Annotated in this window: 56 protein-coding genes and 2 tRNA genes (1 of these 58 running past the window's edge); 38 read left to right on the top strand and 20 right to left on the bottom strand. The window is 69.4% G+C overall.

Translation table 11 applies throughout. The features are described from left to right. From FB381_RS00815 to FB381_RS00805, 4 genes are all read left to right on the top strand, one after another. Positions 1 to 413, top strand: the 3' portion of a protein-coding gene (locus tag FB381_RS00815; protein ID WP_141778532.1) for a hypothetical protein. The gene continues 532 nt to the left of window position 1, outside the view; the window shows 413 of its 945 coding nt (coding positions 533-945); the start codon falls outside the window, past its left edge; it ends in the stop codon at positions 411 to 413. Between the two features lie 95 nt (positions 414 to 508). After that, positions 509 to 628 carry a DLW-39 family protein gene (locus tag FB381_RS24015; RefSeq protein ID WP_211352288.1) on the top strand — a complete coding sequence of 40 codons (120 nt, stop codon included), beginning with the start codon at positions 509 to 511 and terminating at the stop codon, positions 626 to 628. Between the two features lie 16 nt (positions 629 to 644). After that, a tRNA-Ala gene (locus tag FB381_RS00810) sits at positions 645 to 720 on the top strand. 266 nt (positions 721 to 986) lie between these two features. Next, entirely contained in the window at positions 987 to 2,582 is a 1,596-nt protein-coding gene (locus tag FB381_RS00805) for an amidase family protein (protein ID WP_141778531.1), read from the top strand. 19 nt (positions 2,583 to 2,601) lie between these two features. Here the strand turns inward: FB381_RS00805 and FB381_RS00800 are convergent, their stop codons facing one another. Genes FB381_RS00800 through FB381_RS00790 form a run of 3 tightly spaced genes read right to left on the bottom strand, consistent with a single transcriptional unit; the run spans position 2,602 to position 4,096 of the window. Next, a complete protein-coding gene (locus FB381_RS00800) occupies positions 2,602 to 3,204 on the bottom strand; it encodes an SRPBCC domain-containing protein (protein WP_141778530.1) in 603 nt (200 codons plus the stop codon). Between the two features lies 1 nt (position 3,205). Then, positions 3,206 to 3,544, bottom strand: a complete 339-nt coding sequence (locus FB381_RS00795; protein ID WP_141778529.1) for an ArsR/SmtB family transcription factor — start codon at positions 3,542 to 3,544, stop codon at positions 3,206 to 3,208. Between the two features lie 42 nt (positions 3,545 to 3,586). Further along, complete coding sequence (locus FB381_RS00790) at positions 3,587 to 4,096, bottom strand: hypothetical protein (protein ID WP_141778528.1); 510 nt, start codon at positions 4,094 to 4,096, stop codon at positions 3,587 to 3,589. A gap of 299 nt (positions 4,097 to 4,395) precedes the next feature. Here FB381_RS00790 and FB381_RS00785 point away from each other — a divergent pair, with 299 nt between their 5' ends. The 6 genes from FB381_RS00785 (at position 4,396) to FB381_RS00760 (ending at position 9,161) form a co-directional block, all read left to right on the top strand. Further along, complete coding sequence (locus tag FB381_RS00785) at positions 4,396 to 5,400, top strand: TauD/TfdA family dioxygenase (protein ID WP_141778527.1); 1,005 nt, start codon at positions 4,396 to 4,398, stop codon at positions 5,398 to 5,400. A 98-nt stretch (positions 5,401 to 5,498) separates the two neighbouring features. Continuing rightward, the gene (locus FB381_RS00780; RefSeq protein WP_141778526.1) at positions 5,499 to 6,398 is read left to right on the top strand and encodes a hypothetical protein; all 900 of its coding nucleotides are present in this window, start codon (positions 5,499 to 5,501) and stop codon (positions 6,396 to 6,398) included. Positions 6,399 to 6,420: 22 nt separating this feature from the next. Then, positions 6,421 to 7,302: an SURF1 family protein gene (locus tag FB381_RS00775; RefSeq protein ID WP_141778525.1), complete on the top strand. Its 882-nt coding sequence runs from the start codon at positions 6,421 to 6,423 to the stop codon at positions 7,300 to 7,302. Beyond that, a complete protein-coding gene (locus FB381_RS00770) occupies positions 7,299 to 7,634 on the top strand; it encodes a DUF3817 domain-containing protein (RefSeq protein WP_141778524.1) in 336 nt (111 codons plus the stop codon). Before FB381_RS00775 ends, FB381_RS00770 begins: the two co-directional genes overlap by 4 nt. Before the next feature lie 78 nt (positions 7,635 to 7,712). Further along, the gene (locus tag FB381_RS00765; RefSeq protein WP_141778523.1) at positions 7,713 to 8,222 is read left to right on the top strand and encodes a peptidylprolyl isomerase; all 510 of its coding nucleotides are present in this window, start codon (positions 7,713 to 7,715) and stop codon (positions 8,220 to 8,222) included. A gap of 105 nt (positions 8,223 to 8,327) precedes the next feature. Next, entirely contained in the window at positions 8,328 to 9,161 is an 834-nt protein-coding gene (locus FB381_RS00760) for a rhomboid family intramembrane serine protease (protein ID WP_246087898.1), read from the top strand. 150 nt (positions 9,162 to 9,311) lie between these two features. On the opposite strand, the gene FB381_RS00755 is transcribed toward FB381_RS00760, so the two are convergent. Then, positions 9,312 to 9,773, bottom strand: a complete 462-nt coding sequence (locus FB381_RS00755) for a cell division protein CrgA (RefSeq protein ID WP_141778521.1) — start codon at positions 9,771 to 9,773, stop codon at positions 9,312 to 9,314. A gap of 43 nt (positions 9,774 to 9,816) precedes the next feature. On the opposite strand from FB381_RS00755, the gene FB381_RS00750 reads away from it, so the two are divergent. Next, complete coding sequence (locus tag FB381_RS00750; protein ID WP_141778520.1) at positions 9,817 to 10,605, top strand: DUF881 domain-containing protein; 789 nt, start codon at positions 9,817 to 9,819, stop codon at positions 10,603 to 10,605. A 36-nt stretch (positions 10,606 to 10,641) separates the two neighbouring features. Here the strand turns inward: FB381_RS00750 and pknB are convergent, their stop codons facing one another. The 7 genes from pknB to FB381_RS00715 form a co-directional block, all read right to left on the bottom strand. Then, positions 10,642 to 12,468: a Stk1 family PASTA domain-containing Ser/Thr kinase gene (gene pknB, locus FB381_RS00745; RefSeq protein ID WP_141778519.1), complete on the bottom strand. Its 1,827-nt coding sequence runs from the start codon at positions 12,466 to 12,468 to the stop codon at positions 10,642 to 10,644. Positions 12,469 to 12,501: 33 nt separating this feature from the next. Next, positions 12,502 to 14,058 (bottom strand): serine/threonine-protein kinase, encoded by a 1,557-nt coding sequence (locus FB381_RS00740; protein ID WP_141778518.1) that lies wholly within the window; start codon positions 14,056 to 14,058, stop codon positions 12,502 to 12,504. Continuing rightward, positions 14,055 to 15,533, bottom strand: a complete 1,479-nt coding sequence (locus FB381_RS00735; RefSeq protein WP_141778517.1) for a peptidoglycan D,D-transpeptidase FtsI family protein — start codon at positions 15,531 to 15,533, stop codon at positions 14,055 to 14,057. Before FB381_RS00735 ends, FB381_RS00740 begins: the two co-directional genes overlap by 4 nt. A gap of 79 nt (positions 15,534 to 15,612) precedes the next feature. After that, positions 15,613 to 17,043, bottom strand: a complete 1,431-nt coding sequence (locus FB381_RS00730; protein ID WP_141778516.1) for an FtsW/RodA/SpoVE family cell cycle protein — start codon at positions 17,041 to 17,043, stop codon at positions 15,613 to 15,615. 40 nt (positions 17,044 to 17,083) lie between these two features. Beyond that, positions 17,084 to 18,418 (bottom strand): PP2C family protein-serine/threonine phosphatase, encoded by a 1,335-nt coding sequence (locus tag FB381_RS00725; RefSeq protein WP_141778515.1) that lies wholly within the window; start codon positions 18,416 to 18,418, stop codon positions 17,084 to 17,086. Beyond that, positions 18,415 to 18,894 carry an FHA domain-containing protein FhaB/FipA gene (locus FB381_RS00720; protein WP_141778514.1) on the bottom strand — a complete coding sequence of 160 codons (480 nt, stop codon included), beginning with the start codon at positions 18,892 to 18,894 and terminating at the stop codon, positions 18,415 to 18,417. Before FB381_RS00720 ends, FB381_RS00725 begins: the two co-directional genes overlap by 4 nt. Further along, positions 18,891 to 19,598, bottom strand: coding sequence for an FHA domain-containing protein (locus tag FB381_RS00715; RefSeq protein WP_141778513.1), 708 nt, complete (start codon positions 19,596 to 19,598; stop codon positions 18,891 to 18,893). The genes FB381_RS00720 and FB381_RS00715 overlap by 4 nt, the downstream gene beginning before the upstream one ends. Positions 19,599 to 19,880: 282 nt before the next feature. Between FB381_RS00715 and FB381_RS00710 the strand changes: the two genes are divergently transcribed. Beyond that, a tRNA-Leu gene (locus FB381_RS00710) sits at positions 19,881 to 19,964 on the top strand. A 77-nt stretch (positions 19,965 to 20,041) separates the two neighbouring features. Here FB381_RS00710 and FB381_RS00705 read toward each other — a convergent pair. Beyond that, positions 20,042 to 21,400 carry an FAD-dependent oxidoreductase gene (locus tag FB381_RS00705; protein WP_211352287.1) on the bottom strand — a complete coding sequence of 453 codons (1,359 nt, stop codon included), beginning with the start codon at positions 21,398 to 21,400 and terminating at the stop codon, positions 20,042 to 20,044. A 69-nt stretch (positions 21,401 to 21,469) separates the two neighbouring features. On the opposite strand from FB381_RS00705, the gene FB381_RS00700 reads away from it, so the two are divergent. The 8 genes from FB381_RS00700 (at position 21,470) to FB381_RS00665 (ending at position 28,397) form a co-directional block, all read left to right on the top strand. Then, positions 21,470 to 22,306, top strand: coding sequence for an SDR family oxidoreductase (locus FB381_RS00700; protein WP_211352286.1), 837 nt, complete (start codon positions 21,470 to 21,472; stop codon positions 22,304 to 22,306). After that, on the top strand, positions 22,303 to 22,857 hold the full coding sequence (locus FB381_RS00695) for a carboxymuconolactone decarboxylase family protein (RefSeq protein WP_141778511.1): 555 nt from the start codon (positions 22,303 to 22,305) through the stop codon (positions 22,855 to 22,857). Before FB381_RS00700 ends, FB381_RS00695 begins: the two co-directional genes overlap by 4 nt. A 41-nt stretch (positions 22,858 to 22,898) precedes the next feature. Beyond that, positions 22,899 to 23,933, top strand: a complete 1,035-nt coding sequence (locus FB381_RS00690; protein ID WP_141778510.1) for an AraC family transcriptional regulator — start codon at positions 22,899 to 22,901, stop codon at positions 23,931 to 23,933. 65 nt (positions 23,934 to 23,998) lie between these two features. Next, positions 23,999 to 25,147, top strand: a complete 1,149-nt coding sequence (locus tag FB381_RS00685) for an MBL fold metallo-hydrolase (protein WP_141778509.1) — start codon at positions 23,999 to 24,001, stop codon at positions 25,145 to 25,147. After that, positions 25,144 to 25,977, top strand: coding sequence for an SDR family NAD(P)-dependent oxidoreductase (locus FB381_RS00680; protein WP_246087897.1), 834 nt, complete (start codon positions 25,144 to 25,146; stop codon positions 25,975 to 25,977). Before FB381_RS00685 ends, FB381_RS00680 begins: the two co-directional genes overlap by 4 nt. A 32-nt stretch (positions 25,978 to 26,009) precedes the next feature. Continuing rightward, positions 26,010 to 27,206, top strand: coding sequence for a cytochrome P450 (locus FB381_RS00675; RefSeq protein WP_141778508.1), 1,197 nt, complete (start codon positions 26,010 to 26,012; stop codon positions 27,204 to 27,206). Beyond that, the gene (locus FB381_RS00670) at positions 27,203 to 27,748 is read left to right on the top strand and encodes a TetR/AcrR family transcriptional regulator (protein ID WP_141778507.1); all 546 of its coding nucleotides are present in this window, start codon (positions 27,203 to 27,205) and stop codon (positions 27,746 to 27,748) included. Before FB381_RS00675 ends, FB381_RS00670 begins: the two co-directional genes overlap by 4 nt. Positions 27,749 to 27,800: 52 nt before the next feature. Further along, entirely contained in the window at positions 27,801 to 28,397 is a 597-nt protein-coding gene (locus FB381_RS00665) for a TetR/AcrR family transcriptional regulator (RefSeq protein WP_141778506.1), read from the top strand. Between the two features lie 76 nt (positions 28,398 to 28,473). On the opposite strand, the gene FB381_RS24515 is transcribed toward FB381_RS00665, so the two are convergent. Then, positions 28,474 to 30,327: a sialidase family protein gene (locus FB381_RS24515; RefSeq protein WP_141778505.1), complete on the bottom strand. Its 1,854-nt coding sequence runs from the start codon at positions 30,325 to 30,327 to the stop codon at positions 28,474 to 28,476. 56 nt (positions 30,328 to 30,383) lie between these two features. On the opposite strand from FB381_RS24515, the gene FB381_RS00655 reads away from it, so the two are divergent. Beyond that, the gene (locus FB381_RS00655; RefSeq protein WP_141778504.1) at positions 30,384 to 31,484 is read left to right on the top strand and encodes an S-(hydroxymethyl)mycothiol dehydrogenase; all 1,101 of its coding nucleotides are present in this window, start codon (positions 30,384 to 30,386) and stop codon (positions 31,482 to 31,484) included. Further along, positions 31,481 to 32,092, top strand: a complete 612-nt coding sequence (locus tag FB381_RS00650; RefSeq protein ID WP_141778503.1) for an MBL fold metallo-hydrolase — start codon at positions 31,481 to 31,483, stop codon at positions 32,090 to 32,092. The genes FB381_RS00655 and FB381_RS00650 overlap by 4 nt, the downstream gene beginning before the upstream one ends. A 1-nt stretch (position 32,093) precedes the next feature. Here FB381_RS00650 and FB381_RS00645 read toward each other — a convergent pair whose 3' ends face one another. Beyond that, entirely contained in the window at positions 32,094 to 32,951 is an 858-nt protein-coding gene (locus tag FB381_RS00645) for an alpha/beta fold hydrolase (protein ID WP_141778502.1), read from the bottom strand. A gap of 75 nt (positions 32,952 to 33,026) precedes the next feature. Between FB381_RS00645 and FB381_RS00640 the strand changes: the two genes are divergently transcribed. Further along, positions 33,027 to 34,736, top strand: coding sequence for a cation:proton antiporter (locus FB381_RS00640; protein ID WP_141778501.1), 1,710 nt, complete (start codon positions 33,027 to 33,029; stop codon positions 34,734 to 34,736). A gap of 19 nt (positions 34,737 to 34,755) precedes the next feature. Here the strand turns inward: FB381_RS00640 and FB381_RS00635 are convergent, their stop codons facing one another. The 3 genes from FB381_RS00635 to FB381_RS00625 form a co-directional block, all read right to left on the bottom strand. Continuing rightward, complete coding sequence (locus FB381_RS00635) at positions 34,756 to 36,300, bottom strand: multicopper oxidase family protein (protein WP_141778500.1); 1,545 nt, start codon at positions 36,298 to 36,300, stop codon at positions 34,756 to 34,758. Further along, on the bottom strand, positions 36,297 to 36,725 hold the full coding sequence (locus FB381_RS00630) for a hypothetical protein (RefSeq protein WP_141778499.1): 429 nt from the start codon (positions 36,723 to 36,725) through the stop codon (positions 36,297 to 36,299). Before FB381_RS00630 ends, FB381_RS00635 begins: the two co-directional genes overlap by 4 nt. A gap of 74 nt (positions 36,726 to 36,799) precedes the next feature. Next, complete coding sequence (locus FB381_RS00625; RefSeq protein WP_211352285.1) at positions 36,800 to 37,960, bottom strand: ROK family transcriptional regulator; 1,161 nt, start codon at positions 37,958 to 37,960, stop codon at positions 36,800 to 36,802. A gap of 164 nt (positions 37,961 to 38,124) precedes the next feature. On the opposite strand from FB381_RS00625, the gene FB381_RS24150 reads away from it, so the two are divergent. The 4 genes from FB381_RS24150 to FB381_RS00605 all read left to right on the top strand — a co-directional run bounded on the left by FB381_RS24150 (position 38,125) and on the right by FB381_RS00605 (position 42,127). Beyond that, a complete protein-coding gene (locus FB381_RS24150) occupies positions 38,125 to 39,288 on the top strand; it encodes a glycoside hydrolase family 19 protein (protein ID WP_246087896.1) in 1,164 nt (387 codons plus the stop codon). Positions 39,289 to 39,544: 256 nt separating this feature from the next. Next, positions 39,545 to 40,405: an alpha/beta hydrolase family protein gene (locus FB381_RS00615; RefSeq protein ID WP_246087895.1), complete on the top strand. Its 861-nt coding sequence runs from the start codon at positions 39,545 to 39,547 to the stop codon at positions 40,403 to 40,405. A gap of 85 nt (positions 40,406 to 40,490) precedes the next feature. After that, complete coding sequence (locus tag FB381_RS00610; RefSeq protein WP_141778497.1) at positions 40,491 to 40,853, top strand: non-heme iron oxygenase ferredoxin subunit; 363 nt, start codon at positions 40,491 to 40,493, stop codon at positions 40,851 to 40,853. Continuing rightward, positions 40,853 to 42,127, top strand: coding sequence for an NAD(P)/FAD-dependent oxidoreductase (locus FB381_RS00605; RefSeq protein ID WP_141778496.1), 1,275 nt, complete (start codon positions 40,853 to 40,855; stop codon positions 42,125 to 42,127). Before FB381_RS00610 ends, FB381_RS00605 begins: the two co-directional genes overlap by 1 nt. A 143-nt stretch (positions 42,128 to 42,270) precedes the next feature. On the opposite strand, the gene FB381_RS00600 is transcribed toward FB381_RS00605, so the two are convergent. Further along, entirely contained in the window at positions 42,271 to 42,807 is a 537-nt protein-coding gene (locus tag FB381_RS00600) for a Dps family protein (protein ID WP_141778495.1), read from the bottom strand. 341 nt (positions 42,808 to 43,148) lie between these two features. Here FB381_RS00600 and FB381_RS00595 point away from each other — a divergent pair, with 341 nt between their 5' ends. From FB381_RS00595 to FB381_RS00555, 9 genes are all read left to right on the top strand, one after another. After that, the gene (locus FB381_RS00595) at positions 43,149 to 44,441 is read left to right on the top strand and encodes an ABC transporter substrate-binding protein (protein ID WP_141778494.1); all 1,293 of its coding nucleotides are present in this window, start codon (positions 43,149 to 43,151) and stop codon (positions 44,439 to 44,441) included. After that, entirely contained in the window at positions 44,438 to 45,175 is a 738-nt protein-coding gene (locus FB381_RS00590; RefSeq protein ID WP_141778493.1) for an ABC transporter ATP-binding protein, read from the top strand. The genes FB381_RS00595 and FB381_RS00590 overlap by 4 nt, the downstream gene beginning before the upstream one ends. After that, positions 45,172 to 45,894 carry an ABC transporter ATP-binding protein gene (locus tag FB381_RS00585; protein ID WP_170225016.1) on the top strand — a complete coding sequence of 241 codons (723 nt, stop codon included), beginning with the start codon at positions 45,172 to 45,174 and terminating at the stop codon, positions 45,892 to 45,894. Before FB381_RS00590 ends, FB381_RS00585 begins: the two co-directional genes overlap by 4 nt. Then, complete coding sequence (locus FB381_RS00580) at positions 45,895 to 46,761, top strand: branched-chain amino acid ABC transporter permease (RefSeq protein WP_141778492.1); 867 nt, start codon at positions 45,895 to 45,897, stop codon at positions 46,759 to 46,761. Then, positions 46,758 to 47,777: a branched-chain amino acid ABC transporter permease gene (locus tag FB381_RS00575; protein WP_141778491.1), complete on the top strand. Its 1,020-nt coding sequence runs from the start codon at positions 46,758 to 46,760 to the stop codon at positions 47,775 to 47,777. The genes FB381_RS00580 and FB381_RS00575 overlap by 4 nt, the downstream gene beginning before the upstream one ends. 123 nt (positions 47,778 to 47,900) lie before the next feature. Then, positions 47,901 to 48,779, top strand: coding sequence for an alpha/beta fold hydrolase (locus FB381_RS00570; RefSeq protein ID WP_170225015.1), 879 nt, complete (start codon positions 47,901 to 47,903; stop codon positions 48,777 to 48,779). A 57-nt stretch (positions 48,780 to 48,836) separates the two neighbouring features. Further along, positions 48,837 to 50,627 (top strand): FAD-dependent oxidoreductase, encoded by a 1,791-nt coding sequence (locus FB381_RS00565; RefSeq protein WP_141778489.1) that lies wholly within the window; start codon positions 48,837 to 48,839, stop codon positions 50,625 to 50,627. A 22-nt stretch (positions 50,628 to 50,649) separates the two neighbouring features. Beyond that, a complete protein-coding gene (locus tag FB381_RS00560; protein ID WP_141778488.1) occupies positions 50,650 to 51,720 on the top strand; it encodes a maleylacetate reductase in 1,071 nt (356 codons plus the stop codon). After that, positions 51,720 to 52,613: a dioxygenase family protein gene (locus FB381_RS00555; RefSeq protein ID WP_141778487.1), complete on the top strand. Its 894-nt coding sequence runs from the start codon at positions 51,720 to 51,722 to the stop codon at positions 52,611 to 52,613. The genes FB381_RS00560 and FB381_RS00555 overlap by 1 nt, the downstream gene beginning before the upstream one ends. A 14-nt stretch (positions 52,614 to 52,627) precedes the next feature. On the opposite strand, the gene FB381_RS00550 is transcribed toward FB381_RS00555, so the two are convergent. Next, complete coding sequence (locus FB381_RS00550) at positions 52,628 to 53,350, bottom strand: Clp protease N-terminal domain-containing protein (protein ID WP_141778486.1); 723 nt, start codon at positions 53,348 to 53,350, stop codon at positions 52,628 to 52,630. Positions 53,351 to 53,464: 114 nt separating this feature from the next. Between FB381_RS00550 and FB381_RS00545 the strand changes: the two genes are divergently transcribed. Together FB381_RS00545 and FB381_RS00540 are read left to right on the top strand one after the other, a co-directional pair. Further along, positions 53,465 to 53,719 carry a type II toxin-antitoxin system Phd/YefM family antitoxin gene (locus FB381_RS00545; protein ID WP_141778485.1) on the top strand — a complete coding sequence of 85 codons (255 nt, stop codon included), beginning with the start codon at positions 53,465 to 53,467 and terminating at the stop codon, positions 53,717 to 53,719. Next, positions 53,716 to 54,132, top strand: a complete 417-nt coding sequence (locus FB381_RS00540; protein WP_141778484.1) for a type II toxin-antitoxin system VapC family toxin — start codon at positions 53,716 to 53,718, stop codon at positions 54,130 to 54,132. The genes FB381_RS00545 and FB381_RS00540 overlap by 4 nt, the downstream gene beginning before the upstream one ends. 56 nt (positions 54,133 to 54,188) lie before the next feature. Here FB381_RS00540 and FB381_RS00535 read toward each other — a convergent pair whose 3' ends face one another. Further along, positions 54,189 to 55,532 carry an FAD-dependent oxidoreductase gene (locus FB381_RS00535; protein WP_141778483.1) on the bottom strand — a complete coding sequence of 448 codons (1,344 nt, stop codon included), beginning with the start codon at positions 55,530 to 55,532 and terminating at the stop codon, positions 54,189 to 54,191. Positions 55,533 to 55,607 lie beyond the last annotated feature (75 nt).

The following is a 55,607-nucleotide window of genomic DNA, read 5'->3' as shown; positions in this document are numbered from 1 at the left end:
AGCAGACCCTCTTCGCCTACGAGAAGGCCGAGAGCGGCGAGTGGGACTTCTCCGAGCCGGTCGTCTCGACCACCACGCCTCCGAAGGTCCAAGGTGTCGTCGTCCGCCGCGACGAGTACGTCTTCTCCTCCTCGTTCGGCCGCCACCGCCCCAGCACCCTCTTCATCTGCGAGCGCACGTCCGACGGCGGCGTCGGCGCGGTGCGCCGCACCTTCAAGTTCCCCAACATGGCCGAGGCCATCGTCGAGGTCGACGGCGAGCTCATCGCCACCTACGAGTCGGGCGCCTCGCCCTACAGCCGCCCCTCGGCGTACGGCTTCGGGCTCCTGACCGGCCGGATGTGGGCGAGCACCCACATGACCTGCACCCCCATCGCCGCCCTCGGTCTGGAGCCCGACCCCGAGGCCGGTTGATTTCGGCCGGTTGATTTCGTACGGCTCCCAGCAGGCCGGTACGCTTGCCGCGTCTCACCGGGCAGCGATGTCCGACACGACCAGCAGGAGAAGACATGAAGAAGCTCGTCCTCGTAGTGCTGGCCGGAGCCGGCATCATCCTCGCCAAGAAGAAGCTCGACCAGTCCAGCCCCGAGAAGGGCAACTGGTCCGACGCGACCGACACGGTGAGGTGACCGGCGCAGACCGCTCGGGGCATTGGCGCAATTGGTAGCGCACCTGCTTTGCAAGCAGGGGGTTAGGGGTTCGAGTCCCCTATGCTCCACCAACTCTGACCAGGCACAACGCGAAAGCGCGCAAGCCGGAGTCAGTGGCCGGAGGGCCACATCCTGACGAACTACCTGACGACGCTGTGTCGTCTTTGAGAACCCGTGGGCGGGGATCCAACTGCGTACGCGCTCAATCGATGCCCGGGCCGGGGCTAGGAAAAGCGCAGATGTGACGTCGGCCACACCATGGGACGCTTCCGGAGCCAACGGCGGCTGATCACGATCCGCGTGACCACAGCCGAGAGCCGCCGCGGAAGGAACCCACATGGAGACCCCTGAAGCCCCTCGTCCCGCCGGCCGGTTGTCGCGACGCTCGGCCTTGACGGCCGCACTCGGCGTGGCGGGGGCCACGTCGCTGGCGGCCACCACCCCTGGTGCTGCCGCGGCGGACCCGGGACAGGCGGTCGGACGCGGCCCGGTCGACGACCACGGTCCGCTGCCCACCGGGCCGTTGTGGACGTGGGCCGCGGCCGACGTCGCCCGCGCCGTGCGCACGCGCCGGGTGAGCAGCCGCCAGGTCACGGAGAGCTGCCTGACCCGGCTTCGCGAGGTCAACCCGACCGTGAACGCGGTCGCGGAGAGCCTGGAGGACGAGGCGCTCGCGGCGGCTGACGCCGCCGATGCGCAGGTGCGCGCGGGAGCGACGCTCGGCGTGCTCCACGGGGTGCCCGTGACGGTCAAGATCAACGTCGATCTCGCCGGGCACGCCACCACCAACGGAGTGGTCGCCTACCGCGACGCAGTCGTGGCCGAGGACAGTGCGCCGGTCGCGAACCTCCGCCGGGCCGGCGCCGTGATCCTGGGGCGCACCAACGTGCCCGCTTTCTCCTTCCGATGGTTCACCGACAACGACCTGCACGGTCGGACCGTCAACCCCTGGGACCCGAAGGTCACGCCGGGTGGGTCGAGCGGCGGCGCCGCGGTGGCCGTGGCCACCGGCATCGGCCCGCTGGCCCACGGCAGCGACATCGCGGGGTCGGTGCGCTACCCGGCCTGGGCGTGCGGCGTCAGCGGGCTGCGACCGACGATGGGCCGGGTCGCGGCGTTCAACCCGTCGACGGCCGAGGTTCCCCGGACGATGATGACCCAGCTGATGTCGACGCAGGGCCTTCTCGCCCGAACGGTGGGCGACCTCCGGATCGGCCTGGAGGCTCTGGCGCTCCGTGACGTGCGTGATCCGGGGTGGACCGCTGTCCCCGCGCCGGAGAGCGTGCCCGAGCCTCCGCGGCGCGCTGCGGTGCTGACCCTGCCCGGAGGCGACGACTCCGTCGACGCATCCGTACGAGAGGCAGTGCGCCGTGCCACCACGGCGCTGCGACGGGCCGGCTACGGGATCGACGAGGTCGAGCTCCCTCACCTCGCCGAGCTGGCCGACCTCTGGTCGCCGCTCGTCATGGCCGAGAGCCGATACGGCTTCGCCGCGGCGGTGGAGAAGGACGGTGACCAGGCCATCAAGACGGCCCTGAAGACGTGGCTGGAGGTCACCCCCGACCTCAGCCTCGCCGACTTCTCCACGAAGCTGGGTCAGCGCGAGGTCTACCAGCGTGAGTGGCGCCGGCTCCTCCAGGACTACGCGGTCGTGGTCACGCCGGTCTCCCTGCGGTCCCAGTTCCCGGTGGACCTGGACCAGCAGGGCCCGGACGCCTTCAGATCGATCCTGGCAGCGCAGCAGCCCATGCTCGCGCTGGCCATGCTCGGGCTGCCCGCCCTGAGCGTGCCGACGGGCCTGCACGACGGCTTGCCGATCGGTGTCCAGGTCGTGGCCGACCGGTTCCGCGAGGATCTCTGCTTCGAGGCCGGGGAGGCGATCCAGGACGGCATGGGCAAGGCGATGACCCCGATCGACCCACGCCGCGGCTGAGCGGCGAGGAGGGTCCCGGTCACGACGAGAGCAGAGCGGCGTACGAAGGCCGCAGCTCGTCGCTGCGGGCCGTGACCCGCTGGACGACGAGGGCAGCGGACTCCTCGGTCGGCGCGGTGGGGCCGTCGTCGAGGAGGTCGGTGAGCTGGTCGAGGCAGACGTGCCAGCCGACCGCGGTGTCGGTGTTGCCGGCGGAGCCGCCGAGCCACGTGGTGAAGGTGAGGCGGGTGCCGTCGTCGGTCGGCTCGAGCTCGAAACGGAGCAGGTCGGTGAGCTCGGCGCGACCGTCCATCCCCCAGGTGAGCTCGAAGACGTGGGGCGGGTCCCAGACGCGCAGCTCGCCTTCCGACACGTAGCTGCCCGGGTCCACCCCCATCCCGTCGAGCGCCTCGGTGGTGCTCGCCAGCTCCAGGCCCTCGGGCCAGAACGGGAGGCGCAGCCGCGCTCCGGAGGCTCGCTCCCCGACGATGTCGGTCGGGAACCAGTGGCGCAGGCCGTCCGGCTCGGTCAGTGCACGCCAGACCTTCTCCGGGGAGTGGCGGAGCAGGCGTACGTAGCGAAGGCCCGTCCGCTCGCCGTCGCGGAGCACGTCGCCCAACGGGCCTGTGGTGGTCTCGGTCATCTCAGTCCTCCAGGTGGTTGTCGAGCTCGTCGTCGAGCTGGTCCAGGTGCCTCTCGAGCGCGTCGAGGCGGCCCGCCCACATCCGGCGGTAGGGCATCAGCCACTCGTCGAGGTCGCGGAGCCGCTCGGGGTGGAGCCGGTAGTGGCGGCGCGGGCCGTCGATGCGCACGTGCACCAGATCTGCGTCACCCAGGGTGCGCAGGTGCTTGGACACGTTGGGCTGGGCGAGCCCGAGCGTCTCGACGAGCTCGCTCACCGCCATCTCGCGCTGGCAGAGCAGATCGAGGATCTGCCGACGCGTGGGGTCGGCGATCACGCTGAAGACGTCTCGGGTAGGCACGCATCTAATATGCCCAGACAGGAATATGCCTGTCAAGGCATGTCAGAACCAGAGGGCGTTGACCACCAGGCCGACCGTCGCGACGGCGAACAGGCCGGCCAGCACCCAGAGGATCATCGAGCCGTTCCCGGACAGCAGTGCGCGCCGGGGCGGCAGTGTGGAGTTGGTGACCCCCTTGCTCCTGCCGGCGCGTGACAGAGGCGGGGCGACGGGGGTCGAGGGGGCCGTAGGTGGCGAGATGCGACGCTCCTGCTCGTCACCCATCCAGTCGATGACGTCCTCGTCCTTGTCAGCGTCGTCGTCGGTGGGTGTGGGTTCGTACGCGCCGTGGCCGGTCGGTCGCCCCGTCAGTGCGAGCAGTTGCTCGGTGTCGGCGGCGAGCACCGCGTCCAGATGGGCCCGGGCCGGATGGTCGTCGGGAAGGTTGTCGAGGATCTGGGCGTATCGCTCGATCCGGTTGAGGAGCCGGGCTCGCCGGCTGCCGTTCTTGAACATCCAGGCGAGACACGCGAGCGCCACCGCGAAGAGTCCCGAGATGATCGCTGCGCCCATGGGCCGGAGCGTAGTGGCGCCGGTCGGTTCCCGCTATCAAAGCAGCAGTCAGGCAACTGTTGAACCGCAATGTCGATACATTCCCTAAACAGGTTCACGGCCTTTGCGCAAGGGGCCTAATACCTATCGTCTCGTTATTTGGACCTATCACTCGTTTGAATTCCGTACGGCGGAACAAAGTAGATGACAAGTAAGGCAATCCTTTGGTGGGAACGCCAGATTTCACTCTGACAAACCCTCGCCACAATGTCCGAAAGGTCAATGTTGTGGGCACACAGTCCGTAGTCACCAGGGTCGAGATGACCCCAGCAGAGTCCGAGGCCGCAGCGAAGCTGGCGGCGTCCCTGCTCGCCCGGTTCGAGAGCCCGGTCTCCTCCGAGTTCCTCGAGACCGCGCCGTTCCTCGGTGGTGAGCTTCCCGCCAGTGTCGCCCAGGCGATCCGCGCGTTCCGTTACGGCGACGCGACCGGCGCGCTGGTCGTGAGCGGGCTTCCGGTCGACGCCGGCCCGACCCCGCCGCACTGGAACCACCCCGACGCGCAGAAGCCGCACGCGGCCGACTTCTGGCTCGCGCTGATCATGGCCCAGCTCGGTGACGCCGTCTCGTGGTCGTCGCTGCAGGGCGGCCAGCTGGTCAACAACATCCTGCCGATCCAGAAGCAGGAGAGCCTGCAGACCGGCCACAGCAGCGACGTCCTCCTCGACCTGCACATCGAGGACGCGTTCAGCGACCTGCGCTGCGACCACCTCGGTCTGATCGCCCTGCGCAACCACGACCTGATCCCGACCACCGCGGTCGGCATCAGCTCGATCGACGTCACCGGCCCCGAATACGCTCCGCTGTTCGAGCCTCGCTTCGTGATCCACCCCGACGACGAGCACCTGCGCAACCTTCGCCTGGCCGGTGTCAACGAGGACGAGCTCCTCGCCGTGCCGACCGCGGTGCTCTCCGGCTCGCCGCAGGCACCCGACGTACGCCTCGACCCGCCCTACATGGCGGCGCTGCCCGGCGACGTCGAGGCCGACCGCGCGCTCCAGCTGCTGATCATGGAGCTCTCCGCCAACGTCGAGGATGTCGCGCTCGCGCCCGGTGAGGTGCTCATCGTCGACAACCACCGCGCCCTGCACGGCCGCAAGCCGTTCACGGCCCGCTACGACGGCACCGACCGCTGGCTGCGTCGTCTCACGACGGTGAAGGACCTGCGCCGCAGCCGGGTCGCTCGTTCCGAGGCTTCCTCGCGGATCATCGATCCCGTGCTCGAGCCTTTCCCCGAATCCCTTGAGCTCACCAGCGCCGGACGCTGAACGCTCGGGATCCAGGAGGCCGCAGGCATCATGCCTGCGGCCTCCATCTATTTTCGATACTTCCGTATGCCGTCCCGGGGATCGGCGATACTCATCACGTGAACGCGAGGCGATGGGGCATCCCGGTGCTGGCTGCGGTGTCCCTGGCGTTGGCCGGCTGCGGCGACGACAGCGCGCCGAAGAAGCCGGCGGCTGCTCCCACGCAGGAGTCCTACCCTGCGTACGAGGCCACGATGGACCCGGCCCAGGCCGCGATGACGCTCGTGCCGGTGGGTGCGAAGACGCTGTCGGTGACCGACTACGACGAGGTGAAGTCGCTCTTCGGGCTCGAAGACGTCACCAGCAGGTCGAGTCCGGCCGACCAGCAGGATCTGTGGAGACGGGCCGACAAGGAGGCAGCCCAGGTCAGTGGCGGGGTGCTCCGGGGCGTCGACCAGCGACTGCGCGACTCGTTCAGGTGGGGTGCGGCCGACGTGGTCTGGGAGGCGAGGTTCGCCGGCGGCGCGAAGACCGGCTTCGTCATCAGGGTCGCCGACCAGGTGGATCCCGCGAAAGCCATCAAGGCCGGTGTCGGTCCGTTGAAGGGTGCGACCTTCGACTCGAAGACCCATCTGATCACCAAGAACACCGCGGCCGCCGACGTCGAGAACTGGGCGGCTCACGACGACATCGTCGCCGTTGCCGGAGGGCCGGCGACCTCGACCTACGTCGTCAAGGGGTGCGCCGAGGGCGGCCCCGAGGAGAAGACCAGGCTGGCGCCCGTGACGAGCTATTCGGTCGAGTTCGGCGGAGGGCTGGCCACCGTGCGCCTCGGCGAAGACCGTGACGACCTGTTCTACCGGCTCGCGCTGGGAGACCAGGACGCGGCGTACAAGAAGGTCTTCACCGACGGGGTCGCCGACCCGTCGTCCGGGCGGATCGGGTTTCGGGTGACCGATCCGGTGCGCGCGGCCGAGCTGGTGAAGGCAGAGGCCGTCCCATTCGCCGTCTGTGACTGACCACCCGTACTCTGGTAGCGCTATGGCCGCCCAGACCCGTCCCCCACGGAGCATCTTCTCCCCCCGGATGTGGGGTGCTCACCTGCTGGTGCTGGTCTTCGTATCGGGCGCGGTCCTCCTCGGCATCTGGCAGTACCAGTCGAGCCAGGAGGACAAGCAGGACCAGATCGCCCAGCTGGTGCATGCGAAGCCGAAGACGTTCGCCGACGTGATCGGGCACAACGACGCCTTCCCCTGGGAGCAGATCGGGCGCCCGGTGACCGTCTCCGGCATCTGGATGCCCGACGAGACCATCTTCATCGACGGGATGGAGCGCGGCTCGCAGGTGGGCTTCTGGGCCGTCACGCCGGTGCTCGTCGAGGACACCGAGTCGGCCGTCTACGTCGTACGCGGCTGGACCCCCGAGGTCGGCAGCGCGCCGCCCGCGCCGCGTGGCCACGTGACCGTCACCGGATGGCTGCAGCCCAGTGACTGGACCGATGTCGCCGACGACCGCAAGTCCGACAACATCTATCCGCAGCTCGACATCTCCGACCTGATCTCCCGCACCAGCTACGACCTCTACAGCGCCTACGTCGTGCGCGCTCCGATCGAGGACGGCTGGCCGGCCAGCTCGATGCCGGTCAACGACGGTGCCACCGATGTCGCGGAGGTGCCTGCTCCCAAGCTGCCCGAGCCGGAGGCGACCGCCGGACTGCGCAACCTGCTCTACGCGATCGAGTGGTGGCTGTTCGCGGTCTTCGGGATCTACGTGTGGTGGCGCTACGTGCGCGACACCCTGCACCCGCGCCCCGACGAGGACGACGATGACGCCGATGACGACGATGACGCCGTCGACGACAGCCACAGCGAAGCAGACCCTGAGAGAACGCCTCAGGATGCGGGCGTACGCTCAGACGCGTGAACAAGCTGTTCAGCACCTACAAGGTGCTTGCGTACGTCGTCGGTGTGCTGCTGCTCGTGGGCACCATCTGCTCGCTGCTCAAGTATCTGCTGCCCGAGGGCAGCGCGCTGCAGTCCTTCGGTGACGCGATGACGCCGCTGTGGGTCGCCCACGGCTGGATCTTCATCGTCTACGTGATCGTCGCGTTCCTGCTGACGCAGAAGGCGCGCTGGACGGTGCCGGAGTTCCTGCTGATGATGATCGCCGGCCTGGTGCCCGGGTTGATCTTCTGGGTCGAGCGTCGCGTCGCCAGCCGCATCGCTCCCAAGCTGGCGGAGAGCGCGGCCTCCTGATCACAGGGCCGCCACCGGCACTGTGGGAGGATCGGGACGTTATATCCCGCATCAATCCCAATGTCGGAAGGGCAGGTCATGGCTGACCAGAAGGCCATCCTCCACACCAATCACGGTGACATCACGATCACGTTGTTCCCCAACCACGCTCCGGAGACGGTGGCCAACTTCGTTGGCCTCGCGACCGGGTCGAAGGACTACAACGACGACGCCGGCCGCAGCGGCGTGCCGTACTACGACGGCCTCGGCTTCCACCGGGTCATCCCCGGGTTCATGATCCAGGGCGGTTGCCCGCTGGGCACCGGCACCGGTGGTCCGGGCTACGAGTTCAAGGACGAGCCGCACCCCGAGCTCACCTTCGACAAGCCCTACCTGCTCGCGATGGCCAACGCCGGCCCGGGCACCAACGGCTCGCAGTTCTTCATCACCACCGGCCAGGCGCCGTGGCTCAACTTCAAGCACACCATCTTCGGTGAGGTCGAGGACGAGGCGTCGAAGAAGGCCGTCGACTCGATCTCCGGCACCAAGACCGGTCCGATGGACCGTCCGGTCGAGCCGGTCGTCATCGAGAAGGTCGAGATCGTCTAGTTGTCCGACACGGCCCCGGTCGGGGCGCCGGTCTGCTATCGGCACCCCGACCGTGAGACACATATCCGCTGTCAGCGCTGCAGCCGCTCGATCTGCCCTGACTGCATGACGGGTGCCTCGGTCGGCTTCCAGTGCCCCGAGTGCGTGCGTGAGGGGCGGAAGTCCGTACGCCAGCCCAAGCGCTTCACGGGAGCGCGAGTGAGCTTCCGGGCGCTCCCGGTGACCTTCACGCTGCTCGGCGTCAACGTGCTCGTCTGGATCGCCATCTTCCTGACCGGCAGGTCGGGCTCGAAGCTCGTCGACCTGATCGCGCTGCGATTCGGTGGCTCGTGCGTCGCCGACGACGGCAACGGCTACTTTCCCAACGTCTCCAGCGACCAGGTCTGCTCGTCGCTGCAGAGCAGCGGCGCGGCCGCTCACTGGGTGCTCGGTGTCGATGACGGCGCGGTCTGGCAGCTGCTGACCTCCGCGTTCACCCACGTCTCGATCATCCATCTGGCCGTGAACATGCTGTCGCTCTACATGCTCGGCTCTTTTCTCGAGCCGATCGTGGGCCGGTTGCGGTTCCTGGCCTTCTACCTGATCTCCGGCCTGGCCGGGTCGGCGCTGGTGGTCTGGGCCGCCGCGCCGGCCGCATCGACGGTCGGCGCCTCCGGCGCGATCTTCGGCCTGCTGGGTGTGCTGGTCGTGCTCTTCGTCAGAGCCGGCCAGTCGCTCGCTCCGCTGCTGCCGGTGCTGCTGATCAACGCCGGCATCACGTTCTTCGGCCAAGGCATCTCGTGGCAGGGCCACGTCGGCGGTTTCGTCGGCGGGCTCGTCGTCGCGGGCATCTTCACCACGCTCCGGGCCGACCGGAAGGCGCCGTTGCAATGGGCTGCCCTGGGCGGGTTCGTGTTGGTGCTGCTTGCTCTGGTCGGCGTACGAATTCTGGTGTTCTGACCGCTTCGAAACAGGTGTTTTCGAGGCGTTTTCGGAGGGTCAACAAATCCACAGGTGTGGAGTAACCTGTGGAGAACTACATGGCTGTAAGCAAAGCAAAGCGGCGCAACCTCAAGGGTTGCGCCGCTTTGTCGCTGTCTCGGGGAGGGGTCACTCCCACTTCGTGGCGAAGGTGAAGCCCACCGCCATGAATCCGATGCCGACCAGCAGGTTCTTCTGACCGAGATCGTTGAAGACCCAGATCTTGTCGAGGTGGTCGTTGGCGAAGACGTAGAAGACGCAGATCCAGATCAGCCCGATGAGGAAGCAGCCGAGCATGCCGATGACCACGCCGCGCCCGCGGCCCAGCGGCGTCTTCGGGTGGGCGGCGAAGGCCAGGCCCGCGAAGAGCAGGATGAAGCCGATGAGGTAGTTCCACCCCTCGAGCTTCTGGACGGGCTTCGGGCCGGTGAAGTCGCCACCGATCTCGTTGGGGCGCACCCCGACGTAGTAGTAGGCGATCCAGCCGATGCCCAGGGCGATCAGCAGCAGTGCGATCCCGAAGCGGGGAGTGACGATCGGTTCCTTGGGCAGGTCGAGATCACTCTTCTTCGAGAGCTTGAGCTTGGCCACGGGTGATGCTCCTCAGACAAATATGATTGCTGCGCATACCCTAATGGTCGTGAGCTCCGGAACCCAGGCGAACCCCACCCCTGAACGAAAGCGTTGGTCGCGCGCGACCGCATGGAGGGTCGGCACCCCGATCGTGGTGCTGCTCTGTGGCGGGCTGCTCGCGGTGAGCTTCGTGAACGCCGACGGCACCGATCTGCGCCCAGGCCGCTACGAGGACCTGACGACGCTGGTCGACGGTGAGCGGTTCCGATACAACCGCCTCGAGGCCCAGTTGGCCGAAACGCAGAGCGAGGTCGACCAGCTCACCAGCGGCGTCACCGACAAGGGCGTCAAGAAGCTCCAGGGCCAGTCCAAGAAGCTCGCCGACCCGGCCGGCACCTCCGACCGCAGCGGCGCGGGCATGCAGATCGTGCTGGGCGACGCGCCCTCGCAGGCACAGAAGGAGTACGAGGGCGACGACCCCAACTCGCTCGTCGTGCACCAGCAGGACATCCAGGCCGTCGTCAACGCGCTGTGGTCCGGCGGCGCCCAGGCGATCACGATCGCCGGCAAGCGGATCATCACCACCACCGGCATCAAGTGCTCCGGCAGCACGGTGCAGCTCGACGGCGTGCCCTACCCCCAGCCGTACGTCATCGAGGCCGTCGGCGATCCAGCCCGGCTGCAGGCGGCGATCGACCGCGACGAGCACGTCCAGAACTACCGTGCCGACGCCCGCGACCCCAACGTGCAGATCGGCTGGAACCTCAAGCCGCTGACCTACCTCACCGCCCCGGCCTACGACGGCCTGCTCGACGTGAAATACGCGAAGCCCCTGCCTCAGGACAAGTAAGACAGGGGCTTCGGAGCCAGCAGACCAGGAGGCCGGTCAGGGAGCCGCCGGTTCACTCGGCGGCAGGGCCGGGTCACACGTCGGCGGGTCACCGGGCTCGGCGGTCTGGGTCGTCGGAGCCGCCGGGTCGTCGGGGTTCGGCACGATCGTCTGGCAGCTCGGCAGGGTCGGCGGCGTGGACGACTCCTCCTTCGTCGAGACGAAGATGATCACGTCGCTGTCCTTGGCGAGCTCCGTGCCCTTGCGTGGCGTCTGCTCGACGACGGTGTCCTTGGGCTTGTCGGTGTTGGGCTCGTCCTTGCGTACGGGGGTGAACCCGGCGTTGCGGATCAGCTCCTCCGCCTCGGCGACCGTCTTGCCGACCACGTCGGGCACCGACTTCGGGCCCTTGGCGACCGTGAGAGTGACGACCGTCGACGAACCGGTGGTGACGCTCTGGCCGTCGACCGGGTCGGACTTGATCACGGTGCCCTTGTCCTCGTCGGAGGCGACGGTCTTGATCTTCACCGTGAACTTGTAGGGATCACCCTCGAGCAGTTCCTTGGCCGTCTTCTGCGGTGACCCGACGACGTTGGGCATCTCCCGGTTGGGTGGCCCGGTGGAGACCGTCAGCGTGACGGTGCTGCCCTCCTCGGCTTCCTGGCCGGCGGGCGGGTTCTGGGAGATCACCACACCCACGGCGACCGTGTCGCTGGGCTCCTGCTTGATCTGACCCTTCAGCTTGGCCGCGCTCAGCTCGATCATCGCCTTCTCCTGGGTGAGACCGGCGACGTCGGGGGTCGGGGTGGTCTGCGGGCCGAGAGCGGTCGGCAGGAAGTAGGCGCCCACCGCGATCAGCCCGATGATGATCAGGCCGAGCAGCACCAGCACCCACGGGCGAGGGCCGGCGGGCCGGTCGTCCTGCGGGTAGTAGCCACCGGTGGTGGGGTCGCCGCTGTAGGGCCCGGCCGCGACCGCACGGTTCTGGGCGACCTGGGTCTGGTCGAAGCTCGGCGGCACGACGGCCTGGACCGGCCGGCCCGCAAGGTAGCGCTCGATGTCGGTGCGCATCTCCTGCGCCGACTGGTAGCGGTCCTCGACGCGCTTGGCCAGCGACTTCATCACGATCGCGTCGATCTCGCGGGTGAGCGTCGGGTCGTGGGCAGAGGGAGGCTGGGCCTGCTCGCGTACGTGCTGGTAGGCCACCGAGACCGGCGAGTCACCCACGAACGGCGGCCGCCCGGTCAGCAGCTCGTAGAGGAGACAGCCGGCCGAGTAGACGTCGGAGCGGGAGTCGACCTGCTCGCCACGGGCCTGCTCGGGGCTGAGGTATTGGGCGGTGCCGACCACGGCCGCGGTCTGGGTCATCGTCGACTGGGCGTCGTTGAGCGCCCGGGCGATGCCGAAGTCCATCACCTTCACGTCACCGGCCGGGGTCAGCATGACGTTGCCCGGCTTGATGTCGCGGTGGATGATGCCGTTGCGGTGGCTGTAGTCGAGTGCGTTGAGCACGTCGGAACTGATCTCCAGCGCCCGCTCCGGCAGGATCTTGCGACCCTCGCGGAGCACGTCGCGCAGCGTGCGGCCGGCGACGTGCTCCATCACGATGTAGGGCTGGGCGACGCCGTCGTCGCTCTTCTCCTCGCCGGTGTCGTAGACCGACACGATCGCGGGGTGGTTGAGCTTGGCCGACGACTGCGCCTCGCGCCGGAACCGCGCCTGGAACGTGGCATCGCTGGCCAGATCCATCCGCAGGCGCTTGATCGCGACCACGCGCCCGAGGCGGTGGTCGGTGCCCTTGCGCACCTCCGCCATCCCGCCTCGGCCGAGCAGCTCGGCGACCTCGTAACGTCCGGCGAGGAGTGCTGGCTCCTGGGTGTTCACGTGAGCTCCCCCGTCGCGTGACAGGTGGACGGATCAGCCATTGCCGCCGCCCCCGTTGCCATTGCCGTTGCCGTTGCCGTTCGTCTCCTCGTCACCGGGAAGCTCCGGGAAGACCCAGCCGTCGGACGACTCCGACGCGGAGGGATCCTCCTCCGGCGTCTCCTCCTCGGTCGGCTCCTCGGTGGGAGTGGGGTCGACCTCGGGGCGCTCGCCGTAGTAGCGGATCGTGATCGTGTCGCCCTCGTAGAGGTTGCGGGTCGGGTCGAGGCCGGAGACGGTGTCGGGCTCGTGGCTGCCGTCGTTCTGCTGCACCGAGACCTTGGGGTCGAGGCCGAGGTCGCTCATCGAGTCGCGTACGTCGTCGACGTTGTCGCCGATGTAGTCGTCCTCGTTGATCTCGACCGACTTGGGCTCCTCCTCGGCCGCAGCGGTGGGCGTCGGCTCGGCCGATGTCGAGGGTGGCGTCGACGCATCGCTGGTGGGTGAGTCGTCAGGGCCGCCGGCGAGGGCGGAGAAGATCCAGATGACCGCGAGGATGACTGCGACCAGCAGCACCAGAACCACGATGTTGAACGGGTTCTTGTACCAGGGCTTCTTCTCGTCGTCGTAGTTCTCGTACGGGTCCTGGTAGCGCGGCGGGCCGTCGGGAGGCGTCGTCGGGCCGGCGGCACCCATGGGCACGTAGCTGGGCGACGGAGGCTGGGCGACCGGGTCCATGACGGCCGTGGCGGTCGGGTCGGGGGTAGGCGGAGCCACCATCGTGGTGGCGTCGGCGCCCGCGTCAGGACCGCCACCGTGGCCGACCATCGCCGAGGTGAACGCGGCCGCGTCGGCGTAGCGGAGGCTCGGGTCCTTCTGCAGGCTCCGCATCACGATCGCGGACAGCTCTGCCGGCACGTGGTCGGGCAGCGGCGGCACCGGGTCGTGCAGGTGCGCGATCGCGGTGGCGACCGGGGTCTCCTTCTGGAACGGCCGATAGCCGGCCAGGCACTCGAAGGCGACGACGCCGAGCGAGTAGACGTCGGAGGCCGGGGTGGCCTTCTCGCCGCGGGCCTGCTCGGGGCTGAGGTATTGCGGCGTGCCCATCACCTGGCCGGTGCCGGTGATGCCGGTCGACGCCTGGGCGCGCGCGATGCCGAAGTCGGTGACCTTGACCTTGCGGGCCGGGGTGATCAGCAGGTTGGCGGGCTTGACGTCGCGGTGCACGATGCCGGCCCGGTGGGCGGCGGCCAGCGCGTCGCCGGCCTGACCGAGCAGGTCGCGTACGACCTCGGGGTCGAGGGGGCGGCCGTCGCGCAGCAGCTCGGAGAGCGGCTTGTGGTCGACCAGCTCCATCACCAGGAACGGACGCATCAGGCCCGACGCGGTCGGCATCTCGCCGACGTCGTAGACGGCCACCACGTTGGGGTGGTGCAGGGCGGCGGCGTGCTTGGCCTCGGACTCGAAACGAGACCGGCCGATCGGGTCCTCGGCGTGCTCGGGCTTGAGGAGCTTGATCGCGACCTCGCGGTTGAGCGTCGTGTCGGTCGCCCGCCACACCTCGCCCATGCCGCCGGTGCCGATGAGCTCGTGGAATACGTAACGACTCATGAGATCGCTGCCTCCATCATGGCCTTGGCGATTGGGCCGCCCAGCCGCCCGCCGGCGATGTCGCTGCGGGCGGTGCCGCTCTTCTGGACCATCACGGCAACCGCGATGGACGGGTTCTCCGCCGGAGCGAACGAGGTGAACCAGGCGTACGGTGCGCGCTCCTCGCTGCTCTGCGCGGTGCCGGTCTTGCCGGCGACGCTCACGCCTGGGATGGCCGCCGGTGCCGCCGTGCCGTTCTCGACGGTGCTGACCATCATCTCGGTGAGACCCTCTGCGGTCTTGTTCGACACCGCCGGCTGATCCTCGATCTCGGTGGGGTTGCCCTGGTCGATGACGTCGAGCGAGGACGACGTCACCCGGTTGACGAGGTAGGGCTTCATCACGGTGCCGCCGTTGGCGATGCCGGCCGAGACCATCGCCATCTGCAGCGGGGTGGCCTTGACGTTGTACTGCCCGATCGCGCTGTAGGCGCGGAACGGCGCGGCGTCGAGCTTGTCGAGATCGTCGGTGAGCGTGCTCGTCGCCTGGTTGGGCAGGTCGGTCAGGTACTTCTGGCCGAAGCCGAACTTCTTCGCCTGCTCGTTCATCTGCTCCTTGTTCAGGTCGATGCCGAGCTGACCGAAGGCCGTGTTGCACGAGACCTCGAGCGCGCGGGTCAGGGTGATCTGGTCGCCGCCGCAGGACCCGCCGCTCTCGTTGGGAAGGTTCTTGTCGCTCTGCGGCAGATCCAGGACCGCGCCGCCGTACACCTTGCTGTCGGGGTCCTTGTCGAGCTCTTCCATGGCGGCTGCCGCGGTGACCAGCTTGAAGGTCGATCCCGGCGGGAGCGCGGTCTGGACGGAGCGGTTGAGCAGCGGCTCGTTGTCGTCGCCCGCGAGCTGGTCGTAGGACTTCTTCGCGGCACCGAAGTCGTGGGTCGCCAGCTTGTTGGGGTTGTAGGAGGGCGTCGATGCCATCGCCAGGATGCGGCCGGTCTTCGGGTCGAGCGCGACCGCCGATGCCTGGACGTCGTCACCCAGGGCGGTCAGACCGTCGTAGGCGGCGTTCTGGACCTTCGCGTCGATGGTGAGCTCGACGTTGCCGCCCGACGGCTCGGAGTTGGTGACCAGGTCGATCAGCCGGTTGGTGAAGAGCCGGTCGTCCTTGCCGGAGAGCACGTCGTTCTGCGACCGCTCGATGCCGGTCTGGCCGTAGGAGTAGGAGAGGAAGCCGGTGAGCGGGGCGTACTTCTTGCCGCCGGGGTAGGTGCGCTGCCACTTGAACGTGTCGTCGCTCGGCTCGCTGGTGACGATCGCCTTCTTGCCGACCAGGATGTCACCGCGCTGGCGCGAGTAGGCCTCTTCGGTGACCCGCCGGTTGTCGGCGCGGTCGTTGTACCAGTTGGCCTTGAAGAACTGCACGTACGTCAGGTTCAGCATCAGCGCCACGAACAGGATCAGGCAGCCCACGCTCAGCGTGCGGATAGGGCGGTTCACGCGACCACCTCCGTAGCGCAAGCGCCAATGTACGGACGCGGTCGCGTGTTGAAATCGTGGTGCGCTCGCTTACGCTCGCTCACAGCTTCATCGCCCCTTTGTCGAGCTTGACGATCTGGGTCTCCTCAGCAGCGAGATCTTCATCGGACGGCGCCGTCGGCAGTGGGCGGCGGGACTGGTCCGAGACGCGCAACAGCAGAGCCACGATCACCCAGTTGGCGACCAGCGAAGATCCACCATACGAGAGGAACGGCGTGGTCAGACCAGTCAGCGGGATGAGCCCGGTCACGCCACCGACGACGACGAAGGTCTGCAGCGCGATCGAGGTGGCCAGGCCGACCGAGAGCAGCTTGCCGAAGTCGTCGCGGGCGACGATCGCCGTGCGCAGGCCGCGCTCGACGATCAGGCCGTAGCAGAGCAGCAGGGCCAGGAGGGCGGTCAGGCCCAGCTCCTCGCCGATCGCGGGGAAGATGAAGTCGGAGTTGGCGTAGGGGATCCGCCAGGGCTGGCCGGAGCCGAAGCCCCGCCCGATCATGCCGCCCCAGGACATCCCGAACAGGCCCTGGACCAGCTGCTCGGAGGACGTGCCGTTGACCGGCTCCGGGTAGTACTTGAACGGGTCGAGCCAGGTCAGCACCCGGACGCGGACGTGGCTGAAGAGGCTGATCGCGGAGAAGACGCCGCCGGCGAAGAGCAGGCCGCCGACGACGATCCAGCCCTTGCGCTCGGTCGCGACGTACAACGTGACCACGAAGAGGCCGTAGAAGAGCAGGCTGGAGCCGAGGTCGCGCTGCAGCACCAGGATCGCCAGGCTGATCGCCCACATCATCAGCAACGGACCGAGGTCGCGACCACGCGGCAGATCGATGCGGACGATGCGGCGTCCGGCGAGCGCCAGCGCGTCGCGGTGGACCGCCAGATAGCCGGCGAAGCAGATCACCAGCATCACCTTGGCGACCTCGCCCGGCTGGAAGCTGACCGGCCCGAGGTTGATCCAGATGCGGGCGCCGTTGATCGTCTTACCGATCAGCGGGAGCATCGGCAGGATCAGCATGACCACGGCGGCGAGGCCGGCGGTGTAGGTGAACCGCTGCAGCATGCGGTGGTCGGGCACCACGAAGAGCGTGATCAGGAACAGGACGACGCCGATCGTCATCCAGACCAGCTGCTGACGGGCGAAGGAGTCGGACTCGTTCGTGCCGGCGGCCAGGTCGAGACGGTGGATGATCGCCAGGCCGAACCCGTTGAGCATCGCCACCAGCGGAAGCAGCACCGGGTCGGCGTACGGAGCCATGAGGCGTACGCCGATATGGGCTGCCAGCAGGATCACGATCAGCCACGTGCCGTAGCCGACGATGTCGACCGGGATCTTCTCCTGCACGCCCAGCCCGACGGCTGCGTAGGCCCCGACGCCGACCACGAGGGCCAGGATCATCAGGACCAGCTCCGCCCCCCGGCGGGACCGGTGGACGAAGACGGGCATCGAGGTCGCCGGGGTGAACCCGCTCATCGAATACCCCGCAACGGGCTGTGCTGACAGGTGCGCTCGCTCATGACCCGCTTCCCGCGTCGGCAGCGTTCTGGTCGGCCAGCGACTGCACCTTCTCCTTGGCGCCGGCGAGGTCCTTGCTGTGGATGCCGTCCTTGAGCTGGTCCTGGTAGGTCTCGGCGAGGTCGGCGACCTTCAGGTCGGAGGACTGGTAGGGCTCGGAGAGATCGAGCCCGATCATCGTGGTGGGCACGCCACGGAAGATGGTGACGTTGCCGTCCTGCTCGCCGATGTACCACTGGTTCTGCGACCACACGAAAGCGGTCGCGACGGCGATCCAGACGAGACCGACGAGCGCCAGCAGGCCGAAGGCCCACCGCAGCCGCAGGTACTTTCCCGGCGCCTGCAGGGCGTAGCGCATCTCCTCCGGGTCGGCCGCGATCGCGCCGTCGGGGATCTCCTCGTCGATCGGGTCGAGCTCGCCGGTGTCACCCATCCGGTGACCACGGAAGAGCGCGGTCATCTGGCCGGTCTTGGTGGTCTTCTTCTTGAGCTCGGCCGCCGCACCGACCATCTGGGCCTCGAGGCCCGCGGACGGCACGGTGTCGCTGGGCACCACGTCGGCGACGATGCAGGTCACGTTGTCGGTGCTGCCGGAGTCGAGGGAGACCCGGACGAGCTCGACCGCGGCGAACTCCGGGGTGCCGGTGGCCAGGATGTCGGCGATGCGCGGGTCGTCGACGTAGCCGCAGACACCGTCACTGCAGAACATCAGCCGGTCGCCGGCCGCGAGGTCGACGATGAACAGGTCGGGCTCGAGCTCCCGGGTGCCGTCGAGGGCCTTGAGGATCAGGTTGCGGTGAGGGTGGGTCTTGGCCTCCTCCTCCGTGATCCTCCCCTCGTCGAGGAGCGTCTGCACGAAGGTGTGGTCGTGGGTGACCTGGTGGATCGCGCCGTTCCGCAGGAGGTAGGCGCGGCTGTCACCCACGTGACCCAGGGTCAGCTTGGCGCCGTCGAAGAAGCCCACCGTCGACGTCGTCGAGGTGCCGTTGAGGCTCGGGTCGTGGTCGACCAGGTGGCCGATCTCGTCGTGGGCCATGTGGAGCGCGTGGGAGACCAGGCCGATCAGGTCGTCGTCGACGAGGCCGGGGGCCGGCTCCTCGTCGAGCTTGCGCAGCTGCTGCACGGCGGTGCTGGAGGCGATGTCACCGCGGGCGGCACCACCGACGCCGTCGCAGACGGTCAGCACCCAGGGGCCGGCGTACCCGCTGTCCTGGTTGTCCTTGCGGACCCGGCCGACGTCGGAGACGGCCGCGAACTCGAGGCGGAACGGTCGGCCGTCGGCGGAGCCGGGGGCGGGGGAAGACTCGGGGGTGGGGTCGGTCGCAGCGGTCACTTGCGCAGCTCCAGGATTGTCTTACCGATCCGCACCTGGGTTCCGAGGGAGATGGCGGTCGGCTGATTGATCCGGACGGACCCGATGTAGGTGCCATTGGTCGATCCGAGGTCCTCGACGAACCACTGGTCGCCGGAGACGGCGATGCGGGCGTGGCGGGTCGAGGCGTAGTCGTCGTCCAGCAGGATCGCCGCGTCGCTGCCCCGGCCGATGACGATCGGCGCCTGGGAGAGCGGAACGGTCACGCCGGCGTTGGACCCGGTGGTGACGGCTACATGAGTGGGTACGCCGCGCTTCGGCGCCCGCGACGCGGCGGACTTGCCGCGGCCCGGGGACGACTGCGGCTGGGAGCTCCCGGCGTTGGTGACCCGCGCGCCGAACATGTCGGAGCGGATCACCGACAGGGCGGCGAGGACGAAGATCCACAGGATCGCCAGATAGGCGACCCGGATGAGGAAGAGAGTGAGCTCGCTCAACGGCGTTCCTCCACGATGTGCGCGGTAATGACGGTGGTGCCGATGCGCACCTGGGAGCCGTCGTCCAAGGTTGCGCTCGCCATCTTCTGACCGTTGACCAGCATGCCGTTGGTCGAGCCGAGGTCATAGACCTCGACCCGCACCCGTTCCCCGGCCGGCTTCGCGCGGAACTCGATGTGGCGACGGCTGATGCCCGGGTCGTTGATGCGTAGGTCGGCGTCGGTGCCTCGGCCCACCACGACGTTGCCGTGGAGCGGGTGCCGGGTGCCGTTGATCTCCAGGAAGGCCTGGGCGCGGCTGACCTGGGTGTCGCTCATGTCTGAGCCCGAGACGGCCGCCTGGGCGCGGCTGCGCACCCGGAACCGGCCGATCGTGAGGTCTTTCGCCTCGCCGAACTCGATCGAGACGCGACCGGGGAAGACGAACCCCTGCACCTCGGCGTGGTCCATCAGTTGGCGCTTCAGCTCTTCCTTGAGATGCGGGCCGTAGGACTCCAGCTTGCCGAGGTCGCTGGTGGACAGCTCGACGTGGAAGTCGTTGGGCACCAGCCGGCGCTGCCGGCTGAGCACCTGGGCGTTGTTGTCGATCTCGCGCTGGAGAGCAGCGACGATCTCGACCGACTTCACCTCGGACCGGAACGCTTTGGCAAAAGCGCCTGAGATGAGCTGCTCCAGCCTCTGCTCGAACTTCTGCAGGCCGCTCACGTGTTGCGCTCCTCTCAGGTGCCGGGTGGTCCGGTCATGGTTGGCCGGGTCGGGTCGTTGCTACCTCGCGTCGACGTCTGCCTTCGCTCGGCGCCGTGCGGGCATAGTGGTCCCCCCGGATTCGGCCCGATCGTATCGGTGCACCCTAGGGGATCTGCTACTTCCCGCGATCTGCGTGGTTTCGATCCTCCCACGATCGGGTGACCACCAGCGTCAAGGCTGGCGGGGTGCCGTCGTTTTGGGGCGTCGGCTGCCGGTGGGCTAACGTTTCCTCTGCTGCACGCGCGAGTGGCGGAATAGGCAGACGCGCACGGTTCAGGTCCGTGTGTCCGAAAGGACGTGGGGGTTCAACTCCCCCCTCGCGCACGTGGAGCGAAGGCCCCGGATCACCGATCCGGGGCCTTCGTCGTCGTGGGGCGACTCCGGGGGCAACTCCGGTCAGGTCAGCGTGGCAGCCCGGCCAGCACCTCGTTGAGCGCCTCCGTGCTCGACGGGTGCGTCCAGATGCTGTCACGCAGGTCGCTCGCGCGCACGCCGGCCCGCATCGCCAGCGCGACCAGGTTGACGAGCTCTTGGGAGTCGACGCAGAAGAGCGTGGCGCCGAGGAGCAGGCCGGTGTCGGCGTCGACCACGAGCTTGATGAGCCCGTGGGTCTCGCCGAGGATCTTGGGCCGCGGCATGGCGGCGATCTCGGCGACCGGCTTGACGACGACGTGCACGTCGAGACCCTGGGCGCGGGCCTCGGTCTCCGAGAGCCCCACCCGTGACAACGGCGGCGTGATGAAGGTCGTGGTCGGCACCGCGACCCGGTCGGTGGTGCGGCGGGTGCCCGTGCCCGCCAGCTGGTCGAGCACGATGCGGTGGTCGTCGAAGGAGATGTAGGTGAACTGCGGGCCGCCGTTGACGTCACCCACGGCGAAGACACCGTCGGCGCTCGTACGCAGCTGATCGTCGACCACGACGTAGCCGCGCTCGTCGACGTCCACCCCGGCGGCGGCCAGGTCGAGCCCGTCGGTCGCCGGCCGGCGGCCCGTCGCGAGGAGCACCGCGTCGGCGTCGACGCTGCCGGAGGCGTACGCCACGGAGACGCTGTCGCCGTGGTCGACGATCTCCTGGGCACGAGCCCCGTGGATCACCTCGACGCCGGCATCGGCGAGCGCGGCGGCGACGGCCTCGGCGACGTCGGTGTCCTCCCCCGGCAGGAGCCGGTCGGCTCCGTCGAGCAGCGTCACCTCCGACCCGAAGCGGGCGAACATGCCGGCGAACTCCATCCCGATGAAACCGCCGCCGACCACGGCCAGGCGCTGCGGGAGCGGGTCGACGTGCTGGATCGTCCTCGAGTCGTGCACGCGAGCACCGTCGGCGCCCGGAAGGTCGGGGCGGGCCGGCACGGTGCCGGTGTTGATCACGACCGTGCTGGCGCTGATGCGCAGCACGTCGGAGCCTGCGGAGACCTCGACCTCACGGGCGCCGACGAACCTGGCACGGCCGTCGACGAGCGTGACCGCGTCGACGTTCTCGAGCATGGCGTGGTTGGCGGCGCGGAGCTTGTCGGTCAGTGCGTCGCGCTTCCCGACGGCGGAGGCGAACCACTCGGCCGGGCTTTCGCCGCGTCGCAGCTCGGCCTGGTGCACCAACGCCTTGGTGGGCACGCAGGCGATGTTGATGCAGCCACCGCCGTACATCTGGTCGGACTGCTCGACCAGCACGACGTCGCGGCCGGCCGACCCGAGAGCCTTCGCGAGGGACTTGCCGGCCTTGCCCCAGCCGATGACCAGCAGGTCGGTCTCGATGTGTTCCATGTTTCTGATGCTAGTGGCGCCGCCGAGACCCGCGGTGCCGTACTTTCGATGGCTGTGAGCAGACGCAGCATGTCCGGACGACACGCCCTGGTGACGGGGGCGGCGAGCGGGATCGGCCGGGCGGTGGCCGAGAAGCTGGCCGACTCCGGCGCCGTCCTGCACATCACCGACCTCCATGAAGACGGTCTGCGCGAGACCCGCAGAGCCATCGAAGCCCGTGGCGGGATCGTGGCGACCGCGCATCCGGCCGACGTCTCCTCGCTCGATGACGTACGCGCGCTGGCCGAGCTGGTGCACGCGCAGACGCCCGCGGTCGACGCCGTGCTCAACGTCGCGGGCATCGCGGTGTGGGGCACGGTCGAACGGCTGAGCCACGAGCAGTGGCGCTCGGCGATCGAGGTGAACCTGATGGGCCCGATCCACGTGATCGAGTGCTTCGTGCCGGCGATGATCCACGGCGGGCGAGGGGGCCACCTGGTCAACGTCGCCTCCGCGGCGGCGCTGGTCGGGTTGCCGTGGCACGCCCCCTACAGCGCCAGCAAGTTCGGCCTGCGCGGCATCTCGGAGGTGTTGCGGTTCGACCTCGCGCGCCACCGCATCGCGGTCACGCTGGTGACACCGGGTGCCGTCGCCACCCCGTTGACGGGCAGCGTGCAGATCGCCGGGGTCGACACCACCTCGGCGCAGTTCCGCAGGCTCCGGGAGCGTTTCGAGGGGCGTGCCGTCTCGCCCGAGCACGCGGCCGAGCGGATCGTCGAGGGGATGCTCCGCGGGCGCTACCTCGTGCAGACCTCTCGTGACATCGCGCTCCTGCACGGCATCCAGCGCTACGCCCCGCCGGTCTACGCACTGATCATGGGTGTCGCCAACCGACTGGTCTCCCGCATCCGCTGGGACGCGCCGTGACGCGGTCGCGCCCGGTCCGGCCGGGCAGGCTCGGAGAGGTCGGTGTCGTCGCCTGGCTGCTGGCTCGGGTCGGAGGGCGCACAGCGAGCACGGAGCCGCTCAACCTGTTCCTCGTGCTCGGGCGGCACAAGCGGCTCTTCCGCGGCTGGCTGGCGTTCGCCGGGCTGCTGATGCCGGGTGGGCGGCTGCCCCGCTCCGACAGCGAGCTGGTGATCCTGCGGGTCGCCCATCTGCGTGGATCGGCCTACGAGACCGGTCATCACACCCGCGTCGGCAGGCGGGCGGGCCTCACCACCGCCGAGCTCGAGCGGATCGCCGACGGAAGCACCGTCGAGGGCTGGCCGCCGCGCCGTCGGGCGCTCCTCCTCGCCGTCGACGAGCTCGTCGACACCCGCACCCTCTCCGACCCGACCTGGGACGAGCTGCGCGAGCACCTCACCGAGATCGAGGCGATCGAGCTGGTGCTGCTCGCCGGCCACTACGACATGCTCGCGGCCGCGATCGCGGCCCTGGGCATCCAGGTCGAAGCCCACGACCACCGCGAGGCGTAGGCGCCTCGGCATCGGGGCACTCCCTCAGGCACAGTGGTGCCGTGGGACCTGCGATCCGTGCTGCCAGCCTGCGGGGCATCGTGCCGCTGGTGGAGCAGCTGGGCGGCGAGCCGCATCGGCTGCTCGCCCGGTTCGGCATCCCGGCCGACGCCCTCGAGTCCGAGGACGCCTGGGTGCCGATCACCGAGCACGACCTGATGCTCGATGCCGCGGCCGCCGAGCTGCGGTGCCCCGACCTGGGTCTGCGGTTGGCCGAGGGTCAGGACCTGACGATCCTGGGCTCGCTCGCGGTCGCGATCCAGGCCTGTTCCACGGTCGCGGAAGCCCTGGAGACCGGGTCTCGCTATCTGTACGCACACAGCCCCGCGCTGCGGATCGCGGTCGAGCCCGACCCGTACGAGCGTCAGGGCGTGGTGGCGCTGACCTACAGCAAGGACCTGCGCGAGTCGTCCTACTCGCCGCAGGCGACCGAGCTCGGCCTGGGGCTCTTCTACCGGGTCGCGACCACGCTCATCGGCAGCATGTCGGGCCTGCGCTCGGTCGAGCTGCCGCACCAGCCCCTCTCGCCGGTGCGCCGCTACACCGACTACTTCGGCGTCGACGTGAAGTTCGGACGCGCCACGGCGGCGCTCCGCGTCGACCGGCGGATCCTCGACGAGGCGTTCGCCACCGCCAACGAGGCGATCCGGCTGCTGGCGCTCGAGCACATCGCCCAGCGCTACGACGACCCCGCACGACGCGTCTCCACCCAGGTGCGCGGGGCTCTCGCCGAGGCGCTCGGCACCAACCCGCCGGCGGTCGCGACCGTTGCGCGCCTGCTGGCCCTCCATCCACGTACGCTGCAGCGCCGGCTGGCCGCGGAGGGCACCGGCTTCGAGGCGGTGCTCGACGAGGTGCGCCGCGACGCGACCCATCGCCACCTGACCACGACCACCCTGCCGCTGGGTCAGGTGGCGGCGCTGGTGGGGTTCGCCGACCAGTCGACGCTGAGCCATGCGGTGCGGCGCTGGTTCGGCTGCACCCCGCGTGAGCTGCGTCGCGACGAGGCGCGGGCACTGACGACTTTGTCGCGCTGAGACAAGTACTGGCGTCGGTGGCGACCGATCATTGCTGCGAGGCACGGACCACGAAGGAGCAGCACATGGCTACGGAAACGACCACCACCGTCGAGAACCGCGACGCACACCTGGACGCGATCGGCGCCCGGACGATCCCCGAGTTCGACGGGGTGCACGACGTCTGGCCGCGCGGCGAACGACTGGCCGCGGTGCGTGATGCTGCTGCGGCGTACAAGGTCAGGTTCAAGGAGCAGGGCACGGTGCGCGCGGTGAAGTCCGTCGACGTCGCCGCGGCGCCCTACCCGGTCAAGTACGCCTTCCACGACGCCGTCTCGGTGCCGACGCTGCCGCTCATCTCGATGATCAACCGCATGCTCGTCGTCCAGTACGACGACTGGAACGGCACGCCGCGCACGCTCGTCTTCGAGCCGACGATGCCGGAGGGCTCGGCCGAGGCGCCGTTCTACAGCAACCTGCAGGCGCTGATGGACAAGGTGCCGGGCGCGAAGCTCGTCGAGAAGATGATGCTGGAGTACTACAACGAGCCCGACGAGGTGCTCGCGCAGCTCGGCCTGAAGCCTGCCGACATCGACTTCTGCACCTTCGACCACCTCCACGTGCAGGACCCGCGGATGATCCTCGGCTCGACCGCGACCATCCCCGGCGAGCCCACGCGCCGCGAGCCGCTCTTCGGCGACGCGAAGATGCTCGTGCACACCCGCGAGCTGGCCACCCTGCAGTCGCTGCACCCGATGCAGTGGGCCTGGTACGTCGAGGACGGGCTCGAGGGCGTCGACCTCGACAAGTTCGTCACCTTCGAGGGCGACATCGAGCTCGGGCCCGGCATCGCGCTGCTGTGGACGCCGGGGCACACCGACGGCAACCACTCGCTGGTGATCAACACGGCCGACGGCGTGTGGGTCTCCTCGGAGAACGGCATCTCCCTCGACAACTGGCAGCCCGAGCTGTCGAAGATCCCGGGCGTGCGCAGGTATCACGAGCAGTTCGGCCGCGAGGTGTGCCCGAACGCCAACACCCTCGAGGACTCCCTCGACCAGTACGACTCGATGATCAAGGAGAAGACGCTGGCCGACACCTGCAAGGACGACCCGCGCTGGCTGCAGATCCTGCCGAGCACGGAGCTGGCCCCCTGGAAGCGGTTCTGGCCGGTCGTGCCGACCTACGTGCACGGCGGCATCGACTACGGCACGATCACGGCAGGTCTGCGATGAGCGCGACTGCGATGAACGGGCCCCGGGGCGGCGCGGTCGTCACCGGTGCCGGTCGCGGCCTCGGCCGGCAGATCGCCGAGCTGCTGGCCGACCGTGGTCACCAGGTGCTGGTCACCGACGTCGACGAGGCGAGCGCGCAGGCGGCGGCCGACGAGATCGGCCGGGGCGCGGTGGCGATGGCCGTCGACGTACGCGACGCCGCCCAGGTGGAGGCCGCGCGCGACGCGATCGTGGCCGCTGCCGGTGGCATCGAGGTGTGGGTGAACAACGCCGGCGTGCTGTTCACCGGCCCGGCGTGGGAGCAGTCTGCCGAGCAGCGAAAGCTCATCCTCGACGTCAACGCGCACGGCGCGATCAACGGCACCGTGGCCGCGATCGAGGCGATGCGCGAGAGCGGTGGGCACATCGTCAACATCGTCTCGCTCGCCGGTCTGACCGCCGTGCCGGGCGAGGCGGTCTACGCCGCGTCGAAGCACGCCGCGATCGGGTTCAGCCTCAGCACGATCCAGGACCTGCGCCTGGCAGGCATCAAGAACGTCGACATCTCGTGCATCTGCCCCGACGGGATCTGGACGCCGATGCTCCACGACAAGCTCGACGACCCGGCCTCCGCGCTGTCGTTCTCGGGCAAGCTGCTCCAGCCCGAGGAGGTCGTGGCCGCGGTCGGCAAGGTGCTCGACAAGCCACGGCTGGTCACTGCGGTCCCCGGCTGGCGCGGGCTGGTCGCCCGGTTCGGCGACGTGCTGCCCGGCTTCGGCCTCGCGGCCGTGCCGCTCGTGGTCGCTCAGGGGCGTCGTACGCAGCGCAGGATGCTCCGCGAGAGCTGTTGACAACTCTGCCGCTCATGTTGAGGATATGAGACATGAGCGCAGATCTGTCTCACGACGTTGCCGCAACGTACGTCCCACGGTCGGGTGCTTCCTGGGCCGACCCGTGGCCGATGTACGCCGCGCTGCGCGAGCACGATCCGGTGCATCACGTCGCGCGCCACGACTACTGGGTGCTGACCAGGCACGCGGACGTCTTCGCGGCGGTGAGGGACCACGAGACGTTCACCTCCACGCAGGGGCTGACGACGGCCTACGACGAGCTGGCTCAGATCGGGCTCGCCGACAACCCGCCGATGGTGATGACCGACCCGCCTGCTCACACCGCCTTCCGCAGGCTCGTGAACCGCGGCTTCACCCCCAAGCAGGTCGAGGACGTCACGCCGCGCGTCACCCGTTTCGTGGTCGATCGGGTCGAGGAGATCAGGGCGGCGGGTGGTGGCGACATCGTCGAGACGCTGTTCAAGCCGTTGCCGAGCATGGTCGTGGCCCACTACCTGGGCGTGCCGGAGGCCGACTGGGACCGGTTCGACGTCTGGACCGAGTCGATCGTGGCGGCCAACGCCGCGCAGGACGGTGGCGTGGGGGCCGATGCCGCCGCCGACCTGATGGGCTACTTCGCCGAGCTGATCGAGCTGCGCAGGCGGGAGCCCGGCGACGACACCGTCTCGCACCTCGTCGCCGCCGGCGAGGCCGACGACGACGCAGGTCTGCTGCGCGTGCTGGCGTTCGCCTTCACGATGGTCGCCGGTGGCAACGACACCTCGACCGGTCTGCTGGGCGGTGGGCTCCCCCTCCTCGCGGATCGGCCCGACCAGCGCGAGCTCGCGCTCCGCGACGTGCCCGCCGCCGTCGAGGAGCTGCTGCGGCTCACCTCGCCCGTGCAGGGGCTCGCACGCACCACCACCCGTGACGTCACGATCGACGACGTGACGATCCCGGCGGGCAAGAAGGTGCTGCTCTGCTACGCGGCGGCCAACCGCGATCGGCATGCGTTCGGCGACGACGCCGACGACCTCGACGTCACCCGCGACCCGCGGCAGATCCTGACCTTCGCCCACGGCGCCCACCACTGCCTCGGCGCCGCGGCCGCCCGGATGATGGGTCGGGTCGCGCTCACCGAGGTGCTCGGACGGCTGCCCGCCTTCACCGTCGACCACGACTCGATCGAGTGGGCACCGGGCAGCTACGTACGCAGGCCGCTGAGCCTCCGCATCGAGGTCGGCCGATGAGCTGGCTGGCCGAGGCGAAGACCGAGCTGGCCGCCGAGCGGATCCTCGACGCGGCCGGCGAGCTCTTCGCGGAGCAGGGCGTCGACAGGCCCGGGATGGACGAGGTCGCGCGCGCCGCCGGCTGCTCGCGCGCGACGCTCTACCGCTACTTCGAGAACAGGCAGGCTCTGGTCCGCGCCTTCGCCCACCGCGAGGCGCGGCTGATCACCGAGCAGGTCGGCCGGGCCACGGCGGCCTACGAGGGCGACCCCGGGCGGCGCGTGGTCGAGGCCGTGCTCGGGTGCCTGGCCGCCGTGCGCGAGCGCCCCCACCTCCAGGCCTGGTACGCCGGTGACAGCACCGCCCTGCGTGCGGTGCTCTCCGAGTCGCCGCTCATCCGCGGCACCGCCCAGGCCTATCTCACCGCTGACGGCGACCCCGCCGACCCCGACCTGGCCGACTGGGTGCTGCGCGTCATCCTGTCGTTCCTCACCGAGCCCGGCAGCGACGCCGACGAAGAGCGCCGGCTGCTGGAGCGGTTCCTCGCGGCGACCGCTCGTTGACCGCTCGGCGACATGGGATAGTTGCCGACAGCCGATTGGATGGAGACCGGGCATGGCCGGCAGAAACCTCCGTGAGCGGATCCTCGACGCCGCGACGCAGGTCTTGCGCGAGGGCGGACCGCGCCCGCGCCTGATCACCAATATCGCCGAGCGGGCCCAGGTCTCGCGCCCGACCCTCTACCGGCACTTCCCGGAGCGCAGCGATCTCTACGACTCGTTGATCCGGGTGGAGCTCACCCGCGTGGTCGACGAGGTGGTCTCCCGCGCGCGGGACACCTCCTCACCGCGGGAGGAGTACATCGACGTCGTGGTGCTGCTCGTCCGCGAGGCCCGCGGCCATCCCGCGCTGCAGGCCGTGCTCGCCCGGCACCCCGAGATCATGGCGACCTATCTGCCGCGCATCCTCCCGATCGTGCTGGAGATCGCTGAGCCTCGGCTCGGTCCGATCATCGACGCCGGGGTGGCGCAGGGGCGCTGGGCGCCGCTCGACAAGCGGGTGGCGATCACCTGGACGACCCGGTTGATCACCTCGCTGATCGTGATGCCGTCCCAGGAGGACAGCACCGACGCGGGGCTGCGGGCGGAGGTCGCGGCTCTGGTCGAGGTCGCCGGTGCGATCACGGGCGACCAGACGCCTCCGGGCGAATAGCCGTCGGGCGGTCGGCCGGCGGAGCCCGAGCTCCGTCCGGTCGACGATCGGGTCAGGTCGCCGGTCGAGTTGCCGGTCAGGACAGGTCGACGGCCGGCCCGGTGCGCTCGACCGTGGTGACGTCGTCACCGGAGGTCGAGGTCCACGTGGTCACCGGCGTGAACGACCCGCGGTCGAGATCGTCCTGGGTGACGACGTGATAGGCCGACGTGCACTCGTAGGTGCCGGACGCGGCGAGGTCGCGCCAGCGGCAGTTGCGTGAGTCGACGCTCGGGTCCAGGTCGCGCAGGTTGCCGCTGGGTGCGACCGTGGTGACGGCCCCGCTCAGGTTGGTCACCCGATAGCTGAACGAGAGACGGTCGCCGGCGGCGTACGGGGTGGTCTTGGGGTTGGTGTGGGTGGCGTCGGTGACATCGATGCGCCCGTCGACCTCGTCGGGCAGCTTGGGCACCACGACGGTCACCGTGCCCGACGACGCCCGGCCGGCTGTGTCGGTCAGGCGCACCGGCACCCGGTAGGTGCCGCCGTCGGCGGACGAGGGCACCTCGAGGGTGAAGGGCACCTCGGCGCTCTGGCCGGGCCGGAGCGTACGAGGCTTCGTCGCGCTCATCGTCCAGCCGTCGGGAGCGTCGAAGGCGAGCGTGGCCGGCGTGAGCACCGGGCCGAGCTGGTTCTCGATCTGCAGGCTGCTCGTCGTCGACGTGCCGCGCTCGACGGTGAGCTCGGGTGCGGTCACGGGAGCGCACAGACCGCCCAGCCAGGCCAGGTTGAACTTCGCGAAGCGAATCGCGGCGCCGCCGGGCTCGTAGAGGAGTCCGACGTCGCCGTCGGGCAGCGTCGCCAGGGTGGAGTAGGACATCTCCCCCTCCCGGAACTCACGAGCGATCGGCCAGGTCTCGCCGTCGTCGCAGCTGGCCCGCACGGTGCCGTGGGTGCGGCTGGTCTGCGACGCTGCGTTGGAGAACAGCAGCACGCGCGCCTCGGCGGTGTTCGGCGCAGCGTTCGGGAAGGCCCGCACGATCGAGCCGTTGTTCGTCGGATCGGGAAGCTCGCGGTCGATCGTCACCTCGCCGTACGTCACCCCGCCGTCGTGCGAGTAGGCGACCTTGCGGAACTTCGACCCGGCGGAGTCGCGGGAGTTGAGCATGACCGTGCCGTCGGAGAGCTCGACCGTCTTGTTCTCGTCCATGCCGGTGCCGACGGGCTTGCCGGCCTGCCATGTCGTGCCGTGGTCGTCGGAGAAGACCGACACGGCCTGGAAGGCGCCCGCGCCGTTGATGATCGTGAACTGCTGCACCAGGCGGCCGGCGTGGGGGCCGTATCGCAGCTGGATGCCTTGCCCCGAGGCGGCGAAGCGCGAGCGCCAGCCGAGGTCGGGCGTGATGTCGGCCGTGATGATGCGGTGCTGCCACGTCGCGCCGTCGTCGGACGATGTGCTGACCTCGGCGTGCAGCACGTTCCGGTCGGCGGGATCGACGCCGGGCTCCGAGCCGATGAAGCCCTGGTCCATCGAGAAGACGTGGAAGTTGAAGACCTTCCCGGTCTCGCGGTCGACGACGTAGCTGGGGTCGGAGTAGCCGGTCTTCGCGTCGCCGTCGGTGCCGTGGTGCACGACGGTCTGCGGCCCCCAGGTGTCGCCGCCGTCGGTCGAGCGGCGCTGCAGGATCGAGTTGGGGCCGGGTGCGTCCATGGAGGTCGGCCGGCCGTCGTAGGAGGCCAGCAGGTCGCCGTTGGGTGCGACCGTCAGTGCGGGGATGCGGTAGTTGGGGAAGACCCCGTCACCACCGACGGCAAGGTCCTGCTCGGTGTAGCTCGGCTCCTGGCCACGGCTGGGAGCTGCTGGTCGAGGAGGGTCGGCTCTCGGACGTCGGTCAGCAGGTCGTCGCGTACGCCACGAGATGACCCCGCCCTTGCTGACCTGAGCTGACACCCTCGAAGATGAAATCGAGAGCGCCCGGATGCCTCCGGCGCCGCGAGAGGAGAGCCATGGACCAGGTCAAGGCCGTCATCGCCCGCGCCAAGGGCGCACCCGTCGAGCTCGTGACGATCAACGTGCCCGATCCCGGACCGGGCGAGGCCGTGGTGAAGATCCAGTCGTGCGGGGTCTGCCACACCGACCTGCACTACCGCGAGGGCGGGATCAACGACGACTTCCCGTTCCTGCTCGGTCACGAGGCGGCGGGCGTCGTCGAGGCCGTCGGCCCCGACGTCACCGACGTGGCGGTCGGTGACTTCGTGGTGCTCAACTGGCGCGCGGTCTGCGGCAGCTGTCGGGCGTGCAAGCGCGGTGAGCCGCAGTATTGCTTCGCCACCTTCAACGCGACCCAGAAGATGACCCTCGAGGACGGCACCGAGCTCTCCCCGGCGCTGGGCATCGGCGCGTTCGCGGAGAAGACGCTGGTCGCGGCCGGGCAGTGCACGAAGGTCGACCCGGGCGCCCGGCCCGCTGCCGTCGGGCTGCTCGGTTGCGGTGTGATGGCCGGCCTCGGTGCCGCCATCAACACCGGCGGCGCGACCCGCGGCAGGTCGGTCGCCGTCATCGGCTGCGGCGGCGTCGGGGTGGCCGCGATCGCCGGCGCAGCGCTGGCCGGCTCCAGCCCGATCATCGCCGTCGACATCGACCCGAAGAAGCTCGAGCAGGCCAAGGCGATGGGCGCGACCCACACGGTCGACTCGTCGGCGGCCGACCCGGTCGAGGAGATCCGACGGATCGCCGCCGAGACCTACCCGGGCGCCGAGGGAGCCGACATCGTCGTCGAGGCGGTCGGTCGGCCGGAGACCTGGAAGCAGGCCTTCTACGCTCGCGACCTGGCCGGCACCGTGGTGCTCGTCGGCGTACCCACGCCGGACATGAAGGTCCCCGAGATCCCGCTGATCGACGTCTTCGGCCGCGGTGGCGCGCTCAAGTCCAGCTGGTACGGCGACTGCCTCCCCAGCCGCGACTTCCCCATGCTCGTCGACCTCTACCAGCAGGGCCGTCTCGACCTCGACGCCTTCGTCACCGAGGAGATCGGCATCGGCGACATCGAGTCGGCCTTCGAGAAGATGCGCCACGGCGGCGTCCTGCGCTCGGTGGTGATCCTGTGAGCGACGTACGTGTCGACCACGCGGTCACCAGCGGCACCTTCAGCCTCGACGGGGAGACCCACCAGGTCGACAACAACCTGTGGGTCGTCGGCGACGACCAGGAGTGCCTGGTCATCGACGCGCCGCACTCGGTCGACGACATCCTCGCCGTGGTCGGTGATCGCCGGGTGAAGGCGATCGTGTGCACGCACGCCCACGACGACCACGTACGCGTGGCGCCGGCGCTGCGCGAGTCCGTCCGGGCGCCCATCCTGCTCCACCCCGACGACAGGCCGCTGTGGGAGCTCACCCACACCGACGAGCTGTGGGACGCCGACCTCTCCGACGGGCAGGCGATCACCATCGGTGACACCGAGCTGACGGTGCTGCACACGCCCGGTCACGCCCCCGGGGCGGTCTGCCTCTCGGCGCCCGACCTGGGGTGCGTCTTCACCGGTGACACCCTGTTCCAGGGTGGCCCGGGGGCGACCGGACGCTCGTTCAGTGATCGTCCGACGATCGAGGCGTCGATCCGGGAGAAGCTGTTCGGCCTCCCTGGTGAGACGGTCGTGCACACCGGTCACGGCGACGACACCACGATCGCGGCCGAGGCGGCCGCCCTGGGCTGACCTACCGTTCCGTGAGGAACCGCACCACACGCGGCGTGACGTCGCGGGAGAGCTCGTCGAAGAACCCGTGGCGTCCGCCGGAGAAGAGCGCCAGCTTGGCGCCGGGGACGAGGTCGGCGATGGTGCTGGCGTTGACCGCCGGCGTCATCGTGTCCTCGATCCCGTGCATGACCAGCGTCGGCGCGGTGATGCGGGAGAGGCGGCCGGCGGCGTCGTGGCCCGAGCTGACCTCGAGATGCCGGCGCCGCGCTTCGGCGCTCATCGAGGGGTCGCCCAGCAGGTCGCGCGGAACCCCGTCATAGCCGCCGTACGCCGCCACCCAGGCCGGGCTGTAGAAGAGGTCGATCATGGTGCGCAGCCGCACGTCCGGGTCGGGTGACGCCAGGTCACGGCGCACCGCCGTCCTGCGCTCGGTGGCCCGGAAACCGCCTGGTGAGGTGCAGGCGAGCACGAGCCGGCCGACGGTCTCGGGGCGGGTGATCGCCAGCTCCTGGGCGACGCGCCCACCCATCGAGGTGGCATAGACGTCGGCGCGCGGGCGACCGACCGCGGTGAGGACGGCCGCGGCGTCCTCCGCGAAGAGGGCCGTCGACCAGGGCGGGGCGCCGGCTGCGTACGCCTCGGGGGTGAGCTCGGTGGCGCCGGTGCCTCGATAGTCGAAGGTGATGGTCATCCAGCGGCGGGAGAGCTCGCCGCGCAGCCGATCCCACCAGGCGTGCGAGTTGGCCTGGCCCTGCAGCAGCAGCAGCGCCGGCGCGGTGCGCGGCCCGGTGACCTGGATCGCGAGACGGGTGCCGTCCGGGCGGCGCGCCCAACCACGCCACCTCCGAGGTGCGGTGTTGCCGGACGGTTCGCTCATCGCAGCCATTGTCGCCGACGGCGCGCGCTCGCGAGCAGCGGGCTCGAGCGATGGTCCCACCACTAGAATCGCGGTGTGGACCATCAGCTGTTACTGATCGTCGGTGCGGCGCTGGCGATCATGATCGCGGCGTCGGTCTTCTCTCGGCGCACAGGCGTGGCGACGCCGCTGCTGCTCGTCGGGCTCGGCATCGGGGCGAGCTATCTGCCCGGTGCCCCGGCGATCGACCTCGACCCGGAGCTGGTGCTCGCGGGCGTGCTGCCACCGCTGCTCTACTCGGCCGCGGTCAACCTCCCGGTGATCGACTTCCGCCGTAACCTGCGACTGATCAGCTGGCTCTCGATCGTGATGGTGATCGTCTCGGCGCTGGTGATCGGCACGGTCGTCTACTGGATCTTCCCGGCGATCTCGTTCCCGCTGGCGGTCGCGCTCGGTGCGGTGGTCAGTCCCACCGACGCGGTGGCGGCGACCGCGATCGGGCGCCGGGTCGGGCTGCCGCCCCGGGTGATGACGATCCTGGAGGGCGAGAGCCTGGTCAACGACGCCTCCGCCCTCGTGGTGCTGCGCACGGCGGTCGCGGGGCTGGCGGCGACCAGCTCATTCTCGCTGGGGCGTACGGCCCTCGAGTTCGGGTGGGCCGTGATCGGTGCGCTCGTCATCGGCGGGGTCGTCGGATGGCTCACCGTGCTGCTGCGTCAGCGCCTGGACGACCCGGTGCTCAACACGACGATCTCGTTGGTGGTGCCGTTCCTCGCCTACTTCCCGGCCGAGGAGCTGCACTCCTCCGGAGTGCTCGCGGTGGTGGTCGCCGGTCTGGTGACCGGCGCGCTCGGCAGCCACCGGTTCAGCGCACGCGACCGGCAGACCCAGGCGACCACCTGGACGACCTTCAGCTTCATCCTGGAGAGCGGCGTCTTCCTGGCCATGGGCTATCAGGTGCCCGAGCTCATCGACGCCGCCCAGGGCGAGACCTCGCTCGGCGAGATCGCGCTGCTCGTGCTGGTCGTGCTCGTGCTGCTGGTCGTGCTCCGGTTCGGCGGCCTGGCCGTTCCGGCGCTGAAAGACCGCTACACCGACCAGAACGAGCAGATCCGGGCGCGCCTCGACCAGTTCGAGGGGCATCTCGACTCGATGACCCCCGCCGACGACCGGGAGGACAGCCGGATCGGCTCGGCCCGGCGGCGGCTGGCGCGCAGCCGGGCCGACGTCGAGTTCGAGGAGCGTGAACCGATCACCGCCCGTGGCTTCGTGACGATGGGCTGGGCCGGCATGCGCGGCGTCGTCACGGTCGCGGCGGCTCAGACCATCCCGGCCGGCGCCTCCCACCGGGCGACCGTCGTGCTGGCGGCGTTCCTGGTCGCGCTCATCACGCTGGTGCTCTTCGGGCTCACCCTGCCGGCGGTGATCCGTCGGATGCGTTTCTCCCCGGTGAGCGCCAAGGAGAGGCACGACGCGTTCCGTGCCCTGCTACGTCAGGTCGGCGAGTCGGCCGTCGACAACCTCGGGCCGCTGGAGTCGCAGACGATCGACGGCGAGCCCATCGACCCGAAGCTGGTCGCCAAGCTCAAGGACCACATCCTGCCGCGGGTGCTCGCAGGCGTACGCGAGGCGCCGAGGTTCCGTCCTGCGGTGCGGGAGCAGACCCTGATCCTGCAGAACCGCTACCTCGACGAGATGCGCGCCGCGCTGGTCGCCGAGCGCAGCATCGGTGCCTACAGCTCGCAGACCTACCGGAAGGTCGAGGCGGTGCTCGACGACATGGAGCGACGGCTCGACCTGGCCTGAGCCCGCCTGCTTACGCCGCTCACTCCGTCTCGAAACCGGCCATCATCGCCATGTCCTCGTGCTCGAGGTTGTGGCAGTGGATGAGGAACCGGCCGGCGTACCTCTCGAACCGCACCCGCACCCGCACCGCCTCATACGGGCGGACGTCGACGGTGTCCTTCCAGCCGAGATCCATCGGGCCGGGGCCGCGGTTGCCGCGCCGCAGCACCTGGAAGGGTGAGAGGTGCACGTGCACCGGGTGGTGGGCGTCGGTGTAGAACTCCCAGATCTCGGTGGACCCCAGCGGCACGCGCGCCTGGGGCACGGCCGGCGCGAAGGGCTTGCCGTTGATGCCCCAGCCCCGGCGGCCGTGCACGTGCTCGCGGCGGAAGTGCCACCTGCGCACGACCGCTCCGTCGGGCTTCTCGACGTAGGGCACGTCGACCAGCCGGTCGGGGATCTTGACGTCGTCGGCCGCGCGGCGGGTGACGCGGAAACGCATGACCTGCGCGGTGCGACCGGTGCCGAGACCGTTCCTCATCTCGACCGTCGTGCCCGGCGCGAGCGGGCCGAAGTCGACGACCACGTCGAAGCGTTCGCCCGGGGCCATCGTGATCTCGGCGTGCTCGACGGGCTTGCTGAGCAGGCCGCCGTCGGAGCCGATCTGGGTGAACCTCACCGACTTCCCGTCGGAGGTCCGCAGGCTCAGCTCGTAGCGACGCGCGTTGGAGGCGTTGAGCAGCCGCAGCCGATGCTGCGCCCCCTCGACCTCGGCCTCCGGCCAGGGAGCGCCGTTGACGAGCACGACGTCGCCGAGCACGCCGGCCATGTAGCGGTCGTCGACCCCAGGCTCCCCGAGCAGCTCCGGATCGAGCGCCGGGTAGCGGAGCGCGCCGTCTTCGGCGAACGCCCGGTCGGCGATCATCAGCGGGATCTCGCGCTCGCCGCGCGGCAGCGAGAGCGCATCCTCCTCGTCGTCGCGGATGATGTGGAAACCGGCCAGCCCGCGCCACACCTGCGGACCGGTGAAGTCCATCCGGTGGTCGTGATACCAGAGCGTCGTCGCCGGCTGCTCGAGCGGATAGCGGTAGTCCCTCTTCTTGGATCTGACCTGGGCTTTCGGGTCGGCCATCGTCTCGTGGCCGGCGTGATGTGCATGGTGCTGGTCGAAGCCGTCCGGCACCAGCAGATCCGTCGGCCAGCCGTCGCTCTCGGCGGGCGTGTGCCCGCCGTGCAGGTGCGTCGCGGTCGGTAGCGTGAGGGAGTTGGTGTGGCGTACGGTCACTGCCTGGTCGCGGCGCGTCTCCAGCGTCGGTCCGGGAAAGACCCCGTCGTAGGTCATCATCTCGGTCTTCAGGCCGGGCAGGATCTCCACCGACGCCGTGCGCTGGGCGATCTCGATCACCCCGCCCGCGGGCCGCTTGATCGGCGGCAACGGCAACGGCGTCTCGTACGCCTTCGGCAACCGTGCCGCGCTGCGCAGGATCTTCCCGGTCTGCCCGGGAGCCTCGCCGCAGGAGGTCAGGGCTCCGGCCGCCGGTGCGGCCAGGGTGGCCCCGAGGAGGGTGCGTCGCCCGAGCTTCATCGCCGCACCTCCCGCGGGGTGCCGGCGCCCCGGCGCAGGGCCGCGACGGCCACGGCCACCACCACGCCGACGGTGAGGACGCCGACCGGCACGTGCACCTGGAGCACCCGGGTGTAGCCGAGGATCGCCTGGAGGTAGACGAGGAGGAAGACCGCGACCGACGACCACAGGAACCACCAGCGGCCGCGCATCGCCACGACCGCGCCCGCGGCGATCACCATCACGAAGGCGACGAGCTCGAGGAATGCGGCACCGGCGCTGTGGAACCCGAGGGCCGCGAAGGTGCCGTCGAAGTAGGAGCCGATGGAGATCGGCTGTCCGATCGCGAGGAGCGCGGTCAGCACCGCGACGGCGCGGAAGCAGAACAGGCTGATGCGCGGGCGCCGCTCACGAGGAGGGGATGCGCTGGGGATCTGGGTGGTCACAGCTCCGACAATAGGTAGCCAGAGTACTTATGACATCAGGGCTCTGCCCTGAGAAGGCGCGTGAGGCGTCGGGGTCAGCCCTGGTGGGAGAAGACCTCGTCGCGGGCGGTGTCGAGGCCGATCTGGAGGGCTCCGCGGAGGACCGGGTCGCCGGTGATCTCGGTGGGGACGACGTCGGGCACGTTGGGGCCGAGGGCGGCGATCGCCTTCTGCACGCGAGAGGCCAGGGCCGCGCCGCCGGTGCGACCGATCTCGCCGGCGAGCACGCACAGCTCGGGGTCGAGCACGACGCAGATGCCCGCCAGGCCGAGCGCCAGGCGTCGGGCCAGCTCGTCGAGGAACGGCTCGCCGTCGGGGTCGCCGTCGACGGCGGCGCGTACGCACTCGATGCCGGTGCCGCGCAGGCCGAACGCGCGCGCGAGGGTGTCCATGGCCTCGGAGCTGACCAGCGACTGGAAGGCGGCGTGCTGCGGGCTGTCGGTGCCGTGGGGCGTCGAGGTGCCGGGCACCGCCAGGTAGCCGATCTCGCCCGCGCCGCCGCCGACCCCGCGGTGGAGCCGGCCGTCGACGATCACCGCGAGGCCGAGACCTCGGTCGATCCAGGCGAGCACCGAGTCCTTGACGCCGTGGGAGGCGCCGAGGGACTGCTCGGCGAGGCCGGCGAGGTTGACGTCGTTCTCGATCAGTATCGGGCGACGGAAGCTGCCGCGCAGCTCTTCCAGGACGCCTGCGCGCCAGTCGGGCAGATCGTTGGCGAAGCGGATGTCGCCGGTGCGAGGGTCGATCATGCCGGGCGTGCCGATCGAGAGGCAGCTCAGCTGCGAGACCGTGATGCCGGCGCTCCGGGTGGCGGCGGTGACGGTGCCGCGCACGGCCGCGACCGGGTCGGAGGCCTCGTGCGGATCAAGGGAGCCGGTGGCCAGCACGGTGCCGGTGATGTCGGCGACCGATGCGGTGATCCGGTCGGGGCCGATGTGGACGGCGGCGACATAGCCGGCCGACGGCACCACTCCGTAGAGGGCCGCGTTGGGTCCGCGGCCGCCCTGCTGGGAGCCGACGACCTCGACCAGACCGCGGTCGCCCAGGCGGGTCAGCAGCTGGCCGGCCGTCACCTTCGAGAGGCCGACCAGCTCGCCGAGTCGGGTCTTCGTCACCGGTCCGTCCGAGAGCATCAGATCCAGAGCCGCGCGGTCGTTGGTGTCGCGGATCAGGTGGGTCTTCGGCGCGCTCGACAACGCTGGCGCTCCTTTCGCGGGCGGGTCGGTTTTCAGGAAACCAACTTAACAATTGAGCGGCTCTCGCCGGTGAATGTCCAGATTGGGTCTAGACGGTTACTGTAAAGGAACCTTACAGTGGGGCATCCATCGCCATCCATCTCAACCCCCTCAAGGAGCTTGGAATGCGTACTCCCACAAAGATCGCCGTTCTCGGCGGGATCTTGCTGGCGCCCGTCCTGGCCATGCTGCCGACGAGCCCTGCAAGTGCGCACGGCTACATCTCGGACCCGCCGAGCCGACAGGCACAGTGTGCTGCCGGCACCGTCGAGTGCGGGGACATCAAATACGAGCCGCAGAGCGTCGAGGGCCCCAAGGGCCTGACCAGCTGCTCCGGCGGCAACTCTCGGTTCGCCGAGCTCGACGACGACTCCAAGGGCTGGCAGGCCACTCCTGTCGGCTCGTCCCACACGTTCACGTGGTCGCTGAGCGCTCGGCACTCCACCAGCACCTGGCAATACTTCATCGGCGACACCAAGATCGCCGAGTTCGACGACGGCGGCGCCCAGCCGCCGGCCACCGTCGAGCACCAGGTCGACTTCGGCTCCTTCACCGGTCAGCAGAAGGTGCTCGCCGTGTGGAACGTCGCCGACACCGACAACGCGTTCTACGCCTGCATCGACGTGAACATCGGCGGCTCGGCCTCCGACGCCCCGGCGACGACGGCCGACGAGTTCCCGGTCAGCGAGGAGCAGTTCAACCAGCTCTTCCCCAACCGCAACCCCTTCTACACCTACGCCGGGCTCGTCGAAGCGCTCAGCGCCTACCCCGAGTTCACCAACACCGGTGACGACACGGTCCAGAAGCAGGAGGCGGCGGCGTTCATCGCCAACGTCGCGCACGAGACCGGCGACCTGCAGTACGTCGTGGAGCAGAACGAAGAGAACTATCCGCACTACTGCGACCCGAACCAGTCCTACGGCTGCCCGGCCGGCAACGACCAGTACTACGGTCGCGGCCCCGTCCAGCTGAGCTGGAACTTCAACTACAAGGCCGCCGGTGACGCGCTCGGTATCGACCTGCTCAACAACCCCAACCTGGTCGCCACCGACTCGGCGGTCGCCTGGAAGACCGGGCTCTGGTACTGGAACACCCAGTCCGGCCCCGGCACCATGACGCCGCACGCCGCCATGACCAACGGCTCCGGCTTCGGCGAGACCATCCGCGCCATCAACGGGTCCATCGAGTGCGACGGTGGCAACCCCGGTCAGGTGCAGAGCCGCATCGACAACTACACGGAGATCACCAGTCTGCTCGGGGTCGACCCGGGCGGGAACCTTTCCTGCTGAAGCGGAGCTCGAAGCAATTAGGCACTGCTGAAGCGGAGCTCGAAGCAATTAGGCACTGCTGAAGCGGAGCTGATTGGCCCCGCTGCCCATCCGGCGACGTACGCACCCCACACCTGCGCACGTCGCCGGAGGCGGTTTTGTGGTGACCGCCCAAAGAGGTTCGACTCCGCTGCCGGTGACCGACGACGTCGTTACCGTCGAGTATCAACTGGGACCCCGGACAGCCCGGGGCCAGATGATCGAAGGAGCTGGCTCGGTGCGCAGATCACTCCCTCTTCGAATCGCCGCGTTCGCCGCGGCACTGACAGTCCCCTTCCTCGGCACGGCGGCGCCGGCCGAGGCGGACACCTATCAGCGAGGCCCGGATCCAACGGCGTCGAGCGTGCTCTCCCACGGCACGTTCGCGCTCTCCACGACCTCGGTCTCCTCGGCTGTCTCCGGCTTCGGCGGCGGCACGATCTACTACCCCAGCTCCACCGACGAGGGGACGTACGGCGGGGTCGTGCTCGCCCCCGGTTTCACGGCCTCGTCGTGGATGTATGACTCCATCGCACGACGGGCGGCCTCCCACGGGTTCGTCGTGTTCGCCATCGACACCAACTCCATCTACGACCAGCCGGGCAGCCGTGGCACGCAGATCCTCGCTGCCGTCGACTACCTGAAGAAGGGCGCGTCCTCCGCGGTCGCCTCGCGTCTGGACGAGTCGCGGATCGCCGTCTCGGGCCACTCCATGGGCGGTGGCGGCACGCTCGAAGCCGCGAAGGCCAACTCGTCGCTCAAGGCGGCGGTCGCCCTGCAGCCCTGGCACACCGACAAGACCTGGCCGGAGGTGAGGGTGCCGACGATGATCATCGGCGCGGAGGACGACACGATCGCGCCGGTCGCCTCCCACTCGATCCCGTTCTACACCTCGGCCACGGGGGCGCGGGAGAAGGCGTACGGGGAGGTCGCCGGTGCCGGACACCTCATCGCCAACACCGACGACGACTGGCAGGGACGCCTCTACGTCACCTGGCTGAAGAGATATGTCGACGACGACACGCGCTACTCGCAGTTCCTGTGCCCGCCGCCGTCGTCCTCCAGCCTGTCCGACTACCGCCACACCTGCCCGGACTGATCAAACCGGCCCGAACGTAGGGATCGAGCCGGTCACCTCGGGGGAGGTGGCCGGCTCGATGTGTGCGGCAGTGGAAGATGGGGACATGACCGCACACAGTGGAAACGGCGGAGACAGCACAGGCATCCGCGTCGCGTCCGTCGACGACATCCCGGAGGGCGAGGGCATCGCCATCTCCTCTGACATCACCGGCACCGACGACGACATCGCCATCCTGCGCAAGGAGGACGGCACCTGCTGGGCTCTCAACGACACCTGCACCCACGAGACCGCGTCGCTGGCCGAGGGGTGGGTCGAAGGCGACGACGTCGAGTGCCCGCTGCACTCCTCGACGTTCAACCTCAGGACCGGCAAGGTCGACGGGCTCCCGGCCACGCGTGACACCGTGGCTCACCGGGTCGAGGTGCGTGACGGGGAGGTCTACCTGTTCCCGGGTGAACGACCCTGATGGTCGCCTCGTCCGTTGCCTCGGTCGTCGTTGTCGGTGGCGGGATCGCCGGGGTCTCGACCGTCACGGAGCTGCGGAAGAACGGGTACGCCGGCGGTCTGACGCTCCTCACCGCCGACCCGTTCCCCTATGACCGTCCGCCGTTGTCCAAGGCGTATCTGTCGGGCGCGAAGGACCTCGAGTCCATCGCGCTGCAGGCTCCGGAGTGGTATGCGGGGCAGCGGATCGACGTGATCAGGGGCTTGGCGGCGGCGCTGGATCCGGCGGCCGGCACGGTGACGCTCTCCGACGGCCGACAGCTCTCCGCCGACCGGATCGTCCTGGCGACGGGTGGCTGGCCGCTGTGGCCGGACATCGAACGCGTCGTTCGGGGTCTGCTCGACCGTCCGCCGGCCGGTAGCGGGATCCCGCGCTCGACCACGGGTATCCATCTGCTGCGGAGCGCCGAGGACGCCGACGGGCTCCGGGCCGTACTGCTCCCGGGCGCGCGACTGTTGGTGGTCGGCGCGGGGCTGATCGGGGCCGAGGTCACTTCGACCGCCCGCAAGCTGGGGTGCGAGGTGGTGCTCGTCGATCCCGCGAACCCGCCGATCGCGGCGGCGGTCGGCGCCCAGGTCGCCGAGTGGCTGCACTCCTTGCATGCTCTTCATGGTGCGGAGACGGTGACCGCCACGGTCGAGAAGGTCGAGTCGACCAACGCCGGGGTCGTCGCACAGATCGCGGGCGAGGCGTCGCCGCGTACGTTCGATGCCGTGCTGCTCGCCGTCGGGATGGTGCCCGACACGGCCATGGCGAAGGAAGCCGGCCTCGACGTCGACAACGGCGTCGTCGTCGACGACCACCAGGTCACCTCGCACCCGACTGTTCTCGCCGTCGGTGACTGCGCCCGACGTCAGGGCCACCGCCGCGCGGAGCACTGGGAGGCGGCCGTGCACGACGGCGCTCGAGCAGCGGCCACGATCCTCGGCGTCGACGCGCCGGCGGCCTCGGCGCCGTGGTTCTGGACCGACCGCTACGACCTGCACGTGGAGGTCGTCGGTGAGATGCACGAGCCCGAGGGTGAGCACGAGCAGGTCGTACGCGGCACCCTCGGCGAGCCGCCGTTCACGGTCTTCACGCTCCGTGGTGAGCGTGTCGTCGGCGCGGTCGCGGTCGACGACCCGAAGGCCGTGCGCGCGGCCCGCCGGATGATCGACCGCGGTGTCGACGTACGCGCCGCTGATCTCGCCGACCCGTCTACCGACCTGCGCCAGCTGCTGCGATCTGCCAGGTGACGCGTCGTCGGCAGACATGCCGAGTCGGCTCGTTCTGACCGGGATTCGCGCCGAGTCGGCTCGTTAGAACGAGCCGACTCGACGTGCGTACGACGAAGGCGCCCGGCGAGCAGCTCGCGGGGCGCCTTCGTGGGTGAGCGTGCTCAGACGGTGAGCTGAGCCGGCTTCGACTGGTTGGCGACCCGGTTCTCGGCGTCGATCATCCAGGCCAGCTGCTCGAGCCGGTCGATGATCGAGTGGAGCAGGTCGGCCGTGGTCGGGTCCTCGGCGTCGATGTCGTCGTGGATGTCGCGAGCGGTCTTCGAGGTGGCGTAGAGCGCGGCGACGACCAGGTCGACGCACGTCGCGGTGTCGACCTCGGTGCTCGGGAGCGGGGCGAGGGTGGTGTCCTCGGAGACGGTGGCGGTGCGGCCGTCGGGGACGATGTAGAGCGCGCGCATACGCTCGGCGACCTCGTCGGTGAAGGCGCGGGCAGCGTCGACGACCTCGTCGAGCACGAGGTGCATGTCGCGGAAGTTCTTGCCCACGACGTTCCAGTGCAGCTGCTTGCCCTGGAGGCTGAGCTCGGTCAGGTCCACGAGCACGCGCTGCGTCTGGGTCGCGAAGGACTGGCTCGGCACGAACGCCGGGTGGGAGGTGTGGTTTGCGCTGCTGGTGGAGCTGGCGGTCTTCGTGGCCATGTTCGGTGAATCCCCCTGGATCGGATGTGGACTTCTGGAGTGATGCCTACTGTGCCACCTTTTCTTGAATCATTCCAGAAAGGTAAGTCTTCCCTAAGTTCCTACCCGGGCCGACCCCCGCCGAGAAGTCACTTCTGCAGGTCGAGTGGGCACCTCGGTGCCCACTCGACCTGCAGAAGTGACCTTTCGGCCTGCAGACCTGACGTTTCGGCACAAAAGGATGACAAGTCCACGAAGATCCGATAGTCCTTCCATGCGATTCCGTCGAGAGCCCCGGATCTGAACCCGCGGGGGCATGGCGGACCACGCTCCTCGAATCCCCCACTCCTAAGGAGAAGTACGTGCGCAACGGACTCACCACCGGACGCGGCCTGGGCATGGCCGCCGCCGGTGTCGCAGCGATGGCGCTGACCCTGACCGCTTGCGGGTCGGGCGGCATCGGCGGCGAAGGCGGTGGTGGCGACGACACCCTCACCATCGGCTTCGTCTCCACCGAGACCGGCTCCTCGGCGCCGTTCGGCGAGGCCAACAAGTTCGTCGTCGACGAGCTCGAGGGCTACTTCAAGGACCACCCGGTCAAGGCAGGCGACGAGGAGCTCGACGTCGAGATCGTGGTGCGTGACGCGCAGAGCGACTCGACGAAGGCCGGGTCGGTGGCCGGCGACCTGATCAACAAGGACGGCGCCGACATCATCGTCGCCTCCTCGACCCCCGACATCGTCAACCCGGTCTCGGAGCAGTGCGAGGCCAACTCCGTCCCGTGCATCACGACGGTCGCGCCGTGGCAGCCGTTCGCGATCCGCAGCGGCGAGAAGCCGGCCGACCTGAAGTACAGCTACCACTTCTTCTGGGGTCTCGAGGACGTCTCGGCGGTCTACGCCGACATCTGGAGCAAGGTCGACAACAACAAGAAGGCCGGCGGCCTGTTCCCGAAGGACCCCGACGGCGAGGCCTGGGGCGCCAACTTCCCGGCGCTCACCAAGGCGTCCGGCGTCACCATCAAGAACCCGGGCAACTACCCCAACGGCACCAAGGACTTCTCCGCCCAGATCGGTGCCTACCAGGGCAGCGACGTGCTGGTCGGCGTGCCGATCCCGCCCGACTTCACCACCTTCTGGCAGCAGGCCAAGCAGCAGGGCTACAAGCCGAAGGTGGCCACCATCGGCAAGGCCCTCCTCTTTCCGTCGTCCGTCGAGGCCCTGGGCCCGATCGCTCACAACCTGTCCACCGAGGTGTGGTGGACCCCGACCGCTCCCTACGAGTCGTCGCTGACCGGCGAGTCCGCACAGGAGCTCGCCGATGCGTACGAGAAGAAGACCGGCAAGCAGTGGACCCAGCCACTGGGCTTCGCGCACGCGCTCTTCGAGGTCGCGACCGCGGCGGTGACCGAGGCCGGGTCCACCGACGCCGACGCGGTCACCAAGGCGTTGTCCGGGCTGGAGGTCTCCACGGTCGTCGGCGACGTCGCCTGGGGCAAGGACAAGAACGTCCCGCCGTACGTCGCGAAGACCCCGATCGCGGGCGGCCAGTGGCGTCAGGTCGAAGGTGGCAAGCACCCCTTCGAGCTGGTCGTCGTGCAGAACTCGCTGGCGCCCGACGTACCTCTCGGGGGCGAGCCCGAGGCGCTGAAGTGACCCTGCTCGACGCTGACGGCCTGGCCAAGTCCTTCGGCCAGGTCGTCACGGCCCGCTCGGTCTCCTTCCATGTGGCCGCGGGCGAGGCGCTCGGCATCGTCGGGCCCAACGGCGCCGGCAAGTCGACCCTGCTCAACCTGATCACCGGCGCTCTCCCCGTCGACGCCGGTCGCATCGGCTTCGACGGCGCCGACATCACCCGCGCTCCGGCCGCGCACCGCACGGCCATGGGCATCGGGCGTACGTTCCAGATCCCGCGTCCGTTCGAGGGCATGACCGTCTTCGAGAATGCGCTGGTCGGGTCCACCTTCGGTGCCGGGCTGCGCCGCCGGGCGGCCGACGCCCAGGCCTGGGAAGCGCTGGAGACGGCCGGTCTCACCCACGTCGCGAACGCTCCCGCCGGATCGCTGCGCCTGCTCGACCGCAAACGGCTCGAGCTCGCCCGCGCGCTGGCCACCCGGCCACGGCTGCTGCTCCTCGACGAGATCGCCGGCGGGCTGACCGAGCACGAGCTGCCCGCGCTGATCTCGACCGTCGCCGCTATCCGCGACGGCGGCACCGGGGTCATCTGGATCGAGCACATCGTGCACGCGCTGCTGCAGGTCGTCGACCGGCTGATGTGCCTGGCCCAGGGCGACGTCGTCGCCACCGGCGACCCGCGTGAGGTGATGGCGAGCGATGCCGTCGCCTCCGTCTACCTCGGCTCCCCCGACCTGGAGGGCGAGACCCCATGAGCAAGCTGCTCGAGGTCGATGCGATCGACGTCGACTACGGAGACTTCAGAGCCCTGCACGGCATCACCCTGACCGTCGCCGAGGGCGAGACGCTGGCTGTGATCGGCGCCAACGGCGCCGGCAAGTCGACGCTGCTCAAGACGATCGCGGGTCTGCTCCGACCGAGCGCCGGGCAGGTCCGCTTCGACGGCCACGACGTCTCCCGCACGCCCGCCCACCGCCGGGTCCGCGAGGGCATCGCCCTCACCCCGGAGGGGCGACGTATCTTCGGCTCGCTGACCGTCGAGGAGAACCTCGAGGTCGGTGCCCACGGGCGCCGCCCCGGCCCCTGGAGCCTCCAGGCCGTCTACGACACCTTCCCGCTCCTTGCCGAGCTGCGCACCCGCCGCGGCGCCCATCTCTCCGGCGGCGAGCAGCAGGCGACCGCGATCGGCCGGGCGCTGATGTCCAACCCGAGGCTGCTCCTGCTCGACGAGGTCTCCCTCGGCCTCGCCCCGGTCGTGGTCGCCGACATCTACCAGGCGCTCCCCGCGATCGCCGAGAAGGGGACGACCGTGCTCGTGGTCGAGCAGGACCTCACCCAGGCGCTGACCGTCGCCGACCGGGTGCAGTGCATCCTCGAGGGCCGCACGGTCCTCGAAGGGGCCAAGAGCGAGGTCACGCGCGAGCAGGTCCAGGCGGCGTACTTCGGGATCGACGACACCCGGGAGACGAGCTAGATGGACTGGATCAACGCGGTCCTTCAAGGACTCCTGCTCGGCGGCCAGTACGCACTGCTCGCCTGCGGTCTGAGCCTCATCTTCGGCGTGATGCGGATCGTCAACCTCGCCCACGGCGTGCTCGCCGTCGCTGCGGCCTACCTCGCGCTCTGGCTCGTCCAGCAGACCGGGATGCCGTCGTTCCTCACGCTCGTCGTCGTGATCCCGGTGCTCGCCGCGGTCGGCTACGCCATCCAGTGCGGCCTGTTCAACGCCGCCCTGCGCCACGGCGAGCTGAGCCCGCTGCTGGTCTCGTTCGGCCTCGCCGTCATCGGCGCCAACCTGCTCCAGGAGATCTTCACCGCCGACACCCGCAAGATCTCGGTCGGCGACCTCGCCACCGACTCGGTCGAGCTCGGCCAGCTCCGGCTCGGCGTCTTCTCGCTGCTGACCCTCGTCGTCGCGGTCGCCGTCATCGTCGGCCTGCAGCTCTACCTCTCCCACACCCGCATCGGCCGCGCCATGCGCGCGACCAGGGACGACCCCGAGGCGGCCACGCTGATGGGCATCGACCAGAAGCACATGTACGCCCTCGCCACCGCGATCGCGATCGGCACCGTCGCGCTGGCCGGCGTCTTCCTCGGCATGTCGACGCAGTTCAGCCCGACGTACGGCGATCTGGTGCTCATCTTCGCCTTCGAAGCCGTCATCATCGGCGGCCTCGGCTCGCTGTGGGGCACGCTCCTCGGCGGGCTCGTGCTCGGCGTCGCGCAGACCGTCGGCGCCCAGATCGACCCGGCCTACGGCGTCCTCGCCGGCCACCTGGTCTTCCTCGTCGTGCTCCTGTTCCGACCCCAGGGCCTGCTCCCGAAGGCGGTGGCCGCATGACTGTGAACACGACAGGAACCCCGAAGGTCGTACGCGGCGGCTGGTCGTCGCTGGCCGGCGGCGGTGTCCTGGCCGCGGTCGTGGTGTTCCTGGCCGCGGCGCCGTGGTTCGTCTTCAGCCCGGGCGACGTGACGAACCTGGTCACGCTCTTCGCGCTGATCATCCTCGGCACGACCTGGAACCTGATGGCCGGCTATGGCGGGCTGGTCTCGATCGGCCAGCAGGCGTTCATCGGCGCCGGCGGCTACGGCGTGATCGTGCTCGCCGACGTCGTCGGGCTGCCGGTCCCGGTGGCCGTCGTGGCGGCCGGCGTGGTCTGCGCGGCTCTCGCGCTGCCCACCTCGTTCCTGCTGTTCCGGCTGGTCGGAGGCTACTTCGCGATCGGCACCTGGGTGGTGGCCGAGGTGTTCAAGCTGGTCACCCAGGAGCTGCCCGCCTTCGGCGGCGGCTCCGGCCTCTCGCTCACCGCCTTCCAGGGCGTCGACCGGGTGACCCGGATCGCGACGGTCTACTACCTGGCGCTCGTGCTGGCCGTGCTCGTGGTGCTCGCGACGTACGTCCTGATGCGCTCGCGCGTCGGCCTCGGTCTGACCGCGATCCGTGACGACGCCGTCGCGGCCGCGTCCCTCGGCGTCACCGTGCGGCGCTCGCAGCGGATCGTCTACGTCGCGGCCTCGGGCGGAGCCGGTCTGGCCGGCGCCCTGATCGCGATCAACGGGCTGCGGGTCTCGCCCGACTCGGTCTACTCGGTGCAGTACACCGCCTTCATGATCTTCATCGTGGTCATCGGCGGGCTGGGCACGATCGAGGGTCCGATCCTGGGCGCGGTGATCTTCTTCGCGCTGCAGCAGGCGCTCGACTCCTACGGCACCTGGTATCTCATCGCTCTCGGCGCGGTCGCGATCGCTGTCGTGCTGCTGGCGCCGAAGGGTCTGTGGGGCCTGGCCTCGCGCGGGCGCTACGAGGTCTTCCCGGTGGGTCATGCGGTCACGATTCCCGGCGCCACGGCGAAGTAGCCTCGTTGCAACCAGTTATCCACAGGATTGTCCACAGTTGTGTGAGCCTGTGGAGCCCGAGTGTGATCTTTCGCTACCCCGGGCCGCATGACCCTGGGGATACTCACGAGTAACATTGGCCGCGTGAGCGAGACCTACGCCGTGGAGCGTGCCGAGGGCACCAGCTTCACCCTGACCGTCGCCCGCGCGGCGGACCCGGAAGCGCCGACGCTGCTGATCGTGCCCGCCATGGGCATGCCGGCCGGCTACTACGACAAGCTGATCGTCGCCCTCGTCCAGGCCGGCCTCAACGTCGGGCGCATGGAGCAGCGCGGCCACGAGGAGGTCGGCGGCAAGACCGCCGGCTGGTCCTACGACTTCGGCTACGCCGACCTGGTCGACGACATCGACGCCGCCGTCGACCGTCTCGGCGAGCTGATCCCGGCCTCGGCGGGTGCGGCGTACATCGTCGGTCACAGTCTCGGCGGGCAGACCACCAGTGCCTACGCGGCGCTGAACCCCGGCAAGGTCGCGGGTCTGGTCTACGTCGCCTCGCAGACGCCCTACTGGCGCAACTACGGGCCGGGCTTCCTGGTCGCCAGCCAGGCGATGGGCCTGATCGGCCAGGTCGTCGGCCACTTCCCCGGCAAGCAGCTCAAGTTCGCCGGCCGCGAGGCCAGGACGCTGATGCGCGAGTGGTCGCGCTACGCCCGCACCGGCCGTCTCCGCTTCGGTCGGCCGAAGCGTGACGTCGCGTCGCTGATGCGGGAGCTCGAGAAGCCCGCCCTGATCGTCTCCATCGAGGGTGACTGGCTCGCCCCGAGCTCGACGGTCGACGAGATCCACCGGCGGATGCCGGGGCTCGACGTCAGCAGGGTGCATCTCGACGAGGACGGCATCGACCACTTCAAATGGGCCCGCCGGCCCGACTCGACGGTCGCCGCGATCCTCGACTGGCTTCCGTCGGCGGATTTCCGCCAGTCGACGACCCCTGCAGTTGAAGGTTCAACCGCGGGACGGTAAGACTCACTTGGAGACTGCGATCCCACACCCCGCCGCGGTCCCGGAAAGGTGAGGAACATGCCAGTCTTCGACGACGGCCAACAAGCGACCGAGGTTCCTGAGACCGAGGACGTGGTGACCACCGACGTGCTCGTCGTCGGCTCCGGTCCGGCCGGTGCGTCCGCCGCGCTCTTCCTGAGCGAGCTCGGCGTCGACAACATCATGATCACGAAATACCGCTGGACCGCGAACACCCCGCGCGCGCACATCACCAACCAGCGCGCGATGGAGATCTTCCGCGACCTGGGTATCGAGGATCAGGTGCTGGCGGAGGCGACTCCCCACGAGCTGGTCGGTGACACCGTCTTCTGCACCAGCATCGCCGGCGAGGAGATCGGCCGGATCCGCACCTGGGGCACGCGCCCCGACCGCGAGGGCGACTACCAGCTCGCCTCCCCCTGCCTCACCGTCGACATCCCGCAGACCTACCTCGAGCCGATCCTGGTGCGCAACGCGACCGAGCGCGGCACCCAGACCCGGTTCTCCACCGAATACCTCTCCCACACCCAGGACGACGACGGCGTCACCACGATCGCGCGTGACCGGCTCACCGGCCACGAGTACAAGATCCGGTCGAAGTTCCTCATCGGCGCCGACGGCGCCCGCACCCAGGTGGGCGCCGACATCGACCTCCCGCTCGAGGGCGCGATGGACATCGCCGGCTCGATGAACATCACCTTCAAGGCCGACCTCGCCGAGCTCGTCGACCACCGCCCCTCGGTCCTCTACTGGGTCATCCAGCCCGGCTCGAACGTCGGCGGAATCGGCACCGGCCTGGTGCGGATGGTGCGCCCCTGGGACGAGTGGCTGATCGTGTGGGGCTACGACATCAACGAGCCGCCGCCGGAGCTGACCGAGGAGTACGCGGTAAAGGTGATCCGCGACCTGCTCGGCATGCCCGGCCTGGAGCCTGAGGTGACCGGCTACTCGCTGTGGGGCGTCAACGAGATGTACGCGACCCACGCCCAGAAGGGCCGGGTCTTCTGTGCCGGCGACGCCATCCACCGCCACCCGCCGTCGAACGGTCTCGGCTCCAACACCTCGATCCAGGACTCCTACAACCTGGCCTGGAAGCTCGCCGCAGTGCTGCAGGGCTATGCCGATCCGGCGCTCCTGGAGTCCTACTCCACCGAGCGCACCCCGGTCGCCAAGCGCATCGTCACCCGGGCCAACCAGTCGGGGCGCGAGTTCGGCGAGCTCTTCGAGGCGCTCGGCGTCGTCGGTCTCGAGGGTGAGGAGATGGCGAAGGCGATCGAGGAGCGCAAGGCCAACACCCCTGAGGGCGCCGCCAAGCGCGCTGCGCTGGTCACTGCGATGGAGCGGAAGAACTACGAGTTCAACGCCCACGGGGTCGAGCTCGGCCAGTTCTACGAGTCCGACGCGATCGTCTCCGACGGCACCCGGCCCGCGCCGAGCGCCGACGAAGACCTCTACCACCAGATGTCGACCTCGCCGGGGGCCCACCTTCCGCATGCCTGGGTCGGTGACAACGTCGAGAAGCACGCGATGCTCGACCTCGCGCCCTACACCCGATGGACGCTGATCACCGGCGTCGCGGGCGAGGCCTGGGAGGAGGCCGCGGCCGACGCCAAGGCGACCTTCGGGATCCCGCTCGAGACCGTCGTGATCGGCCCCGGACGAGCGGTCACCGACCTCTACTTCGACTGGGCCAAGCTGCGCGAGGTCGAGGAGTCGGGCGCTATCCTGGTACGCCCCGACAAGCATGTCGCCTGGCGCGCGATGTCGCTCCCCGACGACCCGGGCGCCGCCCTGGGGGCCGCGGTCGCGACCCTGCTGGGCAAGGCCTGAACCGCGACCTGAGCGAGGGACGATGAGGTTCACACACGAGTCGCTGCCGCAGCGGGTCCGTTTCGCCACCGGCGAGGCGGACGCCGCGTTGGCGGCCGAGATCGACCGGCTGGGCGCTCGGCGGGTGATGGTCATCGCCTCCGGGCGTGAAGCCGAGACTGCCGCCCGGATCACCTCCGAGATCCCGGTCGCGCTGCGCCACGACGAGGTCGTGATGCACGTGCCGGTCGAGGTGGCCGAGCGGGCGCGTGCCCGGGCGGCGGAGCACACCGTCGACGCGATCGTGTGCATCGGTGGTGGCTCGACCACCGGGCTCGCCAAGGCGGTCGCGCTCACCACCGGGCTGCCGATCGTGGCGGTGCCGACGACGTACGCCGGCTCCGAGGCGACCGACGTGTGGGGGCTGACCTCGGACGGGACCAAGACCACCGGGGTGGATCCGCGGGTGCTGCCGGGCGCCGTCGTCTACGACGCCTCCCTGCTCGCCACGTTGCCCGGTGAGCTGGCCGTCGCCAGCGGGCTCAACGCGCTCGCCCACTGCGTCGATGCGATGTGGGGGCCGCGGGTCGACCCGATCGACCAGGTCTTCGCGACCGAGGGCATCCGGGGGCTCGCCGCGGGCCTGCCGAAGGTCGCGCGGGACTCTGCCGGCGTCGAGGGCATCGAGCAGACCCTCTACGGCGCCTATCTGGCCGCGGTCTCGTTCACCTCGGCCGGCTCCGGGATGCACCACAAGATCTGCCACGTGCTCGGCGGCATGTTCGACCTGCCGCACGCCCAGACCCACGCGGTCGTGCTCCCGCACGTGCTCGCCTTCAACGCGCCCTCCGCTCCCGAGGCGGAGGCGCGGATGGCCTCGGCGTTCGGGGCAGCGAGCGCTGTGGAGGGGCTGGCGGGGCTGCGTACGACGCTCGGAGCGCCGCAGGCGCTGAAGGACTACGGCATGCCCGAGGACGGCATCGCCCAGGCGGTCGCGCCGATCCTGGCCGCGATCCCCGACAACAACCCGGCCCCGGTCACCGAGGCGAACCTGGCCGCGCTGCTGAGAGCGGCGTGGGCGGGAGCACACCCCGACAAGCGCGAGGAGAGCTGATGAGCGACGTATCCCCCGAGCAGCAGGAGGTCGAGCAGACCCTGGTCGACACCGTGGTCGCGTCCTTCGACGCCTGCGAGGACCCGCGCCTGAAGGAGGTCATGGTCTCGCTGGTCAAGCACCTGCACGGCTTCATCCGCGACGTACGCCTCACCGAGGAGGAGTGGGGCTCGGCCATCGAGTTCCTGACCAAGGCCGGCCACATCACCGACGACGTCCGCCAGGAGTTCATCCTCCTCTCCGACACCCTCGGCGCCTCGATGCAGACGATCAACATCAACAACGAGGCGTACGCCGACGCGACCGAGGCCACCGTCTTCGGCCCGTTCTTCGTGGACGACTCCCCGGCGATCGAGCTCGGCGGCGACATGGCCTTCGGCGCCCCGGGCGAGCCGTGCTGGGTGACCGGCACGGTCACCGACACCGACGGGAGCCCGCTGGCCGGAGCCAAGATCGAGGTCTGGGAGGCCGACGAAGACGGGCTCTACGACGTGCAGCGCGACGCGGACACACGTGCGGCCCGGGCGCACCTGTTCACCGACGCCGAGGGCGGCTACCGGTTCTGGGGGCTGACGCCCACGCCGTACCCGATCCCCGACGACGGCCCCGTGGGGAAGATGCTGGCCGCGGTCGGACGCTCGCCGCTGCGCGCCTCGCACCTGCACTTCATGGTCACCCACGAGGGCTGCCGCACGCTGGTCACCCACATCTTCCCCGAGGGCGACCCTATCGGCCGGAAGGACACCGTCTTCGGGGTCAAGGACTCGCTGATCAAGCAGTTCCCCCAGCATCCTGCGGGCACCCCGACCCCCGACGGCCGTGCCGTCGAAGGCACCTGGTCGCAGGTGCGCTTCGACATCGTCCTCGCCCCGGCGGTCACTGAGACGAGGTAGCCCCTGCCTGGTGGCTACGGGGTCAGCGAGTCGAGGATCGAGGTGATGCTCTGCTCGGTCGCGGGCTTCTCGAGCCCGGCCTGGTGGAGGATGCCGGTGCCGTCCTCGTGCTCGAGGAGGGCAAGCAGGATGTGCTCGGTGCCGACGTAGGAGTGCTCGAGACGCAGGGCCTCGCGGAAGGTCAGCTCGAGCACCTTCTTGGCGTCGGCGGTGAACGGGATCATCTCGCCGACCTCGCCGTACGGTGCCGGGGTGGCCGCGGTGGCCGCGTCCCGCACCGCGTCGAGGGTGACGTCCTGCCCCCGGATCGCGTGGCCGGCGACGCCCTCGGGCTCGGCGAGGAGGCCGAGGACCAGGTGAGGCACCCCGGTCTCGGCGTTGCTCGCCTTGCGGGCCTCCGCCTGGGCGGTGACCACGACCGTGCGGGCACGCGGGGTGAACTTCGCGAACCCGGCGTTCGGGTCGAGCGCCTGGTCACCGGCCTTCGGGACATACCGCTTCTGGGCCGCCTGCTTCGTCACCCCCATCCGGGTGCCGATGTCGGTCCAGGAGGCGCCGGAGCGGCGGGCTTGGTCGACGAAGTGGCCGATCAGGTGGTCGGCGACCTCGCCCAGGTGCTCGCCGACGACCATCGCGTCGGCCAGCTGGTCGAGCGGTTCGTCGCGAGCCTTCTTGATCGAGTCGATGAGGGTGTCGAGGCGTACGGCCTTGAGGGTGGGGTCTGGGCTGTTGGTCATGCGTCAACCATAGGTTGACGGTCCGTGGTCGTCAACCCATCGTTGACGATCGGAATCGACCTGGGTTTCGAGGCAGATTCGGTCTAGTCTGTCTAGATAGAGGAGGTGGGTGTGATGACATGGCAACTCCAAGAGGCCAAGCAGCGGTTCAGTGAGGTCGTACGCGAGGCGGTGGCCGGTTCTCCGCAGACGATCACCAAGCATGGTGAGGAGGTGGCGGTCGTCGTGAGCATCGACGATTACCGACGGATGTCCGGGCCGAAGATCTCGTTCGCCGAGTATCTGCTCAGTGGGCCGACGATCGATGATCTCGACATCGAGCGTGACCGCTCGCTTCCTCGTGAGATCGACCTGGACGAATTGATATGACCTACCTGCTCGATACCAATGTGGTTTCCGAGTTGCGGCGCAAGCGTCCTGATCAAGCGGTCGTCAGATGGCTTGCCGCCCAGCGGGACGACGATCTGTATGTTTCGGTGTTGACTATCGGCGAGCTGCGCAAGGGTGCGCTCAAGCTGGCGGTGCGGGGTGACGACGCTGTCTCGGAGTCCTTGACGGAGTGGATCGATGGACTCGAACAGGCTTACCAGGAACGCTTGCTTCCTGTGACGCTCGACGTCGCGAAGCGGTGGGGTGCTCTGAATGCCGATCGACCGTTGCCGGTGGTCGACTCACTGCTTGCCGCGACCGCCATAGAGAACGGGCTCACGGTCGCGACCCGCAACACAAAGGACTTCGAGTCGACCGAGGTCGACGTTCACAACCCCTTCCCTGAGGGGTAGATACGCGGCAGGGCCGGTCATCCGTCGTGGATGACCGGCCCTGCGTACGTCGTGCGTCAGGCGTTGGAGACCTGGATCATCTCGTCGCGGGGGACGACCTTGATCCGCTCGCGGCCCTGGGTCTCGCCGAGGGAGCGCTCGTGGTTGTCGAGCTTCTCCCAGCCCTCGATGGTGGTGAACTCGACGCCCTTGCCCGAGAGGTGCTCGAGCACGGCCGCGGGCGAGCCGAGCTCGGGCTCCGCCAGCGAGTCGAGGTCCTGGAGGAGGTTGTCGATGGTCTCCTTGGCGTCGGACTTGGTGTGGCCGATGAGGCCGACCGGTCCGCGCTTGATCCACCCGGTGACGTACGTCCCGGCGATGTGCTCGCCGGTGAGGTCGAGCACGCGGCCGCCGGTGTTGGGGATGACGCCGTTGTCGCCGTCGAAGGGCACGTCGGGGAGTGCCTCGGAGAGGTAGCCCACCGCGCGGTAGACGGCCTGGACCGGGGTGTCGGTGAACTCGCCCGTGCCGGTGACGGTGCCGTCGCCGTTGTATTCGGTCTTCTCGCTGCGCAGCGCGACCACGTGACCGTCCTCGCCGAGGATCTCGACGGGGTTCTGCATCATGTGGATGATGATCTTGTGGGGCTTCTCCCCGGCAGGCGCCTCCATGTACTTCAGGAGGATGTCGGCGACCAGCTTGGTGGCCTTGTGGCCCTGGATCGCCTTCTCGCCGGCCTCGTCGATCTCGAAGCCGTCCTCCTTGACGATCACGTCGACGGAGGGAGAGTGGGAGAGCTCGCGCAGCTCCATCGGGGTGAACTTGATGTGCGCGGGGCCGCGGCGGGCGTAGACGTGGATCGTCTTGGCCTTGTTCTTCTTCAGGCCCTGGTAGACGTTGTCGGAGACCTCGGTGACCAGCTGCTCGTCGGCGGGCTTGGCCAGCATGCGAGCGACGTCGAGCGCCACGTTGCCGGCGCCCAGCACGGCGACCTCCTCGGCCTCGAGCGGCCAGTCACGCGACACGTCGGGGTGGCCGGCGTACCAGGAGACGAAGTCGGCGGCGCCGTACGCCTCGGGCAGGTCGACGCCCGGGATCTTCAGGTCGCGGTCGGCCATCGCGCCGGTGGCGAAGATGACAGCATCGTAGAAACGCTTCAGGTCGTCGAGCTTGAGGTCGGTGCCGAAGTCGACGTTGCCGATGAAGCGGATGCTGTCCTGGTTGAGGACGCGCTTGAGCGCCTTGATGATCTCCTTGATCCGTGGGTGGTCAGGAGCCACGCCGTAACGGACCAAGCCGTAGGGAGCAGGCAGGCGCTCGATGACGTCGACGCGTGCGCCGGGGTGCTCCTTCGTAAGGATGTCGGCAGCGTAGATACCGGCCGGGCCGGCACCGACGATCGCAACGCGGATGTCACGCATAAGGGAGTTCAACCTTCCGTGGATGTACTAAGGCAAGCCTAAAGGGGGTCCTGTAGCCCCTCCGAATCCGTTCCA

This window comes from Nocardioides albertanoniae, assembly GCF_006716315.1.
GTDB classification, from domain to species: domain Bacteria; phylum Actinomycetota; class Actinomycetes; order Propionibacteriales; family Nocardioidaceae; genus Nocardioides; species Nocardioides albertanoniae.
Note: the sequence above shows the minus strand (reverse complement) of the source record. Positions and strands in the feature narration are given on the sequence as shown.

What these genes read in the sequence shown, in the direction of transcription:
- FB381_RS24015 (WP_211352288.1), top strand. Translation starts at nt 509, where the DNA reads ATGAAGAAGCTCGTCCTCGTAGTGCTGGCCGGAGCCGGCATCATCCTC.
- FB381_RS00805 (WP_141778531.1), top strand. Translation starts at nt 987, where the DNA reads ATGGAGACCCCTGAAGCCCCTCGTCCCGCCGGCCGGTTGTCGCGACGC.
- FB381_RS00800 (WP_141778530.1), bottom strand. Translation starts at nt 3,204, where the DNA reads ATGACCGAGACCACCACAGGCCCGTTGGGCGACGTGCTCCGCGACGGC.
- FB381_RS00790 (WP_141778528.1), bottom strand. Translation starts at nt 4,096, where the DNA reads ATGGGCGCAGCGATCATCTCGGGACTCTTCGCGGTGGCGCTCGCGTGT.
- FB381_RS00785 (WP_141778527.1), top strand. Translation starts at nt 4,396, where the DNA reads ATGACCCCAGCAGAGTCCGAGGCCGCAGCGAAGCTGGCGGCGTCCCTG.
- FB381_RS00775 (WP_141778525.1), top strand. Translation starts at nt 6,421, where the DNA reads ATGGCCGCCCAGACCCGTCCCCCACGGAGCATCTTCTCCCCCCGGATG.
- FB381_RS00765 (WP_141778523.1), top strand. Translation starts at nt 7,713, where the DNA reads ATGGCTGACCAGAAGGCCATCCTCCACACCAATCACGGTGACATCACG.
- FB381_RS00760 (WP_246087898.1), top strand. Translation starts at nt 8,328, where the DNA reads ATGACGGGTGCCTCGGTCGGCTTCCAGTGCCCCGAGTGCGTGCGTGAG.
- FB381_RS00750 (WP_141778520.1), top strand. Translation starts at nt 9,817, where the DNA reads ATGGTCGTGAGCTCCGGAACCCAGGCGAACCCCACCCCTGAACGAAAG.
- FB381_RS00740 (WP_141778518.1), bottom strand. Translation starts at nt 14,058, where the DNA reads ATGAGTCGTTACGTATTCCACGAGCTCATCGGCACCGGCGGCATGGGC.
- FB381_RS00730 (WP_141778516.1), bottom strand. Translation starts at nt 17,043, where the DNA reads ATGAGCGGGTTCACCCCGGCGACCTCGATGCCCGTCTTCGTCCACCGG.
- FB381_RS00705 (WP_211352287.1), bottom strand. Translation starts at nt 21,400, where the DNA reads ATGGAACACATCGAGACCGACCTGCTGGTCATCGGCTGGGGCAAGGCC.
- FB381_RS00700 (WP_211352286.1), top strand. Translation starts at nt 21,470, where the DNA reads ATGTCCGGACGACACGCCCTGGTGACGGGGGCGGCGAGCGGGATCGGC.
- FB381_RS00685 (WP_141778509.1), top strand. Translation starts at nt 23,999, where the DNA reads ATGGCTACGGAAACGACCACCACCGTCGAGAACCGCGACGCACACCTG.
- FB381_RS00680 (WP_246087897.1), top strand. Translation starts at nt 25,144, where the DNA reads ATGAGCGCGACTGCGATGAACGGGCCCCGGGGCGGCGCGGTCGTCACC.
- FB381_RS00675 (WP_141778508.1), top strand. Translation starts at nt 26,010, where the DNA reads ATGAGCGCAGATCTGTCTCACGACGTTGCCGCAACGTACGTCCCACGG.
- FB381_RS00670 (WP_141778507.1), top strand. Translation starts at nt 27,203, where the DNA reads ATGAGCTGGCTGGCCGAGGCGAAGACCGAGCTGGCCGCCGAGCGGATC.
- FB381_RS00665 (WP_141778506.1), top strand. Translation starts at nt 27,801, where the DNA reads ATGGCCGGCAGAAACCTCCGTGAGCGGATCCTCGACGCCGCGACGCAG.
- FB381_RS00655 (WP_141778504.1), top strand. Translation starts at nt 30,384, where the DNA reads ATGGACCAGGTCAAGGCCGTCATCGCCCGCGCCAAGGGCGCACCCGTC.
- FB381_RS00645 (WP_141778502.1), bottom strand. Translation starts at nt 32,951, where the DNA reads ATGAGCGAACCGTCCGGCAACACCGCACCTCGGAGGTGGCGTGGTTGG.
- FB381_RS00635 (WP_141778500.1), bottom strand. Translation starts at nt 36,300, where the DNA reads ATGAAGCTCGGGCGACGCACCCTCCTCGGGGCCACCCTGGCCGCACCG.
- FB381_RS24150 (WP_246087896.1), top strand. Translation starts at nt 38,125, where the DNA reads ATGCGTACTCCCACAAAGATCGCCGTTCTCGGCGGGATCTTGCTGGCG.
- FB381_RS00610 (WP_141778497.1), top strand. Translation starts at nt 40,491, where the DNA reads ATGACCGCACACAGTGGAAACGGCGGAGACAGCACAGGCATCCGCGTC.
- FB381_RS00605 (WP_141778496.1), top strand. Translation starts at nt 40,853, where the DNA reads ATGGTCGCCTCGTCCGTTGCCTCGGTCGTCGTTGTCGGTGGCGGGATC.
- FB381_RS00600 (WP_141778495.1), bottom strand. Translation starts at nt 42,807, where the DNA reads ATGGCCACGAAGACCGCCAGCTCCACCAGCAGCGCAAACCACACCTCC.
- FB381_RS00585 (WP_170225016.1), top strand. Translation starts at nt 45,172, where the DNA reads ATGAGCAAGCTGCTCGAGGTCGATGCGATCGACGTCGACTACGGAGAC.
- FB381_RS00580 (WP_141778492.1), top strand. Translation starts at nt 45,895, where the DNA reads ATGGACTGGATCAACGCGGTCCTTCAAGGACTCCTGCTCGGCGGCCAG.
- FB381_RS00575 (WP_141778491.1), top strand. Translation starts at nt 46,758, where the DNA reads ATGACTGTGAACACGACAGGAACCCCGAAGGTCGTACGCGGCGGCTGG.
- FB381_RS00565 (WP_141778489.1), top strand. Translation starts at nt 48,837, where the DNA reads ATGCCAGTCTTCGACGACGGCCAACAAGCGACCGAGGTTCCTGAGACC.
- FB381_RS00560 (WP_141778488.1), top strand. Translation starts at nt 50,650, where the DNA reads ATGAGGTTCACACACGAGTCGCTGCCGCAGCGGGTCCGTTTCGCCACC.
- FB381_RS00555 (WP_141778487.1), top strand. Translation starts at nt 51,720, where the DNA reads ATGAGCGACGTATCCCCCGAGCAGCAGGAGGTCGAGCAGACCCTGGTC.
- FB381_RS00550 (WP_141778486.1), bottom strand. Translation starts at nt 53,350, where the DNA reads ATGACCAACAGCCCAGACCCCACCCTCAAGGCCGTACGCCTCGACACC.
- FB381_RS00545 (WP_141778485.1), top strand. Translation starts at nt 53,465, where the DNA reads ATGACATGGCAACTCCAAGAGGCCAAGCAGCGGTTCAGTGAGGTCGTA.
- FB381_RS00540 (WP_141778484.1), top strand. Translation starts at nt 53,716, where the DNA reads ATGACCTACCTGCTCGATACCAATGTGGTTTCCGAGTTGCGGCGCAAG.
- FB381_RS00535 (WP_141778483.1), bottom strand. Translation starts at nt 55,532, where the DNA reads ATGCGTGACATCCGCGTTGCGATCGTCGGTGCCGGCCCGGCCGGTATC.